At 51.3% G+C, this 56,151-nt stretch carries 60 protein-coding genes (1 of these 60 only partly in view); 39 read left to right on the forward strand and 21 right to left on the reverse strand.

What is annotated here, in order from left to right; genetic code table 11:
• The 4 genes from CRO33_RS17640 to CRO33_RS17655 all read left to right on the forward strand — a co-directional run.
• A partial coding sequence (locus CRO33_RS17640; RefSeq protein ID WP_101749446.1) for an ATP-binding protein occupies positions 1–922 on the forward strand: 922 nt, incomplete at its 5' end.
• A gap of 70 nt (positions 923–992) precedes the next feature.
• Positions 993–2,264: a Glu/Leu/Phe/Val family dehydrogenase gene (locus CRO33_RS17645; protein ID WP_097119029.1), complete on the forward strand. Its 1,272-nt coding sequence runs from the start codon at positions 993–995 to the stop codon at positions 2,262–2,264.
• A 120-nt stretch (positions 2,265–2,384) separates the two neighbouring features.
• Positions 2,385–2,726, forward strand: coding sequence for a type II toxin-antitoxin system RelE/ParE family toxin (locus tag CRO33_RS17650; protein ID WP_097119030.1), 342 nt, complete (start codon positions 2,385–2,387; stop codon positions 2,724–2,726).
• Complete coding sequence (locus CRO33_RS17655; RefSeq protein ID WP_034829921.1) at positions 2,723–3,061, forward strand: helix-turn-helix domain-containing protein; 339 nt, start codon at positions 2,723–2,725, stop codon at positions 3,059–3,061. Before CRO33_RS17650 ends, CRO33_RS17655 begins: the two co-directional genes overlap by 4 nt.
• 65 nt (positions 3,062–3,126) lie before the next feature.
• On the opposite strand, the gene CRO33_RS25035 is transcribed toward CRO33_RS17655, so the two are convergent.
• The 3 genes from CRO33_RS25035 to CRO33_RS17670 all read right to left on the reverse strand — a co-directional run bounded on the left by CRO33_RS25035 (position 3,127) and on the right by CRO33_RS17670 (position 4,527).
• The gene (locus CRO33_RS25035) at positions 3,127–3,219 is read right to left on the reverse strand and encodes a porin (RefSeq protein WP_072226574.1); all 93 of its coding nucleotides are present in this window, start codon (positions 3,217–3,219) and stop codon (positions 3,127–3,129) included.
• 118 nt (positions 3,220–3,337) lie between these two features.
• On the reverse strand, positions 3,338–3,802 hold the full coding sequence (locus tag CRO33_RS17665) for an SRPBCC family protein (protein ID WP_097119031.1): 465 nt from the start codon (positions 3,800–3,802) through the stop codon (positions 3,338–3,340).
• Between the two features lie 59 nt (positions 3,803–3,861).
• On the reverse strand, positions 3,862–4,527 hold the full coding sequence (locus tag CRO33_RS17670; protein ID WP_097119032.1) for a TetR/AcrR family transcriptional regulator: 666 nt from the start codon (positions 4,525–4,527) through the stop codon (positions 3,862–3,864).
• A gap of 79 nt (positions 4,528–4,606) precedes the next feature.
• On the opposite strand from CRO33_RS17670, the gene CRO33_RS17675 reads away from it, so the two are divergent.
• On the forward strand, positions 4,607–6,124 hold the full coding sequence (locus CRO33_RS17675; protein ID WP_097119033.1) for an MDR family MFS transporter: 1,518 nt from the start codon (positions 4,607–4,609) through the stop codon (positions 6,122–6,124).
• A gap of 263 nt (positions 6,125–6,387) precedes the next feature.
• Positions 6,388–6,939 (forward strand): C40 family peptidase, encoded by a 552-nt coding sequence (locus CRO33_RS17680; RefSeq protein ID WP_034829917.1) that lies wholly within the window; start codon positions 6,388–6,390, stop codon positions 6,937–6,939.
• A 40-nt stretch (positions 6,940–6,979) separates the two neighbouring features.
• On the opposite strand, the gene fhuE is transcribed toward CRO33_RS17680, so the two are convergent.
• A complete protein-coding gene (gene fhuE, locus CRO33_RS17685) occupies positions 6,980–9,154 on the reverse strand; it encodes a ferric-rhodotorulic acid/ferric-coprogen receptor FhuE (protein WP_097119034.1) in 2,175 nt (724 codons plus the stop codon).
• A 447-nt stretch (positions 9,155–9,601) separates the two neighbouring features.
• On the opposite strand from fhuE, the gene CRO33_RS17690 reads away from it, so the two are divergent.
• Positions 9,602–10,693 (forward strand): YncE family protein, encoded by a 1,092-nt coding sequence (locus tag CRO33_RS17690; protein WP_034829915.1) that lies wholly within the window; start codon positions 9,602–9,604, stop codon positions 10,691–10,693.
• A 60-nt stretch (positions 10,694–10,753) separates the two neighbouring features.
• Here the strand turns inward: CRO33_RS17690 and CRO33_RS17695 are convergent, their stop codons facing one another.
• Positions 10,754–11,623: an AraC family transcriptional regulator gene (locus tag CRO33_RS17695; protein ID WP_097119035.1), complete on the reverse strand. Its 870-nt coding sequence runs from the start codon at positions 11,621–11,623 to the stop codon at positions 10,754–10,756.
• A gap of 790 nt (positions 11,624–12,413) precedes the next feature.
• Here CRO33_RS17695 and CRO33_RS17705 point away from each other — a divergent pair.
• The 14 genes from CRO33_RS17705 to CRO33_RS17765 all read left to right on the forward strand — a co-directional run bounded on the left by CRO33_RS17705 (position 12,414) and on the right by CRO33_RS17765 (position 25,591).
• Complete coding sequence (locus CRO33_RS17705) at positions 12,414–13,787, forward strand: sugar porter family MFS transporter (RefSeq protein ID WP_097119037.1); 1,374 nt, start codon at positions 12,414–12,416, stop codon at positions 13,785–13,787.
• A gap of 143 nt (positions 13,788–13,930) precedes the next feature.
• Positions 13,931–14,812, forward strand: coding sequence for a Gfo/Idh/MocA family protein (locus CRO33_RS17710; RefSeq protein WP_255253286.1), 882 nt, complete (start codon positions 13,931–13,933; stop codon positions 14,810–14,812).
• Positions 14,813–14,846: 34 nt separating this feature from the next.
• Positions 14,847–15,275 (forward strand): PTS sugar transporter subunit IIA, encoded by a 429-nt coding sequence (locus CRO33_RS17715; protein WP_097119038.1) that lies wholly within the window; start codon positions 14,847–14,849, stop codon positions 15,273–15,275.
• A gap of 27 nt (positions 15,276–15,302) precedes the next feature.
• A complete protein-coding gene (locus tag CRO33_RS17720; RefSeq protein WP_097119039.1) occupies positions 15,303–16,244 on the forward strand; it encodes a sugar phosphate isomerase/epimerase family protein in 942 nt (313 codons plus the stop codon).
• 396 nt (positions 16,245–16,640) lie between these two features.
• The gene (locus tag CRO33_RS17725) at positions 16,641–17,180 is read left to right on the forward strand and encodes a sugar dehydrogenase complex small subunit (protein WP_097119040.1); all 540 of its coding nucleotides are present in this window, start codon (positions 16,641–16,643) and stop codon (positions 17,178–17,180) included.
• 20 nt (positions 17,181–17,200) lie between these two features.
• Positions 17,201–18,829, forward strand: coding sequence for a GMC family oxidoreductase (locus tag CRO33_RS17730; protein ID WP_097119041.1), 1,629 nt, complete (start codon positions 17,201–17,203; stop codon positions 18,827–18,829).
• Between the two features lie 2 nt (positions 18,830–18,831).
• On the forward strand, positions 18,832–20,211 hold the full coding sequence (locus CRO33_RS17735; protein ID WP_097119042.1) for a c-type cytochrome: 1,380 nt from the start codon (positions 18,832–18,834) through the stop codon (positions 20,209–20,211).
• Between the two features lie 56 nt (positions 20,212–20,267).
• Complete coding sequence (locus CRO33_RS17740) at positions 20,268–20,768, forward strand: sugar dehydrogenase complex small subunit (RefSeq protein ID WP_097119043.1); 501 nt, start codon at positions 20,268–20,270, stop codon at positions 20,766–20,768.
• 20 nt (positions 20,769–20,788) lie between these two features.
• Positions 20,789–22,393, forward strand: coding sequence for a GMC family oxidoreductase (locus CRO33_RS17745; RefSeq protein ID WP_097119044.1), 1,605 nt, complete (start codon positions 20,789–20,791; stop codon positions 22,391–22,393).
• On the forward strand, positions 22,386–23,714 hold the full coding sequence (locus CRO33_RS17750) for a cytochrome c (protein ID WP_097119045.1): 1,329 nt from the start codon (positions 22,386–22,388) through the stop codon (positions 23,712–23,714). Before CRO33_RS17745 ends, CRO33_RS17750 begins: the two co-directional genes overlap by 8 nt.
• 71 nt (positions 23,715–23,785) lie before the next feature.
• A complete protein-coding gene (locus tag CRO33_RS17755) occupies positions 23,786–24,679 on the forward strand; it encodes a dihydrodipicolinate synthase family protein (protein WP_097119046.1) in 894 nt (297 codons plus the stop codon).
• A 127-nt stretch (positions 24,680–24,806) separates the two neighbouring features.
• Positions 24,807–25,022: a YdgH/BhsA/McbA-like domain containing protein gene (locus CRO33_RS17760; protein ID WP_097119047.1), complete on the forward strand. Its 216-nt coding sequence runs from the start codon at positions 24,807–24,809 to the stop codon at positions 25,020–25,022.
• A gap of 92 nt (positions 25,023–25,114) precedes the next feature.
• Complete coding sequence (locus CRO33_RS24630; RefSeq protein ID WP_176505793.1) at positions 25,115–25,267, forward strand: hypothetical protein; 153 nt, start codon at positions 25,115–25,117, stop codon at positions 25,265–25,267.
• Between the two features lie 108 nt (positions 25,268–25,375).
• Positions 25,376–25,591, forward strand: a complete 216-nt coding sequence (locus tag CRO33_RS17765) for a YdgH/BhsA/McbA-like domain containing protein (RefSeq protein WP_034829897.1) — start codon at positions 25,376–25,378, stop codon at positions 25,589–25,591.
• Positions 25,592–25,649: 58 nt separating this feature from the next.
• On the opposite strand, the gene idnD is transcribed toward CRO33_RS17765, so the two are convergent.
• The 4 genes from idnD to CRO33_RS17785 all read right to left on the reverse strand — a co-directional run bounded on the left by idnD (position 25,650) and on the right by CRO33_RS17785 (position 30,201).
• On the reverse strand, positions 25,650–26,690 hold the full coding sequence (gene idnD / locus CRO33_RS17770) for an L-idonate 5-dehydrogenase (RefSeq protein WP_097119048.1): 1,041 nt from the start codon (positions 26,688–26,690) through the stop codon (positions 25,650–25,652).
• An 8-nt stretch (positions 26,691–26,698) separates the two neighbouring features.
• Positions 26,699–28,060: an MFS transporter gene (locus CRO33_RS17775; protein ID WP_097119049.1), complete on the reverse strand. Its 1,362-nt coding sequence runs from the start codon at positions 28,058–28,060 to the stop codon at positions 26,699–26,701.
• A 13-nt stretch (positions 28,061–28,073) separates the two neighbouring features.
• A complete protein-coding gene (locus CRO33_RS17780; RefSeq protein WP_097119050.1) occupies positions 28,074–29,363 on the reverse strand; it encodes an MFS transporter in 1,290 nt (429 codons plus the stop codon).
• Positions 29,364–29,433: 70 nt separating this feature from the next.
• Positions 29,434–30,201, reverse strand: a complete 768-nt coding sequence (locus CRO33_RS17785; RefSeq protein ID WP_097119051.1) for an SDR family oxidoreductase — start codon at positions 30,199–30,201, stop codon at positions 29,434–29,436.
• A 279-nt stretch (positions 30,202–30,480) separates the two neighbouring features.
• Between CRO33_RS17785 and CRO33_RS17790 the strand changes: the two genes are divergently transcribed.
• From CRO33_RS17790 to CRO33_RS17810, 5 genes are all read left to right on the forward strand, one after another.
• Positions 30,481–31,182, forward strand: coding sequence for a FadR/GntR family transcriptional regulator (locus tag CRO33_RS17790; protein ID WP_097119186.1), 702 nt, complete (start codon positions 30,481–30,483; stop codon positions 31,180–31,182).
• A 76-nt stretch (positions 31,183–31,258) separates the two neighbouring features.
• Positions 31,259–32,512 (forward strand): enolase C-terminal domain-like protein, encoded by a 1,254-nt coding sequence (locus CRO33_RS17795; protein ID WP_097119052.1) that lies wholly within the window; start codon positions 31,259–31,261, stop codon positions 32,510–32,512.
• Positions 32,513–32,703: 191 nt separating this feature from the next.
• Positions 32,704–32,913: a YdgH/BhsA/McbA-like domain containing protein gene (locus CRO33_RS17800; RefSeq protein ID WP_097119053.1), complete on the forward strand. Its 210-nt coding sequence runs from the start codon at positions 32,704–32,706 to the stop codon at positions 32,911–32,913.
• 237 nt (positions 32,914–33,150) lie between these two features.
• Positions 33,151–33,369: a type II toxin-antitoxin system CcdA family antitoxin gene (locus CRO33_RS17805; RefSeq protein WP_034829890.1), complete on the forward strand. Its 219-nt coding sequence runs from the start codon at positions 33,151–33,153 to the stop codon at positions 33,367–33,369.
• A gap of 3 nt (positions 33,370–33,372) precedes the next feature.
• The gene (locus tag CRO33_RS17810) at positions 33,373–33,678 is read left to right on the forward strand and encodes a CcdB family protein (RefSeq protein ID WP_034829889.1); all 306 of its coding nucleotides are present in this window, start codon (positions 33,373–33,375) and stop codon (positions 33,676–33,678) included.
• 41 nt (positions 33,679–33,719) lie between these two features.
• On the opposite strand, the gene CRO33_RS17815 is transcribed toward CRO33_RS17810, so the two are convergent.
• Positions 33,720–34,469, reverse strand: a complete 750-nt coding sequence (locus CRO33_RS17815) for an IclR family transcriptional regulator (protein ID WP_097119054.1) — start codon at positions 34,467–34,469, stop codon at positions 33,720–33,722.
• 135 nt (positions 34,470–34,604) lie between these two features.
• Between CRO33_RS17815 and CRO33_RS17820 the strand changes: the two genes are divergently transcribed.
• The 3 genes from CRO33_RS17820 (at position 34,605) to CRO33_RS17830 (ending at position 36,687) form a co-directional block, all read left to right on the forward strand.
• On the forward strand, positions 34,605–35,735 hold the full coding sequence (locus CRO33_RS17820) for an MFS transporter (protein WP_097119055.1): 1,131 nt from the start codon (positions 34,605–34,607) through the stop codon (positions 35,733–35,735).
• 86 nt (positions 35,736–35,821) lie between these two features.
• Positions 35,822–36,133 (forward strand): cupin, encoded by a 312-nt coding sequence (locus CRO33_RS17825; protein ID WP_097119056.1) that lies wholly within the window; start codon positions 35,822–35,824, stop codon positions 36,131–36,133.
• 338 nt (positions 36,134–36,471) lie between these two features.
• Positions 36,472–36,687, forward strand: coding sequence for a YdgH/BhsA/McbA-like domain containing protein (locus tag CRO33_RS17830; RefSeq protein ID WP_034829885.1), 216 nt, complete (start codon positions 36,472–36,474; stop codon positions 36,685–36,687).
• 69 nt (positions 36,688–36,756) lie between these two features.
• Here CRO33_RS17830 and CRO33_RS17835 read toward each other — a convergent pair whose 3' ends face one another.
• Both CRO33_RS17835 and CRO33_RS17840 read right to left on the reverse strand, forming a co-directional pair.
• Positions 36,757–37,446: an N-acetylmannosamine-6-phosphate 2-epimerase gene (locus tag CRO33_RS17835; RefSeq protein ID WP_097119057.1), complete on the reverse strand. Its 690-nt coding sequence runs from the start codon at positions 37,444–37,446 to the stop codon at positions 36,757–36,759.
• Positions 37,443–38,306, reverse strand: coding sequence for a PTS transporter subunit EIIC (locus tag CRO33_RS17840; RefSeq protein WP_255253287.1), 864 nt, complete (start codon positions 38,304–38,306; stop codon positions 37,443–37,445). The genes CRO33_RS17835 and CRO33_RS17840 overlap by 4 nt, the downstream gene beginning before the upstream one ends.
• Positions 38,307–38,493: 187 nt before the next feature.
• Here CRO33_RS17840 and CRO33_RS17845 point away from each other — a divergent pair, with 187 nt between their 5' ends.
• Positions 38,494–39,321, forward strand: coding sequence for a MurR/RpiR family transcriptional regulator (locus tag CRO33_RS17845; RefSeq protein WP_097119058.1), 828 nt, complete (start codon positions 38,494–38,496; stop codon positions 39,319–39,321).
• A gap of 76 nt (positions 39,322–39,397) precedes the next feature.
• Here CRO33_RS17845 and CRO33_RS17850 read toward each other — a convergent pair whose 3' ends face one another.
• Together CRO33_RS17850 and CRO33_RS17855 are read right to left on the reverse strand one after the other, a co-directional pair.
• A complete protein-coding gene (locus tag CRO33_RS17850) occupies positions 39,398–41,332 on the reverse strand; it encodes a MacB family efflux pump subunit (protein WP_034829880.1) in 1,935 nt (644 codons plus the stop codon).
• Positions 41,329–42,504 (reverse strand): efflux RND transporter periplasmic adaptor subunit, encoded by a 1,176-nt coding sequence (locus CRO33_RS17855; RefSeq protein ID WP_097119059.1) that lies wholly within the window; start codon positions 42,502–42,504, stop codon positions 41,329–41,331. Before CRO33_RS17855 ends, CRO33_RS17850 begins: the two co-directional genes overlap by 4 nt.
• A 172-nt stretch (positions 42,505–42,676) precedes the next feature.
• Between CRO33_RS17855 and CRO33_RS17860 the strand changes: the two genes are divergently transcribed.
• The 4 genes from CRO33_RS17860 (at position 42,677) to CRO33_RS17875 (ending at position 45,156) form a co-directional block, all read left to right on the forward strand.
• Positions 42,677–43,273 (forward strand): cytochrome b, encoded by a 597-nt coding sequence (locus tag CRO33_RS17860; RefSeq protein ID WP_097119060.1) that lies wholly within the window; start codon positions 42,677–42,679, stop codon positions 43,271–43,273.
• A gap of 3 nt (positions 43,274–43,276) precedes the next feature.
• Positions 43,277–43,813 carry a tetratricopeptide repeat protein gene (locus tag CRO33_RS17865; protein WP_082678128.1) on the forward strand — a complete coding sequence of 179 codons (537 nt, stop codon included), beginning with the start codon at positions 43,277–43,279 and terminating at the stop codon, positions 43,811–43,813.
• A 75-nt stretch (positions 43,814–43,888) separates the two neighbouring features.
• Entirely contained in the window at positions 43,889–44,356 is a 468-nt protein-coding gene (locus tag CRO33_RS17870; RefSeq protein ID WP_230599210.1) for a sigma-70 family RNA polymerase sigma factor, read from the forward strand.
• Positions 44,353–45,156, forward strand: a complete 804-nt coding sequence (locus CRO33_RS17875; protein ID WP_097119061.1) for an anti-sigma factor family protein — start codon at positions 44,353–44,355, stop codon at positions 45,154–45,156. The genes CRO33_RS17870 and CRO33_RS17875 overlap by 4 nt, the downstream gene beginning before the upstream one ends.
• A 76-nt stretch (positions 45,157–45,232) precedes the next feature.
• Here the strand turns inward: CRO33_RS17875 and CRO33_RS17880 are convergent, their stop codons facing one another.
• The 4 genes from CRO33_RS17880 to CRO33_RS17895 form a co-directional block, all read right to left on the reverse strand.
• A complete protein-coding gene (locus tag CRO33_RS17880) occupies positions 45,233–46,948 on the reverse strand; it encodes an ABC-F family ATP-binding cassette domain-containing protein (RefSeq protein ID WP_097119062.1) in 1,716 nt (571 codons plus the stop codon).
• A 427-nt stretch (positions 46,949–47,375) separates the two neighbouring features.
• Positions 47,376–47,924, reverse strand: coding sequence for a hypothetical protein (locus tag CRO33_RS17885; protein WP_255253288.1), 549 nt, complete (start codon positions 47,922–47,924; stop codon positions 47,376–47,378).
• A gap of 455 nt (positions 47,925–48,379) precedes the next feature.
• A complete protein-coding gene (gene blc / locus CRO33_RS17890) occupies positions 48,380–48,907 on the reverse strand; it encodes an outer membrane lipoprotein Blc (RefSeq protein ID WP_097119063.1) in 528 nt (175 codons plus the stop codon).
• Between the two features lie 100 nt (positions 48,908–49,007).
• A complete protein-coding gene (locus CRO33_RS17895) occupies positions 49,008–49,691 on the reverse strand; it encodes a RipA family octameric membrane protein (RefSeq protein ID WP_058960967.1) in 684 nt (227 codons plus the stop codon).
• A 178-nt stretch (positions 49,692–49,869) separates the two neighbouring features.
• On the opposite strand from CRO33_RS17895, the gene CRO33_RS17900 reads away from it, so the two are divergent.
• Entirely contained in the window at positions 49,870–50,223 is a 354-nt protein-coding gene (locus tag CRO33_RS17900) for a DUF1428 domain-containing protein (RefSeq protein ID WP_034829871.1), read from the forward strand.
• Positions 50,224–50,279: 56 nt separating this feature from the next.
• On the opposite strand, the gene CRO33_RS17905 is transcribed toward CRO33_RS17900, so the two are convergent.
• Positions 50,280–50,669: a prolyl endopeptidase gene (locus tag CRO33_RS17905; RefSeq protein WP_097119064.1), complete on the reverse strand. Its 390-nt coding sequence runs from the start codon at positions 50,667–50,669 to the stop codon at positions 50,280–50,282.
• 155 nt (positions 50,670–50,824) lie between these two features.
• Between CRO33_RS17905 and CRO33_RS17910 the strand changes: the two genes are divergently transcribed.
• From CRO33_RS17910 to CRO33_RS17920, 3 genes are all read left to right on the forward strand, one after another.
• Complete coding sequence (locus CRO33_RS17910; protein WP_369682980.1) at positions 50,825–51,271, forward strand: NUDIX hydrolase; 447 nt, start codon at positions 50,825–50,827, stop codon at positions 51,269–51,271.
• Positions 51,272–51,338: 67 nt separating this feature from the next.
• Complete coding sequence (locus CRO33_RS17915) at positions 51,339–51,980, forward strand: LysE family translocator (RefSeq protein ID WP_097119066.1); 642 nt, start codon at positions 51,339–51,341, stop codon at positions 51,978–51,980.
• Between the two features lie 119 nt (positions 51,981–52,099).
• Complete coding sequence (locus tag CRO33_RS17920; protein ID WP_097119067.1) at positions 52,100–52,963, forward strand: substrate-binding domain-containing protein; 864 nt, start codon at positions 52,100–52,102, stop codon at positions 52,961–52,963.
• A gap of 35 nt (positions 52,964–52,998) precedes the next feature.
• On the opposite strand, the gene CRO33_RS17925 is transcribed toward CRO33_RS17920, so the two are convergent.
• Both CRO33_RS17925 and CRO33_RS17930 read right to left on the reverse strand, forming a co-directional pair.
• A complete protein-coding gene (locus tag CRO33_RS17925; protein ID WP_097119068.1) occupies positions 52,999–53,541 on the reverse strand; it encodes a YbhB/YbcL family Raf kinase inhibitor-like protein in 543 nt (180 codons plus the stop codon).
• Positions 53,542–53,598: 57 nt separating this feature from the next.
• On the reverse strand, positions 53,599–55,131 hold the full coding sequence (locus CRO33_RS17930) for an MFS transporter (protein ID WP_097119069.1): 1,533 nt from the start codon (positions 55,129–55,131) through the stop codon (positions 53,599–53,601).
• Between the two features lie 178 nt (positions 55,132–55,309).
• Here CRO33_RS17930 and CRO33_RS17935 point away from each other — a divergent pair, with 178 nt between their 5' ends.
• Positions 55,310–56,151 carry the 5' portion of a LysR substrate-binding domain-containing protein gene (locus CRO33_RS17935; protein ID WP_034829867.1) on the forward strand. Its footprint extends 31 nt past the window's final position, so the window shows 842 of its 873 coding nt (coding positions 1–842); it begins with the start codon at positions 55,310–55,312; its stop codon lies off the right edge, out of view.

Here is a 56,151-nt window from a genome sequence, read left to right on the forward strand (position 1 = left end):
GGATAAAAACCGTGCCATTGCTAAACGCATCGGCTACCCGGTCATCATCAAAGCCTCTGGCGGCGGCGGCGGTCGTGGTATGCGCGTGGTGCGCAGTGAAAAAGATCTGGAACAATCCATCGGCATGACGAAAGCGGAAGCCAAAGCGGCTTTCAACAACGACATGGTCTACATGGAGAAATTCCTCGAGAACCCGCGTCACATCGAGATTCAGGTGATGGCCGACGGCCAGGGCAACGCCATCTATCTGGCGGAACGTGACTGCTCGATGCAGCGTCGTCACCAGAAAGTGGTCGAAGAAGCACCAGCGCCGGGCATCACGCCGGAACTGCGTCGCTTTATCGGCGAGCGCTGTGCCAAAGCCTGTATCGATATCGGCTACCGCGGTGCGGGTACCTTCGAGTTCCTGTACGAAAACGGTGAGTTCTACTTCATCGAGATGAACACCCGTATTCAGGTGGAGCATCCGGTGACCGAGATGATCACCGGCGTGGATCTGATCAAAGAGCAGCTGCGTATTGCTGCCGGTCAGCCGCTGTCAATCAAACAGGAAGACGTGATGGTGCGCGGTCATGCGGTAGAGTGCCGTATCAACGCCGAAGACCCGAACACCTTCCTGCCAAGCCCGGGCAAGATCACCCGTTTCCACGCGCCAGGCGGTTTTGGCGCGCGCTGGGAATCGCACATCTATGCCGGCTACAGCGTGCCGCCGTACTACGATTCCATGATCGGCAAGCTGATCACCTACGGTGACACCCGTGAAGTGGCCATCGCGCGCATGAAAAATGCGCTGGCGGAACTGATCATCGACGGCATCAAGACCAACGTCGAGCTGCAGGTGAAAATCATGTCCGACGAACATTTCCAGCAGGGTGGCACCAACATCCACTATCTGGAGAAAAAACTCGGCCTGCACGACTAAACCAATCCTCTCGCCGCCATTCTGCCGTTGGCGGCATTTTCTATCCTGACAGTAAAATCTGGAGGTCAGTTTGTCTGAACTTTCCTATGTGACAGGCGACTGTCACTCAGCCTGGTCAACGTATTTGACGCAGGTTGAACGCGTGTTGCCACTGCTGGGCGATCTTAGCCGCTGGGCCGATACGTTGACGCATCCGAAGCGGGCATTAATCGTTGATATCCCTCTGGAAATGGATGATGGCTCAGTGCGTCATTTTGAGGGTTATCGCGTGCAGCACAATTTGTCGCGTGGGCCGGGTAAGGGTGGGGTGCGTTTCCATCCTGATGTGACGTTGCAGGAGGTGATGGCGCTCTCTGCATGGATGACGGTGAAGTGCGCTGCGCTCAACCTGCCGTTTGGCGGAGCGAAAGGCGGCGTGCGTGTCGATCCGGCAACCTTATCCCAGAAAGAGCTGGAGCGTTTAACGCGGCGCTATACCAGCGAAATCGGCAATATGATTGGTCCCCAACAGGATATTCCCGCCCCTGATGTTGGAACCAACGCGCAGGTAATGGCGTGGATGATGGATACCTGGTCGATGAACGTTGGCGCCACTACCACCGGCGTAGTGACCGGCAAACCGGTGCATCTGGGCGGGTCACTGGGGCGCGTCAAAGCCACCGGGCGCGGGGTTTTCGTCACCGGTTGCAGCGCTGCGACTAAGCTGGGCATTGATGTGCCAGATAGCCGCGTGGCGGTGCAGGGTTTTGGTAACGTTGGCAGCGTCAGCGCCGAACTGTTCCATGCGATTGGGGCAAAAGTGGTGGCGGTGCAGGATCACAAAGCCACATTGTATTTGTCCAGCGGAGTGGATATCCCGGCGTTACAGACGTGGCAGCAGGCTCACGGTAGTATCGCGGGCTTCCCGGGTGCTGACACCATAGCGGATGAACATTTTTGGACGCAGCCTTACGACATTCTGGTTCCTGCTGCGCTGGAAGGGCAGATTACTGCTGAACGTGCCAACCAACTGAAGTGCAGCCTGATTATTGAGGGGGCAAATGGCCCAACGCTACCGGAAGCGGATGATATCTTGCAGCAACGCGGCATTGCTGTGGTGCCAGATGTGATTGCGAATGCGGGCGGCGTGACGGTGAGTTACTTCGAATGGGTGCAGGATTTCTCCAGCTTCTTCTGGAGCGAAGAGGAGATCAATCAACGGCTGGACAGCATTATGCAGCACGCGATTGAAACGGTGTGGCATAAAGCGGATGCGCTGAACGTGACGCTGCGTACGGCAGCTTACGCCGTTGCCTGCGAGCGAATTCTGCTGGCAAGGAAGGATCGCGGGTTGTATCCGTAAACACATTAGTTTGAGAGAAGCCTCGCAAATGCGGGGTTTTTTATTGTGTGAAGTTTGTTCCGTACACTTAGGTGTGTATAATATTTTATACACAAATGGAGTGGTGTGGAGCGCACAGAAATGGATGAAAAGGATTTAGACTGGCGTGGTACAACGCTGGAGGACATCAAAATGTTCCCCAATGAGGTGAAAAAGGACGTTGGATTTGAACTTCACAAAATTCAAAATGGGCATAATCCCACTCACTACAAGGCTGTGAATCGCTGGGGAGCAGGTGTTATTGAGGTCAAAATAAAAGGCAATGATGGCGAATATCGCGTCGTTTATGTGGCAAAATTTGTTGAAGCCATTTATGTCATACACGCCTTCCAAAAGAAAACACAACAAACCAGCCCCAAAGATGTGAATATAATCATCGAGCGTTATAAAGCAGTTATCGAAGAACGGAGAAAACTAACATGACCGATAAAATCGATACCCAGTCGCGGCATATCACCAAAGCGGGCAGCAATATTTTTGCTGATCTCGGATTCGAACCGGCTGAAGCGGACTCCCTTCTGACACAATCTCGTGAAGAAATTAACCGAGCCGACGAATTAAAGAAGCAGCTAATGACTGAAATTTCTGAATGGATGACGGCAAGTGGCCATAAGCAGATTGAAGCGGCAAAGATCCTGCACGTTTCCAGACCCCGAGTTTCAGATGTGGTTAATCTAAAAACAGAAAAATTTACCATTGATTCGTTAGTGGGTATGGTTGCGGCGATGGGCAAAAAGGTCCAGTTAGTGATCGAGTAATTCACCCGCTGCAAACTTGACTGCGAGTAGTCGAAAAAGGCCAGCATTGCTGGCCTTTCTATATATTAGAACTGATACACCAGACCCAATGCTACCTGGTCATCATTCGGCAGACCGAGTTTGTTGTTATCGTCGAGCAGGTTGATCTTGTAGGCCACAAAGGTCTACATGTTTTTATTGAAGTAGTAGGTTAATCCTGGCTCAAGGAATTTAAGTAAAGCTTCATTGCCCATGAGCCTTTAAGTAGGCTCATTATCAAGAAAACCGCAGGTGCCCTTAAAGCATCTGGGCATAAGCTTCAAGCTGGTCGGCAACCATGCCCCAGCCGCTATGAAAGCCCATTTTTTCATGTTCGGCGCGTGCTTCAGCGTTGCGATGCCTGGCAATGGCAACGTAACGAGTCGCGTGCGGATTGAGCGGTTCCAGTAGCAATATTGCGGTCATGAAAGGATGCTCAGCAGGTTTCCATCCTTCTGTATAGGTATCGGTAAAGACCAGTTTACGACCCGGTATCAGCTTCAGAAACACCCCTTCGTTGCGCATTTCATTCCCCTCCACCTCAAAAATCGTGTTGAACCGACCACCAGGATGCAGATCGATATCGCAACTGACTAACTTATGAGGCTTAGGCACAAAAAAGTGTTGGAGATGTTCTGGTCTGGTCCAGCAGCGCCAAATCACATCGGCGGGTACTTGCAGGGTACGCTCAAGCTGTAAATTGGTATCGGCATCTAAAATCATCATTTTTTCCTGCTCGCTGAATATCATTTCAACAGTGTAGATGCGAGGCAGAAAACGGGTTAGCTGAGCGGGCGGATACCCTGGCAGAACAGGCTAAGTGTGTGCTGTACAATCAGCTCCGTATCAAACTCCGGCTCATTGGCGAAGCGTGTGAACGGCACGAGAATCAGGCTCAGGATGGAGGTCATCAACAAATCGGGATTTAGCGCCGCATTTAATAGTCCCTGCTGTTGCCAGCGCACAATCAAAGCCCTGACTTTGTCGCGTCCCGCATGACCATATCGTTCTTTAATGTGCTGACCTAAGCCGTGAGAGCCGCTGGTGACTTCTTGCATCCACAGTGGGGCAAACCAGTCATTGTTCAGTACTATGTCAGCGATTTCACGAATAAATCCACTAAAAGTAGTGACAGGGTCACTTTCGTCATTGTTGAAGTGAGCTTCAAGACGCTGGCGTAGCGGTAAAAAGCGCTCCTCAACCACCACATCTAACAACGATTCGCGCGACTGAAAATAGTAGTTGAGCATCGCCGGACTCACGCCAGCTTTACGTGCAATCGCATTCAGCGAGGTTTCAGCGATGCCGCTTTCGGCATAAATCGCAAGCGTAATGTCCAACAGGTGCTCGCGCTGTTGTGCAGTGATGGCTCCGCCCCGAGGACGTCCAGGACGGCGGGGTTTGGCAGGAGTTGTCTTATCATCAGCTGGGACTTTTCGTGCGGTCATCTTTACGCGCTCACTTGTTTCATGTCAGACTTCGATCAATATTAATTGTGTATTTAATTAATTTCAATTGGTGTCTGATATGAAACCTAAAACACTTGTGCCGCACTCAGGCAGTGGAGAAGAGCGTCTTCCTTCCGTCCGCTTGCTGATGGGCGCATTGATGCTGGTCATGCTGCTTTCCGCCCTTGACCAGACCATCGTCTCGACAGCACTGCCAACCATTGTGGGTGAATTGGGCGGGCTTGATCGGCTGTCGTGGATCGTCACGGCCTACATGTTGGCCTCGACAATTGTTGTCCCGCTTTACGGCAAGTTCGGCGATCTGTTTGGCCGTAAAACGGTGCTACAAATCTCGGTCATCTTGTTTCTCATCGGCTCGGCACTGTGTGGCCTGGCGCAAAATATGGAGCAATTAATCTTTACCCGCGCACTGCAAGGTCTCGGCGGTGGCGGACTGATGGTGGTCAGTATGGCGGCCGTCGCGGATATTATTCCACCAGCAGAACGCGGTAAATACCAGGGACTCTTTGGCGGCGTTTTCGGTCTGGCGACCGTGGTGGGGCCATTACTGGGGGGCTTTATCGTCCAGCACGCCTCGTGGCGCTGGATTTTCTATATCAATTTACCGTTAGGGTTGTTTGCGCTGCTGATTATTAATGCGGTGTTTAAAGCCGATAACAAACGTAAACCTCATGAGATTGATTATCCCGGTGCTGTTTGCCTGAGTCTTGCGCTAGTGGGTATCACCCTGTTTACCAGTGAAGGCGGTACGTTGCGGGCATGGAGCGATCCGCAGTTGTGGTGCATCCTGGCGTTTGGTCTGGTCGGAGTGATTGGCTTTATCTACGAAGAACGTCGTGCATGGGAACCGATTATTCCGCTTGGGCTGTTCCGTAATCGCAGTTTTTCGCTCTCCAGTTTGATGGCTTTTATTGTCGGGATGTCGCTGTTCGGCAGCGTCACTTTCCTGCCGCTCTATTTGCAGGTGGTGAAAGGCTCAACCCCGACCGAAGCTGGGTTGCAGTTGCTGCCGCTGATGGGTGGGCTGCTGGTGACATCGATTATCAGCGGACGCATTATCAGTCGTACTGGTCGCTATCGTCTGTTCCCGATTGGCGGAACCTTGCTGGCAACCGTCGGGATGGCTCTTATGACGACGCTCACCCTGCAATCTGCGCTGTGGCAGATTTATCTCTACGCCTGCGTGCTCGGAATGGGCATGGGGATGGTGATGCAGGTGCTGGTGCTGGCGGTGCAGAACAGTGTGACACCCGACCGTATTGGCGTCGCCACATCCTCTGTCACGTTGTTCCGTTCGGTGGGCGGTTCAATCGGGGTGGCGCTGTTTGGCGCGATGTTTAGTCACGTCTTGAAATCGGGTTTGACTGAATTGGTGGAAAAGGGCGATGTATTGCCCGCCACGCTGGACCCGAATGCAGTGCACCATTTGCCGTATGATGTGCAACAAGCGTATTTGCAGGTATTTAGCACAGCGGTACATGCGGCATTCCAGATGGCGGCGGTGGTGATGGCGCTGGCCTTTATTTTGTCATTATTCCTGCCAGAGTCGCCGTTACGCAGCCAATCCAAACAATAAAATGATGCCGGCTTGCCACCATCGGCAGACAGATGCTAATGGTGGGATGAAATAGCAGCAGAGTTGGGCGAATTAATAACCTCCAAAGCGAAAATTGGCGAAGGAATAGTTAATTTTTATCCCAAATACATGATGTTACCTTTGCGTAAACTTAAGTAAAAAAGAAGAGGATTAAAAGAATTCAGCGGCGAGCTATTTATTTTTGCAACTTTTTTGCGGTATAAATCTCTAACCACTGTCTCCCTCAGCGAAAACGTCATCCCATGATCAACTCTGCGGCCAGAAAATTTATCGCCTGTCTGTTTGTTATTACCCTGGCAGGTTGCTCTTCCAAAACTTCTCATGCACCTGCGGAAGAGAGTGTCGATGCTTCAACCGATGGTGGTAAGCAACCCGATTTGATTCCCGTGATCGCGGCATTACACGACCAGATGCACTCATGGGAAGGCACCAAATATCAGTGGGGCGGCACGCAATTAAACGGTGTGGATTGCTCCGGTTTTGTTTGGCGAACCTTAAAAGATCGTTTCAATATTCCAATGGATCGTGTCACAACGCGCGAATTAATTGCCATGGGGCAGCCGGTTGATAAGGCGCACCTGCAACCCGGTGATTTAGTGTTCTTTCGTATCAAACACGAGTTACACGTTGGCTTTTATGACACCGACCACCAATTCCTCCACGCTTCGGTTAGCCAGGGCGTGATGCGCTCCTCACTGAATAATCCGTATTGGAAATCGGTATATCTGGAGGCGCGGCGTCTGCCACGAGAACAGAATTCGCAGATCAGCTTTAATTATAAAAATAAAGTGTGATGCAGAAAGTATCCCCGGCCTGGCGCCGGGGATTTTTTTATCAGAATTGATATGACACGCTAACCGAGAAGTTGCGCGGCTCACCGTAAACATAGTTGTTCATATAGGTGTAGTACTCACGGTCGAATAAGTTATCGACGTTAGCTTGCACCGCAACCTGTTTGGTGACCTGATAACGGGCAAACAGGTTTGCCAGTGGATAGCTTCCCTGATACACGCGCTGGGTGCTGCCATCTGGCGCGCTCACATCTTCAAATACGCGGTTCTGCCAGTTAATACCGCCACCGATGGTCAGGTCAGGCAACATCGGTACGTTGTATCGGGTAAACAGCTTGAACTGGGTTTGCGGTTGATCAGGGTTATAACGACCATCCGAATCACGCGCTACATAGCGCGTTGCGCCGAAGGTTAATTGCAGGTTGTCGGTAAGCGCACCGTTCAGTTCAAACTCGGCGCCTTTGCTGCGTGCGCCCTTAGTGGCGGTGTAGGCCTGTTCGCTGCTGTTGTTGACGTACACGCCATTCTCTTCGGTGCCAACATTCTCTTGCTGGATCCGGAACACTGCGAAGGTGGCGGTTAAACGGCCATCATACCAGGCTGATTTCACACCCGTTTCGTAGCTCTTCCCGGTCACTGGGGAGAGATAATGGCCTGAACTGTCGCGATAAGTCTGTGGCTGGAAAATCGACGTATAGCTGGCATAGGCTGACCAGGTATCATTGATGTCATACACCAGACCCGCATACGGGGTGGTATTGTTTTTGGTCATGTTACCGCTGCTACCGTTGGTGCTCCACTCGGTGTAGCGCGCTCCAATAATCAATGACAACGGATCGGCCAATGAGAAACGCGCTGCGGTATAGGCTGACTTCTGACGGATAACGTCATTGGCGTTCAGATACCAACCCTGCCACTGAGGTTCGGCAATATTGCCATTCCAGTTATTGTTGAAGGGCCCCATATCCGCTGAGGTAATGTCATACTCATCAAGATCAGTAACACCATCCTGACTATAAGTCTGGTTGTGTTGGCGGCTGTAACTTAAGCCTGCCATTAATTGGTGCTGGCGGCCTAACAGCTCAAACGGTCCACTGGCAAAGGCATCAACCGAAGTTTGCTCACGTTTACCGCGGTCCAGACTGCCATATCCTGTTGAACCCTCACCTGTGCTTTCATCTGGATTACCCATGACATATAAAAGCTTGTCACTGAACGTATTCTTGGCATGGGTGCCATTCACATGGAAGCTCCAACCGTTATCGAAGTTGTGCACCAGATCGGCATACACTTTCTGCACTTCAGTGTGGTAGTACGTCCAGTCTGCGCCTGAGTTCAGGCTGCGGTTGTAATGGGTAAGTGACCCGTTGCTGTAGAAGACGGGTAATCCACCCCAGGTTGGGTCGCGAGTATCCGCTTTTTCATAGTCGTAGCCGAGAGAAAAGGTCGTTTTGTCGGTTAAATCCGCATCGACCACGCCATATAGGAATTTCTTGTTTTTATGATAGCGGTCCAGCCAGCTGTCCTGATCCTGATAACCCGTCACCACGCGCCCGCGCAACGAACCCTCGCTGTTGAGTGGCCCTGAGATGTCTGCAACATAACGCTGTTTATCCCAACTGCCATAGCTAGCGTCCACCGAACCCGTAAACTCTTTGCTGTCGGCGTGCTTGCGCACCATATTCACCGAAGCAGAGGGACTGCCAGCACCAGTCATCAAACCGGTGGCACCGCGCACCACTTCAATACGATCGTAAATGGCCGTGTCCGAGGCTGCATCACCATAGTTCCAGCTATCACCGACCGAGGTGGGGATGCCGTCAAAGGTGAAGTTGGTGATCTTGAAACCGCGCGAATAGTATTCTGAACGTTCAGAATCCACCAAGTTGCTGGTGATACCAGTGGTGTTGTTCAGCACGTCGGTGACAGTTTGCAACTGCTGGTCCTGCATACGCTGCTGCGTCACTACACTGACAGATTGCGGCACGTCACGCGGCGTGAGTAGCAGCTTTGTGCCCGCTCGCGTGGTTTTCACCGCATAGTCCTGCTTGTCATTATCATCACTGCTGTCACTGGTGGTCGCATTGACCACCAGATCCTGCTGAGTGGTATCAGCAGCCTGCGCCAATGTGGGGTTGAGAAGGGCGTGTACTGCCATAGCCAACAATGAAACGCTGAACGTTTTGCGGATACCTGATTCCCTGCCGATCAAAGACATAATCGTTTCCGTGGTAAATGATGGTTATAAGAAGCCATTACGCTTCGGTTGTTATGCTGGTGGTTGCGTCGTGCTACCCAAAAGGGCAGAACAAACGAATGCACTATCTAATTACGAACGCCAATGATAATCATTTGCTTTATAGGATCTCGCAAGGATTCAATTTGAAGTGTAATAATGTGTAAACACGAAGTAATTCAGTCATCTGGAGGGATTTATAACCCGTTAGTTGCTGGTGTTTTCACTTTTATTTGGCAAGATTTGGCACTTTTTTAATATCAGGTAGCGTCAAATCAGGCGGCGAATTGAGTTAGCCGGGTGGAATGAGCACATAAATCTACGCGAATATTTGATTACTTTACGATAATGCGTATGATTCTCATTCTTCTTATATTTTCCGCCCGCTACGATGTGGTCGGAGCCGTTCATCCATTGATGGAGTTCAGCATGAAATCGTTGTTTAGCCCGCGTAAAGCCACTGTTGCTATGGCGATCGCCGCAGCATTTAGCCTGACGGCTTGCCAGGCACCTGCCAAAAAAGCCGAGGCACCAGCCGCTGAGACTGTAAAACCGGTTGATACCGCAGTGTTGAAACGCGACCTGGGCGATGGTCTGTACGAAATGGCCTACTCTCCAGCATCGAAAGCACTGTTTGTCGCCAGCGCACAGGCATTCAAAGATGTTAACGGCGGTATGATCTATCGTCTTGATCCTGCGACGCTTGAGACCAAGGGTGAGACACACACCGATCTGAAAAACTTTGGTACGGCGATCGATGAGCAGGGCAGCGTGTTCTACACCACCAACTCACTGGATGGCGCTATTTCCAAAGTGGACGCGCAAAGCGGTAAAGTGCTGCAGCGTTTAGTGTTCCCGGGCAAAATCAGCAAAGAAGGCTACCCAGCGGGTGCGCGTGAAGTGCTGTGGCATGGCAATGAGTTGTATGTCGGTCGAGTGGCCGATCCAGGTTATATCTCCGTGGTCGATACTAAGACCTTCAAACTGAAAACCGAGATTAAAAATGCGGGCAAATGGGTAACGGGCATTATTTACTCTCCGGTTACTGAACGTATTTATGCGGCCAACGGCTCTGGCGAGATCCTGGTGATTAATCCGCGCACCCACAAAATCGAGAAGCGCTGGACAGCCGGTGACGGTAAAGAGTATCTGTTCCTGAACATGGCAGAAGATCCATCCACTGGCCGCCTGTTTGTGACTGACGATTCTAAAGGCAAAGCCACATTGGTGTTTGACGAGCGCACCGGTAAAGTGATCAAGCGTATCGAGGGTGATTCTCTGGGTATTAAATTCGATGCGAAGCGCAATGAGATCTTCATCAGCCAGCGCGAATCGAAGAAAGTACTGCAGTTGGATGCCACCACTTACGCAGTAAAGAACAGTTGGTCATTCGAACAGAATCCCAACAGCCTGCTGATTGGACCGGATAACAATACCCTGTATGTAACCTTGAAGGCCGAGTTCAATAAAGACTCTTCAACTAAAGGCACCGATGGTATTGCGCGTATTACACTGAAATAAGATTGCGCTATGAAAAGATGCCCTCGAAAGAGGGCATTTTGCTTTTGGAAGAACGAAAAATTAACGATTGAGTTGCCCGGTCAGCCAGAATTTTTTATAGCGTGCAGGTGGTATGCCGACAAGATTATGAAAGATGCGATGGAAGTTATTGACGTTATCGTAACCCACGGCGTTAGCCACCTCAGTGACACCCAGATTGGTGCTCAATAGCAAATTTTGCGCCTCGCCAATTCGGCGACGCGTCTGATATTGTTTGGGTGAATACCCTGAATAATCTTTGAATACGTGCGCCAGATAAAATTGATTCATATTCAATGCAGCGGTGATCGAACTCAGTGCGATATCTTCTTTATAGTGATTATCAATGTAATCTTTGATGCGTTGTCCCAGTAGGGTGTTATTGCTCTCCTGCTCTTGTTTGTTTTCAATCCAGATATTGCGGCACAGTAATAGCAGCACGCTCAGTAAGTTATCGCCGATTTCGGCACTAAAGAGCCGTTTGCTGTTAACGTGTGCCCACATCTGATCAAACAACTGGCAAATTTCATCATAAAACTCACCGCTGGGCATCACGGCAGGTTGGGCGCGCGTGGTGAGAACATTGAGAGGCAAGCCATCAACCTTAAGTTGCTCAACGCCGCAACTGAAGATCAATAAATCGTCTGACGCATCAGGGCTTTCGTCATGAAGTACATTCGCGTTAAACAACATGATATCGCCTTGCTTGACGTCATAGCCTCGGCCATCGATGTTGTAGATGCCACTGCCTGAGCGTATGAACATCACTTCAAAGCGGTCATCATGCTTGTGCATGACGCGAGGAATGGCCTCTTCTTTACCTTCTGCTTTGCACATAAACGCCAGGCGCGGACGCAAACTGTTGTCGAAGCCACGGGCGGAGGGATGTTCATTGATGCAAAAGGTAATCATGGTAGCTCCTGTTGGTATAGCGCTATTCTTGCATTAGTTTTCAGCCTCGTAATCATCATTTTTGCTTTTTACTGATATTTAATCCATTGACAGGTAAGGCGTTGATGATTTTAGGAGAGTGCCAGGTGTTGATTTTTGTTTTTTAAACATTGGCTAAAATATAAAATTGATCGTCGTCACACTTTTATTTTGATCAAAATACACCCACGCATTAAATACCAGGAAAGCATGATGTTGTGTTGAGCGGCATGAACTTGCAATCAATAGGGATAAGTTGAGGGCTAAAATGAAAATATCATCAATATTGCTGTATTCGAACAGGTGGAAATACAAAATTGTCGAAACCACAGGCGATAAGTGCCATTGAATGCGTGCCATAGTCGCGAAGAAATATTTTAACAAACATGTGAAAAAATGGCTTTTTTTATTTGTCTTCATTCTTGCTATGTCAATGCATAATATTTGCAATGTGACTTTAATCACTGGTTTTTGTGATTTTTGTGAGGAATATATGATCTTTCGCACGCTGTTAAATCGTGTGGGCGAGAGCAACTGGTGTTTGGAATTCACTTTGATATAACGTTGTTGTAACGAAAAGGGGACTGACAGCGTGTTCAGCGTTGCCAGAAAAATAACAATAATGATGTTGTGCATTAAATAAATGTTCTGATTCAGGCTGCGTAAAATTCCTCAGCGACGACTGACCAAAAATACGGCTTGCAACGGTTTTACCTTACAACCAGATGGAACAGCTAAGTATAATAAAACGAACCTGCAAAATCCTCAGCGCATGCGGTTAATCACCATTGTTTCGACGATTGGTGGTTTATGCTTTGGTTACGATACCGGTGTTATTTCCGGTGCGCTGATATTCATGAAGTATGACCTGAATCTGACACCTGCGCAGGAAGGTTTTATTACCTCATTCCTGTTATTCGGTGCGGCACTTGGATCGTTATTTGGCGGATATTTATCGGATAAACAGGGGAGGCGTAAAAACCTGCTATGGGTTGCAGCTATCTTTATGTTTGGCGCTTTAGGCACTGCATTCGCCTGGGATGTGCCCTCAATGATTGTGGCCCGCTTTATTCTGGGCTTAGCGGTGGGCTGTGCCTCCGTGACAGTACCTATTTATATTTCCGAATTAGCGCGGGCAGATCAGCGTGAACGATTGGTGACGGTCAACGAATTAATGATCGTGACCGGGCAATTCCTGGCGTATTCCGTTAACGCTGCGATTGTAAACCTGTATCCAGAGATGCAGCACAACTGGCGCATTATGCTGGCGATTCCCGCACTGCCGGGTGCGCTTTTGTGGTTCGGGATGTTAATGATGCCTGAATCGCCACGCTTCTTTATTCGCCGTGGCGAAACGGATAAGGCCGTGAAGGTGCTGAAAACATTGCGCCTTCCGGAGGAAGTAGACCGAGAAGTGAAAGAGATTCAGCAGATCGTTAAGGCTGATCAGGTGAAGTTTAATCTGTTCGCTGAGCTAAAAAATCGCTGGGTGATTCAACTGGTTTTGATTGGTTTAATGATTGTGCTGGCCACTCGAGTGACTGGAGTCAACACCATCATGTACTACGCGCCAACCGTCCTGAAAGCAACTGGGCTCGGTGATGCGGCAGCGGTTACCGGCGCGGTGGCAAACGGCATTATCTCCGTATTGGCGACGCTGCTGGGCATGGCGTTGATTGGCAAGCATTCACGCCGAAAAATGTTTTTCACCGGTCAGGCTGGGGTAACCGTTAGCCTGGTGTTGATTGGCCTGGCGTTTAAATTCTTCTTCCACACTGAAACCGTCAACGGAGTGGATACGCTGCATGCCAATTTCGCCAACGCACCTTATGTCATTCTTGGCTTGATGTTGGTATTCCTGGTGTTTATGCAGGGTTGGATTGCGCCAGTATTCTGGCTGATGTTAGCGGAAATCTATCCATTAAGAATGCGTGGTGTCGGCATGGGCTTTGCGGTATTTGGCCTGTGGATCTTCGACTTTATGATCCAATCTATCTTCCCTTATTTGCTTAGTCATTACGGTGGCGGCATGACTTTCGGTTTCTTCGGCGCGACCAACGTCATCATGCTTATTCTGCTAGTGAAATATTTACCAGAAACGCGTGGCCTGACTCTGGAACAGATTGAAAAGAAATTTCGTTTTTAACCTGAGGATGAATAAATGACAGTCAAAATCGGCTTAATTGGTCTGGGCATGATCGGCCGGGACCATCTGAAACGTTTCCACCATGTTATTTCCGGCGCGCAAGTCACTGCTGTTTGCGAATTAACCACACAACAGCCGATGCCGTGGCGAACGAATTTGGTGCCACCGCGTTTTATGATGCAGAAGAGATGATCAATTCCGAATTGGTCGATGCAGTCTTTATCTGCTCTATTGGTCCGGTACACAAAGCGCAAATTTTGGCGGCCTTTAATGCGGGCAAGCCCGTATTCTGCGAAAAACCGCTGACACCAAGGGCTGATGAATCGAAAGAAATTATTGTTGCAGAGGTCAAAGCGGGTAAGCGCCTTTTACAATTGGGCTTTATGCGCCGTTTTGACCCGGGTTATCAGGCGCTGAAGCAGTCGATTGAGGGGGGCGCGTTGGGCGACATCATGTTGATTCACTGTGCTCACCGCAACCCGTCAGTGCCAGAGAGCTACACGCTCGAGATGGCGGTTAACGACTCCGCCACTCACGAAATCGACATCATTCGCTATTTGCTGAACGAAAATATCACGTCTGTGCGTGTAGACAAGCCGCGTAAGAAAACCCGCCGCGCATTGCCGCACTTGCAGGATCCGCTGATTGTGATCTTCGAAACCGAATCCGGTGTTCGTATTGACGATGAACTGTTTGTGAACTGCCACTACGGCTACGACATCCGCTGTGAAGTGATTGGTGAAAATGCCATTGCCGCCTTGACGGAGCAACAGTTCATCAGTACCCGCTCACTGAACGGCAATGCACAACACATTGCGCAATCTTGCATGGAACGTTTTGCAACGGCTTACGATCGCGAAGTTCAGCATTTTGTTGACAGCGTGCGTGATGGTCGCGAAATGAGCGGCCCTTCCTCCTGGGATGGCTACGTCGTCGCGCTGGTCTGTGATGCCGGTCTGGCTTCGCTGAAAGATGGCGAGAAACATGACGTGGTGATTCCAGAGCAGCCCGCGCTTTATCGCTAATAACCTAACTTCTCGCGAAAAGTGAGGAATGACGATGTTGAAACTGACGGAAGGTGCGCTGCATTTGCAATGTTGGGCAGCGAATAAAAACCAAGCCATTGAGATAGCGGCAAAGGCGTTAGAGCAGTCCGGTTATGTAAAACCTGGCTTTATCAATGGCATGTTAGCGCGTGAAAAAAGCGTTTCTACCTATATTGGGGCGGGTATTGCTTTCCCTCATTGTGTGAAAGAGAACCTCGACCAGGTGATTAAAACCGGGTATCAGGTTTTTCAATTTCCAAATGGTGTGAGTTGGGGCGCTGGAAAGGTGGTGTTTGTCGTCGTTGCTGTTGCGGCAACTGAAAATGAACATATTCCACTGTTAGCTGATATTGCCAATTTGCTCGGCGATGAAGTGAAAACCACGTTATTAGCCAATGCAAAAACCAAACAAGAATTTATCGAACAATTTGAGAAAGCGTGATTTACGCACCAGATGAAGGATTAAACAATGAAGCTTGCATTATGTACTGACGTTCTGGCGGATTTACCTTTCGCGGCGATGCTGGATAAAGTTAAAAGCTACGGTATTGAGGGCGTAGAAATGACGGCAGGTGGATGGTCACCCTGTCCGCACGTGAAAACAGAGGAACTTCTGGCCTCGCCAGAAAAACTGGAGAAGTTCAAGCAAGAGCTGGCTGAACGAGAAATGCGCATCGTGGCGTTAAACTGCTCAGGGAACCCGTTGGCACCGGGTGAATTGGGTGAGACACACACGAAAAGTAGCTATCGCGCGGTTGAGTTGGCAGGCAAGTTGGGCGTGAAAAAGATCGTGATGATGAGTGGCCTGCCAGGTGGGGGGCCAGAAGATCGCGTGCCGAACTGGATTACCTCTACCATCTCATGGCCAGATTATATGCCGGGTGTGATCGATTATCAGTGGAATGAGGTGGCCATTCCGTGGTGGAAGAAATTTGTCCAGCACGCTAAACAGCATGGCGTCGAACAAATCGCGATTGAAGAGTTCCCATGCCAATTGGTGTACAACCCCTCGACATTGCTGCGCCTGCGTCACGAGGTGGATGACATGATCGGCATGAACCTCGATCCTTCGCACCTGATTGCGATGGGCGCGGATCCGATCGCTGCTGCACGTAAGCTGGAAGGGGCAGTGTTCCACGTCCACGGCAAGGACGCGCGTATTGAGCGTGGTTTGGCCGACGTTGACGGCTTGATGGAGTATCAACCGGTGACGAACACGAAAACCCGGACCTGGAACTACGTTGCTGTCGGTTGCGGTCAGGATCTGAAGTGGTGGAAAGAGTTCTTCTCTGTATTGCGCATGACCGGTTACAACGGCGACGTCTCGCTGGAGATGGAAGATCTCACCATGAGCGTGGAGGCTGGTCTGCAGACTTCCATTGATGCGCTGAATGCAACGTTGAGCAAGTAAGTTTCTGCTGTTTTACAAGCCGCTATCTCTTTGGGATGGCGGCTTTTTTTATGGTCATGATAATCCTCGCATCTCGCATCTCGCATCTCGCATCTCGCATCTCGCATCTCGCATCTCACAGCCCTTACCTCTATTGGGACATACATCACTCAAAGTGATTATGCGTTAGCTTTTAATGCCCAAACTCGCTCAATTTTGATTTGAAAACATCATTACGTATGGCTTTTGTTTAAGAACCATTTATTATATTAAAAGTCCGTGTCGTTATAAGGCATCTGATTAACATTGCGTTATGTGATTGTTAACTCGCGGTGCTGTTACGTTATTCAAATAACTAGATTTTTTACCTTCGCTTTGCGATGGGTTTTGAGCCGTGTCACTAACCAGGGATACACCATGAGTAAGTTGCAAGACCTGCCGCCAGGCGAGGTCCAGTTGTCACGTCGGAGAGTGTTACTGTCCGGCGCTGTGATCGTGGCTGGCGGCCTGATCACCACCACGCTTCCGCGTTTGGCGTTTGCAGACTCGTCAAAAAATTTCATTCCTTTCATGCAGATATCTCGTCTTCTGGTCAATCACAAACTGGATGATACGGTCGGGCAGCGCATGTTGGCGCTGTTGGAACTCGAACAGCCGGAACTCATGACAAATCTCAATCATCTGCTGGCAATTGCCAAAGCTAATAAGGCGCAGATCGTTGAGGATTTCTTCCCGGCGATTCCGGAAGGTGCTTTGCAGCAACTGGCGCACAAAATCATCTTTGGCTGGTACACCGGCTGCCTCGAACCGAAACGTTCGGCAAAAGCGTTCGCTTATGAAAAGGCGCTGACCTGGAACACCACGATGGACACCATCACGATTCCGTCTTACGGCATCAGTGGGCCAAATAACTGGCAGCGCACCAACACACCGGTTCTTCCCGTACCGAAATTCTGACCAATAAAAGAAGATAAAATATGGCAGCTCCTTCTCAGTCACCCGTGGTGATCGTTGGCACCGGCGTGGTCGGTGTGGTGATCGCTGAGCAACTGCTTGATGCCGGCATTCCGGTATTGATGCTGGAAGCCGGCCCGCGCGTTTCGCGTGCCGAAATCGTTGAAAATTATCGCAATCTACCCCTGGCGGCCAAAGGCAACCCGATTGAGTGCTACCCGTCCCGCGATTGGGCTCCGCATCCGGAACCGGCAGGGGCGGGCAAAGGGTATCTGCAATTAAGCGGCGAAGACTCTTATGCGCAAAGCTATGTGCGCTATGCGGGCGGATCGACCTGGCACTGGGCAGGAACATGTTGGCGCTTAACGCCTGCGGATATGCAATTGCATTCTCGCTACGGCGTTGGCCGTGACTGGGCGTTTGATTATGAGACGCTGGAACCTTATTACGCCCGTGCTGAATATAAACTCGGCATTTGTGGACCGGACGATCCGGCACTGCAATGGCCGCCACTGCGTTCGAAACCTTATCCGATGCCCGCGCTGCCGTTTGGACCGGGGGAAGCACGCTTTACCGAAGTGGTGCGCGAGAGGCTGGGGTTGCATAACATCCCTACCGCGCAGGCCCGTAACAGCGGCATGTCCTATGACGATCGCCCGGCATGCTGCGCCAATAACAACTGTGTGCCGGTTTGTCCGGTGGGCGCGAAGTATGATGGTGCGACGGCACTTTCCCGCCTCGAAGCCAAAGGTGCCACCATCCTTGATAACGCGGTGGTGTGGCGTATTGAAACCAATGCCGGCAACAAAATCGAAGCGGTGCACTACTACGATCAGCACAAGCAAACCCATCGCGTCAGCGGCAAGTTGTTCATCATCGCCTGTAACGGACTGGAGACGCCGAAACTGCTGCTGATGTCAGCTGACTCGCGTAATCCAAACGGCATTGCTAACAGCTCCGATCAAGTCGGCCGCAACATGATGGACCATCCACAAATCACCATGACCTTAACGCTGGATGAACCTTATTGGGCGGGCGTAGGACCGGTGGTGAATAGCGGCATTATGGAAACCTCGCAAGGCGATTTCCGTTCTGAGCATGCGGGTGCTTACTTCCGCTTCAACAACTTTGCGCGCAACCGCTTCGTCACTTTTGGCGCACTGGAGAAAGGGCTGGTGGGTAAAGCATTGGATGAAGAGATCCGCCGCATGACCGCCTGTACCGCCGATATCGTGCTGGCGCATGAGATCCTGCCGGATGCCAATAACCGCCTGACGCTGAGCGATAAAAAGGATTGGCTTGGTCTGCCGAAACCGGCCATTCACTACAATGTGGGCGACTATGTTCGCCGTTCGTACCAGAACTACTCCAAACCGATCGCTGACAAGATTGCCGAAGCAATGGGCGCGATCGATAAGAAGTTCTCGAAACAATTCAACCAGAGCAAGCACATCATGGGTGGCACCATCATGGGTAACGACCCGGCTAATTCGGTGGTGGATAACGAATGTCGCGCTCACGATCACCGCAATCTGTTCCTGCCGGGCGGCGGGGCGATGGCAAGTACCGCCTGCGGTAACAGCACCTTGACGATGGTGGCGCTCGCCTTTAAAGCCGCTGATGCCATCGTTAAACAGGCTCTGGAGGCGTAATCATGTTGAAAATAAAACAGATCGCGCTGGTTCTGGCACTGGCGAGCGGTGCCGCTCATGCCGCTGATGATGCCTTGGTCAAAAAAGGTGAATATTTAGCGGTAGCCTCAGATTGTACTGCCTGTCATACCGCTGAACACCGTAAACCCTTCGCCGGTGGCAAAGCGATTGAATCACCGGTGGGTGAAATCATCGCCACCAACATCACGCCGTCGAAGGTCGCAGGGATTGGCAACTACAGTGAGCAGCAATTTGCTGATGCGCTGCGTAAAGGTGTGCGTGCCGATGGCGCCAATCTTTATCCGGCGATGCCTTACACCGCGTACGCCACCTTAACGGATGAAGATGTGCATGCGCTGTACGCCTACTTCATGTCAGGCGTGCAGCCGGTGGATAACACGACGGAGGAGACCCATCTGCCGTTCCCGTTGAATCTGCGTTTTTCGATGATGTTCTGGAACGCGCTGTTCCTGAAAGCTCCGGGTTACACAGCGGATGCGTCACACTCTGACAGCTGGAATCGCGGACGCTATCTGGTGGATGGCGCAGCGCACTGTAGCACTTGCCACACCCCTCGCGGTTTTCTGATGCAGGAGAAAGAGGGTGATGCCTTTACTGGTGCGCAGGTCGGCCCGTGGTTCGCGCCCAATATCACCGCCAACGCGGTGAGTGGGATTGGCCAGTGGTCACAGCAGGATCTTATCACTTACCTGAAAACCGGTCGTCTCGCGGGGAAAGCGCAGGCTGCTGGTAGCATGGCGGAGGCGATTACCCACAGCTTCCAGCACTTATCGGATGCCGATTTGGCCGCCATTGCCGAATACATGGGCAGCGTGACGGATAAAGATGCACCTGCGAGCGGCGCTTCGCGCTTCGAACAGGGTAAAGCGGCTCAAAATCTGGTGGCGTTCCGTGGTGATGCATTCAACGCGCCCACCAGCGATGAAGGTGCTCGCCTGTTCTCCGGCAATTGCGCGTCGTGTCACGGCAGCAGCGGCCAGGGAACCAAAGACGCGTTTTATCCGAGCCTATTCCATAATAGTGCTACTGCAGAGCGTAATCCGTCGAACCTGATTGCTACCATTCTTTACGGTGTTCAGCGTCATACCGCCGAAGGTGATGTGTTTATGCCGCCGTTTGGTTCGCAGCCGAACGCATTGAATCAGCTTGATGATCAGCAAGTTGCCACGCTGTCGAACTGGATCTTGCATCACTACGGCAATGTTGACGCAACCGTCTCACCAGATCAGGTGGCGGAGATCCGTCGTGGTGGACCGTCATCACCACTGGTGATGCTGGCGCAGGTCGGGGTAGGCGTCGGTGCGTTGGTGGTAGTTGCACTGCTGATGTGGTGGCTGATGCGCCGCAGACATAAAAAATAGATTCGATTTTATTCTGTCGCCTGTGATGGCAGGCGACGTTTTTACTGGAAGACATTATGAAGCACTACTCACGCCGCCGCGTGTTGAAGATGGTCGGGCTGGTGACGATTGCCAGCGCCGCAGGCCAGCTTTTGCCGTTGCCGCGCCTTAACGCCGCCCAGTCACCGGCCAACGTGGCTGGGCTGGATGATTTTATGCAGGTTTCACAACTGCTGACGCAACAAGAATCCCTGAACGCCACCGTTGGGCGTGCGCTGCTTTTGGCCCTGAGTCAGACGCAGAAAGGTTTTCTCCCTGCGCTGGCACAGTTGAAGGCGCTACTGCAAAACCAGCCAGAACTGCTGCAGCAAGATCACCTGGCGTTTGCCTCGGATGCGGACAGCGAAAAGCTGGCAAAAGCGATACTTGGCGGCTGGTACAACGGTGTGGTCGGCAAAGGCAATCACGCGCTGTATGTCACCTACGTGAACACGCTCGCCAATCTGCTGGTGGATGACAAATTAGTGCCGCCGAGTTTCTCCTACGGCAAATGTGGTAGCTGGGCGCAACAGCCCTGATTCAGAAGAGTAATGTCGTTATGAAAAACAATAATTCTGCCGATGTGGTTGTTATCGGCGCGGGCGTTAACGGCTCGCTGCTGGCGACCCGTCTGGCAAAAGCAGGTAAATCAGTACTGTTACTGGAGTCCGGCCCGAAAGTAGCACGCGATCAGCTAGTTGAGCGTTTCCGTGCATCGGCGTTCAAATCTGACTTTATGTCGCCGTATCCATTCTCGCCCAAGGCACCGCATCCGCGCTATACACCGGAACCGAATGATTACCTGCATCAGGCCGGGCCGCATCCGTTTGCTGCGCAGTACATTCGCATGTTTGGTGGCACCAGCTGGCACTGGGCGGCGCAGTTGTGGCGCTTTGTTCCCAACGACTTCCGTCAGCACAGCCAGTATGGCGTCGGCAAAGATTGGCCAATTTGCTATGACGACCTGGAAGAGTACTACTATCAGGCGGAAGTGATCGCGGGGGTCGGCGGATCGCCGGACAATGGTTCGCCGCGCAGCAAACCTTATCCGATGGAGCGCGTGCCGGCGTCCTGGTTGCAACAACGCGTGACCGCACGCCTGGCACCCGACTTCACCGTGCTCGATGACAGCACGGGTCGCAACAGCCACAGTTACGATGGCCGTCCGGCCTGCTGCGGCAATAACAACTGCATGCCGCTTTGCCCAATCGACGCCCAGTATCACGGCGGGATTGCCGCACAGCAGGCTGAAAACAGCGGCGTGAAAGTGATCACCGAAGCGGTGGTGTATCAGCTGGAGCACGATGCCAAGGGCAATATCGTGGCAGCCAATTACTATGACTGGAACAAAGTCAGCCATCGTGTCACGGCTGAAACCTTTGTACTGGCCGCCAACGCGATTGAAACCCCAAAACTGCTGCTGATGTCTGTCAGCGATAAATTCCCGAACGGTATCGCCAACGCGCACGATAATGTGGGTCGCAACCTGAGCGATCACCCGGCGATAGGCGTGACGTTTGACGTCGATGAAGAGATTTGGCCAGGACGTGGCCCGGTGAGTCCTTGTTCGATTGGTCAGTTCCGTGACGGCGATTTCCGCAGCGAACATTCACCGTTCCGTATCGATATCTCTAACGCTTCACAGGTTGCCTCAGTGACTAAAGAAGCGCTGGCGGAAGGACTGTTTGGCAAGAAGTTGCAGGAAGCGATTCGCTTCCGCGCCGCGCGTCGCCTTAGCATCAAAAATGCGCTTGAGCAGTTACCCGATCCGAACAACCGCGTGACCTTGAGCAGCAACAAGGACGAGCTGGGTTTACCCACGCCATCGCTGTATTGGGACGTGAACGATTATGTCATCAAAGGCACCGCGAAAACGCGTGAATGCTATGACGCGATTGCGGCCAAACTCGGCGCAACCAACATTAAGCACAGCAAAACCGGTAAGTTCTCTAATCGTCAGCACATCACCGGCACGCTCTCTATGGGCCTCGACCCGGCGACCAGTGTGACCGATGCGTGGGGGCGTGCACATGATCATCATAATCTGTTTATGGTTGGCACGGGTGTGATGCCAACGGTGGGCACCTGCAACGTCACGCTCACGGCAATGGCGCTGGCTCTTCGTACCGCCGACAAAATCCTGCAGGAGACGCAACATGGCTAAGCACTGGAAAGCCCTGCTTGCAGCAGGCACGTTGGCGTTGGCTGTTTCACAAGCGCATGCAGCGGATGAGCAACTGATTAAGCGCGGGGAGTATCTGGCGATTGCCGGTGACTGCGGCGCGTGTCACACCGAAGAGGGTAAAGCCCCTTTCAGTGGCGGCCACGCGATTGCCAGCCCGTTGGGCACGATCTTCAGTACCAATATCACGCCATCGAAAACTGCGGGAATCGGTAATTACACCGAACATCAGTTTGCGGATGCGTTGCGTAAGGGCGAGCGTGGTGATGGCAGTCAGCTCTATCCGGCAATGCCTTACACGGCTTATGCGAAGCTGACTGATGAAGATGTCGCTGCTTTGTACGCCTACTTTATGCAGGGCGTGCAGCCGGTGGATGTGCAGCCAGAGAAAACTGCGCTGCCATTTCCGTTCAATCTGCGTTTCAGCATGGCGGCGTGGAACCTGTTGTTCCTCGACAGCAAACCGTTCCAGCCAGATGCCAAACAGTCGGATGAGTGGAATCGCGGCGCCTATCTGGTGCAGGGGTTAACCCACTGCAGCACCTGCCACACGCCGCGTAATTTCCTGATGGCGGAGCAGCAGGATAAGAACCTGCAGGGGGCTTCACTGGGTACCTGGTTTGCGCCCGATATCACGGCGGCTACGTTGCAGGGCAAACCGCACTGGACGCGTGACATGCTGGCGCAGTATCTGGCGACAGGCCATGCCAGCAACGGCGCCACGGCGGGTGGACCGATGCTCGAAGCCATTGATAAAAGCTTCTCGCGCATGACGCCAGCAGATCGTCAGGCTATTGCAACGTATCTGCTGCCGCAGGATAGTGCTGCGGCTGAGCCAGCACCGACGAATCACTGGATGCCAGTGCGAGGCGACGACACGCCACAGGCTGCGGTCAGCGAAGGTGAGCAGATCTATCGCAACAACTGCGCCTCCTGCCATAACCTGACAGGTGAAGGGCTGAACGGTCTTCCAGCGTTGCAGAATCATCCGGTGCTCAACAAGCCTAACGCCGATAATGTGGCGATGGCGGTATTGGATGGCGTATGGCCAGAACACGATCAGGGGATGATTGGCTTTGCCGGTGAGTTGAATGACCATCAGGTGGCTGCCGTCACTAACTATGTGATGCAGGATATCGGTCACAGCAAGGTGCAAATCACTGAGGATCGAGTGAAATCATTGCGCGCGGGCGGTGACGCGTCACCTTTGATGCTGGTATCGCGGCTTGGCATGGCTGCTGCGGGTATCATTGTGGTGTTCGGGCTGATTTGGTTTGGTTTTAAAAGAAGGGCCAAACGCTAACGGCTTTGTCCTATGACAAATGGCCAGCTGTTGTTAAGATGCGCTTTTGCGTTATCTAACAGGAGCTGGCTATGTTTTCAGGTCTTAGTGCGTTCCCACTGACCCCCGTCAATGCTGCAGGCATCGACGAACAATCCTTTCTAAAGATTCTGGCGCGATTGACTGCCGCTAAGGTCGACTCGCTGGGCGTGCTGGGTTCAACCGGCAGCTATGCTTACTTCTCCCGAGAGCAACGCAAGCGCGTGGCGACACTTGCGGTCCAGCATGCAGACGGTATTCCGGTAATGGTCAGCATTGGCGCGATTAGCACTGATGAAGTGTTGCGACTGGCTGATGATGCGCAGCAGGCAGGCGTAAGGGCTCTGCTATTGCCGGTAGTTTCGTACCAAAAGCTCACCGAAGAAGAAGTGTTTAATTTTTATGCCGAGGTGGTTCAGCACGTCTCGGTGCCCATTTGCGTTTATGACAACCCCGGCACGACGCACACGCAGTTTTCCGATGCGCTCTACGCACGGATAGCCGCGCTTTCCAACATAGCTTCGATCAAAATCCCCGGTGTTCCTGACCAAATGTCAGCGGCTACCCAGCGGGTGAGCGCACTGCGTGCGCAACTGCCTGAACACATTAGTATCGGCGTCAGCGGCGATGCCTCAGCGGGTAACGGTCTGATGGCCGGATGTGAGGTTTGGTATTCCGTGTGTGGTGGCTTGTTCCCCAACACGGCATTAGCGCTTACCCGAGCCGCTCAGGCAGGGGATTTCACTGCAGTCGCCCAGCAGTCCCAACGGTTAGCCCCGCTTTGGGCGCTGTTTCGTCAACATGGTGGCAGCATCCGAGTGATGGCGGCTGCGGCGACTCTTTTGGGCCTGGCGGACGAGAACAATTTGCCACGCCCACTCCGGGCATTATCCAGCGAAGATCAGCGGGAAGTGCGACAAGTGATTGAATCTTTGAATCTGTCTTAAGAGAATTAACTATTAGTGCGATCATAATGATCGCACTAATAGTTAAGATGGATATAGTTTACTTGGTTATTATCACTTCCATCGAAGGCACACAGCCTTCTCATCAAACAAACCAAGGAATATGACCATGAAAACTATCAAAGCAATGTCAATCGCCGCTGTTGCCGCTCTTTCACTGATGTCTGCTGCCAGCTTTGCTCAAACAGTATCTGCCACTTCACTGACTCTGGACGGTGCGGAAGCGAAAATCGCTGCTCAGGCACATCAGCAGAACGCACAATACAAAATCATTGAAGCCAGCGACGGCAATATCGTGCACATGACCGCTGAGTTGTACAAATAATTTTCGGATGGTTGCACAGGGAAGTGCCGGAGCAGGCCGCCTTACGGGGCGGCCTTTTTCGTTGAGAGGCGTAATGCAGTGGAGACCGCATCATGAAACAGAATCATGACCAGATTGATCAGCAAGCCAGTGCATTTGTTGAAGCGCTGCGCACGCAGCGTCATGCACATATGCCGGTGATGCGTTTCCATCAGTGGCCGCAGTTTATCTCGACCGTGCGCACCTTGCTTGCGAATAATAATTAGTCTGATCATCATTATCGCACTAATAGTTAATATAGAAACGATAACCAAGGTTATCATTATTTCATCGAGGGCACACAGCCTTCATCAATAACCCAAAGGAATATGACCATGAAAACCATTAAAACACTGACCATCGCCGCTGCTGCCGCTCTTTCACTGATGTCTGCCGCCAGCTTTGCACAGAGCATTTCCGTAGAGTCTTCAACTCTTGACGGTGCAGAAGCAAAAGTTGCCGCAGTGGCACAAGAGCAGGGCGCTCAGTATAAAATCACTGAAGCAAACACCAACAACCGTGTGCACATGACTGCAGAGCTGTACAAATAAGTTTAGTTTCCGCTTCAGCGTTAAGGCCGCCTTCGGGCGGCTTTGCTGTATCTGAAACCTAGAAAACTAACTGCACTTTTGCGGCCCTTTCTTTGTCAGCCGCCAACTCGAGTGCGGCAACCGCCTGGTCCATCGGCATTTCAGCGGACAGTAACGGCAGAGGATTAATTTTCCCCGTCTCCAGCCAACGTACGGCAGTGGAAAACTCATCGACGAACCTAAACGAGCCGCGTAATTGAACCTCTTTAACCAAGAGAGGACCGATGGGATAGGTGATTTCAGCCTGACCCATACCAAGTTGCACGATAATCCCGCCGGGTCGGGTATAGGCAACGACTGAGGCGACGGCAGCGGCAGCGCCGGAGGCCTCAAAACACACATCGAAGCGGCCACCTTGTTCACGCCATCCGGCAACGACTTCTTCATCTCGCGGGTCCCAGACCGAGGCCGCTCCCATTTCTAATGCCAACGTGCGGCAACGTTCGCTGAGATCGGTCGCCACCACTTCTGCCGCGCCTGAAGCTAAAGCCGCTGCAATCACCAGACATCCAATCGGTCCTGCGCCAGTCACCAAAACGCGTTTGCCCGTTAAATCCCCAGCCTGTTTGATGGCGTGAATACACACAGCTAGCGGTTCGGCGAAGGCAATCACCTTTGCCTCTACATTATCTTCATAAGGGATACACTGCTCTGGCGCGACCACCACATGCTGGGCGAATCCACCGTTAACATGAGGGTAAAACTGTGCGCTTCCCATGAATCGCATGGAGCGGCAGAGATTTTGTTTACCTGAGCGGCAGATATCGCACTGCTGGCAGGGTTGCGATGGGTTGATGGCCACTCGTTGCCCTGCATGCAGGCTGCTTGCCTGTGGTGCTTGCTCAACGATGCCAACAAATTCATGCCCTAACACCATCGGCGACTTCAATACCGACATACCTGCCCGACCATGCAAGAAATAATGGATATCGGAACCACAGATTCCCCCGCGCTCCACTTTCACCAGCACTTGATCGCTGTTCAAGGCAATATCTTGATTCTCACACCGTACATCATGGGCTCCCGCCACCATGACGGCTTTAACCGTTTTATGCTGCATGATTACTCCTAAGCATTTGAAGGTGTCTTATATTTCTCTTTGTCACGCGGGGTCGGTTGTTCTTCTGGAGGAACCATGACTTCGATTTTTCCCACCAGGAACAGATAGGCGAGGAAACCTGCCAGAGCGACAGCCGCGATGTACCACATCGCGTATTGAAAGTTTTGCGTGCGTTGCAAAATAATGCCGATGATGATGGGGCTGGCGATACCGGACAAGTTACCGAAGATATTGAGAAATCCACCAATGGTGCCAATCAGGTGACGAGGAATCACATCACTGCATACCACCCAACCGAGATTGGAGAAAGCATTGGCGAAAAAGGCGATAGACAGGATACCAATCGCTATCACGGGTTGGTCCTGGAAGAAATTCACCAGCGCAATAGAACAGGTCAGCAACATTCCTGTCATCACAGGAAGTTTACGCGCAAAGGTACGGCTGCGGCCGCGCTTCAGCAGCAGATCACTTAATGTACCGCCGCACAACACACCAGCCATGGCCATGAGGTAAGGGAACATGGCGCCAATCCCTGCTTTGTCGATCGACAGGTGCAATCCTTTCTCCAGATAGACAATAAACCAGGTCAGGAAAAAGTAGAGCGTGGACGACGCTGCGAACTGGGCAATAAACAGCCCCCAGGTGGTGCGTTGACGCAAGATGAAGCGCACTTCAGGCCAGTTCACCCGGGTATTTGCCCCTTTTACTTCAGAACCATAGCCGCCACCCTGGCGAATAATATCCAGTTCACCTTTATTTACCTGCGTGCTGTGTTGCGGATCGCGATAGCGAATCAGCCAGTAAAAACCAAATACAATGCCGACCGCGCCAGAAATGTAAAACGACATCTCCCAGCCCCATTTACTTACGATCAGGGAAAGTAGAGGGGTAAGGAGTGCGAGCCCAATGTATTGCGCACTGGAATAGGTTGCCGTTGCGCGAGCACGCTCGTGATCAGGGAACCATGTCGCAATGATTTTGGTATTCGAAGGAAAGGAGGGGGCTTCAGCGATCCCCACCAAAGCACGGCAAGCCAGCAACATCATAAAAGAAGCAGTGGCGGTGGCGAAAAGATGGTGCGAAGCAAACCCCATTAATAAGGTGAACACGCTCCACAGCACAATCGCGCTACCATACAGCCAGCGGGATCCGATGCGATCCAGCAGATATCCCACGGGAATCTGGCTCATGGCGTAGAACCAGGTAAACATTGAAAACAGCAATCCGAGTTGAGTCGGTGAGAGCGCCAGGTCTCCCTGAATATGAGAACCCGCCACGGAGAGGTTGGCACGGTCCATATAGTTAATGGCCGTTACAACAAACAACATCGCCAGCACGGAGAAACGGGTACGGGTGGGTTTAGCTGTCATGGATTGACCTTTCTCAGTGCGCAGTGGTGGCGTGGGTTAACGTGTTCGATGCGTTACTAAACCGGGTCAGTGCGGTTAAAAGCACAGCAACCACTAGAGACGCGCCCATAAAGACATATGAAGCCGCAGGACTCCCGGTCAAACCATTTAAGTAACCCACAATCCAGGCGCCGACGAATGACCCTAATGCGCCAAAACAAACGACAAATGACATTGCACCGGCTACAACGTTGCGCGGGATCATTTCAGGTATGGCGGCGAAGAATGGACCATACGGCGTATACATTGCTCCTCCCGCAATGACCAGAAGTGACCAGGAAATCCAGAAATGAGATGCGCCGAGGGTGAAGGATGCAATAAAACAAACGGCCCCCAGCCCGAGGAAAGCCAAAACGATAGCTTTGCGCTGCTGAAATTTATCAGAGTACCAGGACGCGGTTAACATCAGTGGAACGGCCAGCAGATAGGGGGCTGCAGATAGCCAACCGGTTGCCACGATGCCTAATCCAGATGCCGTTTTGAGCATCGAGGGCAGCCACATAATGAAGCCGTACATGCCTATGTTCCAAAAGAAATGGATGAAAGCAAGGGCAAGCACTTTGGGTGAACGAAATGCTTCGCGATAGTTTTTAACGGGTTTTATGGCTTGTTGTTCTTCAGCCAGCGCATTCTCGATGGCACGTTTTTCCGTATCGCTTAACCATTTGGCGTCTTTTGGTCGATCGGCGTATATCACCCACCAGATGACCGCCCAAATGATGGCTGGCGCACCTTCGATAATGAACATCCCACGCCACCCAAAGGAATTGATTAAGTATCCTGAAAGGATCGACATCCACAAAACTGTGATGGGATTACCTAGAAACAAGAAGGTATTTGCTCTGGAACGCTCTTCCCGTGTGAACCAATGACTGAGAAATATCAGCATTGAGGGCATGACAACGCTTTCGGCGACACCCAGAAGAAAACGTACGGCCGCTAAAAGTGCAACGTTATGCACCATTCCTGTTGCAGCAGCCAGCGCCCCCCAAAGGATGAGACTCCAGAAAATCAATCGCTTGGCTGAGTGTTTCTCTGCATAGATACCGCCTGGCACTTGAAAACAGAAATAACCCAGGAAGAATAGAGCGCCCAGCAGCGACGATATTGCCGGTGTGATGTTGAGGTCTTCTGCGAGTCCAGCTGCAGCGCCGAAACCGTAGTTTGCTCGATCCAAATAAGCCAGGCTGTAGGTGATGAAGGCGATGGGAATGAGCCGCCCCCAACGTTTATTAGATAGTGTCCCTGAAATGGTCTGATTCATGTTCTGACCTCTTATCGTTTTAAGGGGAGGGTACAATGAGTCTGGAAATGCATTTTTAAATGACGTTGGTCTAAAGCGTGGCGAGCCAACCGCCGTCGACATAAATCATTTGTCCATTGACGTAGTTAGAGGCAGAGGAGGCCAGGTACACCGCTGTGCCAATCAACTCATCAGGTTTACCCCAGCGCCCTGAGGGTGTGCTATTGCAAACCCATTGATTAAATTCCAGGTTTTCTACCAGCGCACTGTTCATGTCGGTGAGGATATAACCTGGCCCAATGCCATTCGATTGGATGTTATGGACTGCCCATTCAGCTGCCATCGATTTCGTCAGTAATTTGATACCGCCTTTTGCTGCGGTATAAGGGGCAACGGTGGCGCGAGCGGCTTCACTCGTGAGTGAGCCGATGTTGATAATTTTGCCACCGCTGTTGCGCGCCACCATACGCCGCGCTGCGGCACGAGCCACCAGGAAGGCACTGGTGAGATTCACATCTATTACACGCTGCCAGTCACTTAACGCCAGCTCCAGCATAGGTTTACGGAACTGAATGCCCGCATTATTGATGACGATATCGACGTGGATATTTTCTTCATCAAGCTGTGCGAAAACGCGCTCTATCTCATCCTCGTTTGCGACGTTAAAGAGAAAGCCTCGCGCATTAAATTCCTGGGCTTTTAACTGTGCTAACGCGTGATACATGTGCTGTTCGCGAGTGCCGTTGAGGATGACAGAAGCGCCAGCTTGCGCTAATCCCGTGGCATAGGAAAAACCGAGCCCACGCGTTGAACCGGTAATCAAGGCCGTTTTTCCCGTTAAATCGAAAAGGGAGTGCATGATAATTCCTCATGTAACATGACTAACAAGTTGGTGTGAAAGTTGTACGTGAGGTTGTAAGTAGCAGCAATAACCTGATCAATAAATTGCAGACTGTTTCACAAAAATGGGATCAGTTAGCAGGAGCTGGAAATAGTAAATAACACATCAACTGTATGAAATTGATGTGTTTTTATAATTCTAGTCAAAAGGGTTAAGCGTGATAAAAGAAAAAACGCCTTGTGCCAGGAGAGTGAAAAAGTTAAAAAGACCAACATGTAGGACAAGTGAGTGAGCAACGTGGCGCTGGCAAGTATTCAAAAACACAATATCGTGGACGTGATCTACGAACAGATGAAGCAGAACATTCAGGATGGCATCTGGGAGCCGGGCTGTAAGTTGCCTTCTGAAGCAGAACTCACGGCCACCTTCCAGGTCAGCCGAGTCAGCGTGCGCAGTGCTGTGCAAAAGTTACGCGATTTAGGTATCGTCATCACGCATCAGGGCAAGGGGACTTATGTTACCCGGGATGTCGCGCGCTATGGGGCCTTCAGCGACAATCAGCCGATTTTGCATCTGTCTCAGGAAGAGTTTGACGATATGCGCGTGTTTCGCCAAACCGTTGAGTTTCGTTGCATGAAGTTGGCTGTAGAGAATGCGACTGATGAAGACATTCAGGCGTTAGAGAGTGCGCTCAATCGAATGCTGGTTAATCGGGATGATTACAAGAAGTATTCCCTGGCAGACTACGACTTCCATCTGGCCATCGTGAAAGCTTCGCATAACAAAATTTTTATTCATGTTATGGAGTCACTCAAAGGCATCTATGTGCATTATCTCGAAGAGTTAAACCGTGTGCTGGGCATTACGCTTGAGAGCGTTGAAGCCCACATTAAGGTATTTATGGCGCTGAAAAATCGTGATGCAGATTTGGCAACAGAGACGCTGAACAGTGCGATGACCCATAACGTGCACGCTATCGAAGATGTACGCCATAACTGAACATAGCAAAAGCCCATTGCGGCTTTTTTTATACTTCAAACATGTAGGACATCATACAGGATTAATGAGGATTAGCATGAGCCAACTTAAGATTACCAACGTAAAAACCATTCTCACTGCACCGGGCGGTATTGACCTGGTGGTGGTCAAAATTGAAACCAGTGAACCTGGGTTATACGGTTTAGGCTGTGCGACGTTTACACAACGTATTCATGCCGTCGCCTCTGCTATCGACAACTACATGAAACCGTTCTTAATAGGTAAGGATCCCGCGCGTATTGAGGATATTTGGCAATCGGCTGCGGTGAGTGGCTATTGGCGAAATGGCCCGGTCATGAACAACGCACTGTCTGGCGTCGATATGGCCTTGTGGGATTTAAAAGGTAAAGTGGCTGGGTTGCCAGTGTTTGAACTGTTGGGTGGTAAGTGCCGTGATGGCATTGCTCTTTATCGCCACTGTGACGGCGCAGATGAAGTTGAAGTTGAAGATAATATTCGGGCCCGTATGGAAGAGGGTTATCAATATGTACGCTGCCAGGTGGGCATGTACGGCGGTGCTGGCACCGATGATTTACGTCTGATCGCCGGTAAGTTGGCTAAGGCACGTAATATTCAGCCGAAGGTGTCACCGCGTAGTCAGACGCCGGGCGTTTATTTCGACCCCGAAGCTTACGCGCGTGCGGTGCCCCGTTTGTTTGATCATCTGCGTAATAAAATTGGTTTTGGTGTGGAGTTTATTCATGACGTACACGAGCGAATCACACCGATTGCCTCGATTCAAATGGCGAAATCGCTGGAAGAGTTCCAGTTGTTTTTCCTCGAAGATCCTGTCGCCCCTGAGAACATCGATTGGCTTAAAACATTACGGACACAGAGCAGTACACCGATTGCGATGGGAGAGTTATTTACCCAGATTAACGAATGGAAACCCCTGATCCAAAACCAGCTTATCGATTATATTCGTTGCCATGTCAGTACCATCGGCGGTATTACGCCTGCCAAAAAGCTGGCGACTTTTGCTGAGCTCTACGGCGTAAGAACCGCCTGGCATGGACCAGGTGATATTTCACCCGTTGGTGTCGCTGCAAATCTGCATATTGATATGAGCATTACTAACCTCGGTATTCAGGAATATACGCCGGTCAATGAGGCTTTGCAGGAAGTCTTCCCGGGCTGCCCGGAGATTGATCGTGGTTATGCATACCTCAGTGCTCGCCCAGGTTTAGGTGTAGATATTGATGAAGCCCGTGCAGCTAAGTATCCAGTTAAAGGTGATCAACCCGAGTGGACTAATGCTCGCTTGCCGGATGGCTCTGCGGCAAGGCCTTAATTCAAGTCGCCTTCGGGCGGCTTTGTTATTTCTGATGCGCTAAGGCAAATACTCAGCCCAAAACTCTCATTCAAATAATTAGAACGATAAAAGCAAAATGATTAGATTTCAACCATCACAATACAGGTCTATTCTTTTTCACATCGAGGCAGAATGCCTCATAATCTGAAAATGAATTTGAGGAAATGACCATGAAATCTATCAAAACTTTCGTTGCAGTTTCAGCCCTTACTCTGGTTTCATTTGCCAGCTTTGCACAGAGCATTTCCGTTGAGTCCTCAACTCTTGACGGTGCAGAAGCAAAAGTTGCCGCAGTGGCACAAGAGCAGGGCGCACAGTATAAAATCACTGAAGCAAACACCAACAACCGTGTGCACATGACTGCAGAGCTGTATAAATAAGTTCAGTTTCCGCTTCAGCGTTAAGGCCGCCTTCGGGCGGCTTTGCTGTTTCTGAACTAAGTAACCGCCTCTCATACGTTCTACTTAGATGATCTCTAAGGTCATCCAGGCCCCCCTCATATACCTTAAATCTGTAATATTAAGATTTCCCTGACACAGATTTGGCAATGGTGACTATTTACCCTCATTGTATACCCATATAGTATACCTCTAAACGACATCGATTTAGGGGGCTAAATGAGAGGCAAAGTCAGTATCACCGTTGAGAAAGACAACTATAAATATTTGGTTGACTCCGGCGTTAACGTTTCTGCATTAGCGGATGCGGCTTACGCCAAAGAGGCTAAGCGCATTAAAGGGGAACGTTGGAAGGAAGAAAATCGTGAGGGCATGGAAGAACTTGCCGCTTTTAACCAAAAGTTTGGCTCGTTCGCTGATGAGAACAGGAAGTGGTAACTCATGCAATTTGATGTTTATGAATATAAGCGGACCAGTCATTACCAACTTTTTGTCGATGTTCAGAGTAACATCCTTGATACACCGGGATTTAGAATGGCCATCCCGCTTGTTGATGCCTCTTTACTCTCTGAAAAAGTGAGTAAAGAGCTCCTTCCAATCGTTCAACTCAATGGCACTGCTTATCGGCTGAAAACTGACGATGTCGTTAGCGTTTCAAAAAGCGTGTTTGGCGATAAAGTCGGAAGTCTTGCAATCTACGAAACTGAAATTAAAGACGCTATTAACATTCTGTTTTGGGGTGTGTAAACCACTCTCAAATCTAACCCGCCCTGGCGGGTTTTATCTTTTTAGCGCGCCACCAGCGTTTCAATTTCTGCCTTCGCCTGCATCAGCGCGGCCAGTAGTTGGGGAAACTGCTCATCGAAGCGCATAGCCGGCACGGCTAAGGCCAGGGCATAGCGTTCACCCGGCCCGGTGTGCAGAGCAACACTGACGCCACAAACGCCGCGCGCATGCTCCTCCCGATCAATCGCATAACCTTGCTGGCGAATTGACTCAATCGCTTTCAGCAAAGGCTGACGATCTTTCAACGTTTGCAGGGTGCGCACCTCATTCAACTGCGGCATTAACGTCGTAAAAAGCTCTTCAGGCTGTTCCGCCAATAGGGCTTTGCCATGTGCGGCGCAGTGGGAAGGAAAGGCTGTGCTGATGGGCGAAACCACGCGCAGCTCCTGATCCGAAGCATATTGGCTGACCAGTACCGTGTGGCTGCCACGCCAGACACACAAGTCCACCGTTTCGCGGGTGCGACGCCCCAGCGTCTCCATCGCCGGTTGCGCCAGCGCAATAATATCGGTGTGCGCTGAGGCGGCAAGTCTGGTCAGTGCTGGCCCCAATTTAATTCCCGCGCTGTCCTGGATCAGCAACTGCTGCGCAATCAGAGAGGTCACCAATCGATGAACCGTGGTTCGCGGTAACGCAGTCGATTTCGCCAGTTCGGACATTGATAATCCAGCGGGGCGATTTTCCAGTGCGCGCAAAAGGGTGGCGGCACGTGCAATCACCTGTGATCCGTTAGCTTCAGTATCTGCGACCATTATTCATCCGTTTCATCGATTTACCCACGCGCCACTCTATCACGTTACCCGCTAGCGATTGACATCACACGCGATTACCCTAACACTCATGTCCGATATGTGGATGATAAACCCATTATGCGGATAGGTGTATTCATGACTGTATTAAAACCTGCAGCGGCAATGACGTTATTGGCGGTGAGTTGCCTGACCATCATGGTGGGCTGCGTTATCGTACCGGGATTGAGTGAGATTGCTGCGCAATTAGGAGTCTCACATCTGGCTAATTGGTTGGTAACGCTGCCAGCATTGGGCGTAGTACTGGCAGGGCCTTTTGCCGGACGAGCGATAGACCGTTATGGCGCTTACCCCATGCTTCTTGTGGGTCTTTTCTGTTACGGCGGATTGGGCGTGGCGGGTGCCTGGTTACCCGGCGCACCCCTGCAGATCATTGATCGTGTCCTATTAGGCTGTTTTACCGCCGTAGTGATGTCGGCTGGAACCAGTTTAATTGCCAGTTTTTATCAGGCTGAAGCACGACTTAAAATGATGGCGCGTCAGGGCATGGCTATCGAACTTGGTGGAGTGGTGTTTTTATTTATTGGCGGGATTCTGGCTTCCTTGAGTTGGCGCTATCCCTATGCACTCTATCTTTTGTCCTGGTTGCTGCTCGCATTGGTGGTCATTTTGTTTCCACGTCCGCAACAGCAAATCGTCACTGAAACCAGGGATGAAGGCGCAACCAACAGCGATCGGGCATTGCGTCCGGTATTGCTGGCGGCCATCTGCTCCATGATGTGTTTCTTTACCGCCATCATCATGCTGCCACAACGCTTTGCCGCGTTGGGCGTTAATGCCGCTCATATCGGGTATTTTCTGTCATTCGTTTCGCTGGTGGCCGTGTTGGCTGCAGCGTTGATGCCGCATGTGGCACTGCAATTTGGTCCTTATCCAACCCTGATCATGGCGTTCGTTTGTTATATGTTGGCGCACCTGGAGTTTGCTGCTGCACCGGACATGCTGCTGTGCCTGCCGGGCGGCATCCTGTTAGGCATAGGATTTGGCCTGTCAGTGCCTCTGGTCAACCATATGACGGTTGAAACCAGCCAACCGCATGAGCGTGGACGACAACTGGCGCGTTTATCGATGGCAATCTTTGCCGGGCAATTTCTCGCGGCCTTTATGGCTTATATTCCCGGCCAGGTGGCGATGATCTTTATTGCCGCAGCAATACTGGCCGTGATGAATATTGTTGCTTTGCGTAAGTTCGCCGTGGTGAGGAATTAATCTGTCCGAAAAGGGTCGATGCATGTCCTCATCCATCTATGCCTTACCGTTAAGATAGTGCGCAATCTCAATCATTTAGGATCCGCATGAAAACCATCATCAGTAAAAACTTTACTCCAGCCAAAGCCTGGGATGCCGTCGATATTGCCAATTTCGACGGTACCAGCGTCAGATTGCATTGGACTGATAAACCTTATCGCTGGCACATCAACGACGGCGAAGAGGTCTTTGTGGTGTTGGATGGTGCAGTAGAAATGCATTACCGCGAGCAGGGCGAAGTACAGAAAGTGATGTTGAATGTCGGTGATATTTTCTTTGCCAGTGTGGGAACCGAGCATGTTGCCCATCCGCAGGGCGCCGCGCGGGTACTGGTGGTTGAGAAAGAGGATTCGGTATGAAACCACACTAACCGTAATCGGTAACGATTTGATCCGTTAGGCGTAACAGGAGATGAGTGAGCAATCAGGTACAAGCTCGTACGAAAAGTAACCACGGCAGTGCAGCTGGCGTGGTTGGCGGTGGGAGGTGATTTATCCACAGGTTAGCGCGCAGTCTTTTCACCTGAAATGTGGATAACATCCTGATCATTATGACAGTCAATGTGACAGTAACGCTGCGCATGATTAGTTGGATCATCATGATCGCACTAATAGTTAATATGGTAATGGTAACCTGGGGTATTATTATTTCCATCGAAGGCACACAGCCTTCACAAACAACCCAAAGGAATAAAACCATGAAAACTATCAAAACACTGACCATCGCCGCTGCCGCCGCTCTTTCACTGATGTCTGCTGCCAGCTTTGCCCAGAGCATCTCCGTTGAGTCTTCAACTCTTGACGGTGCCGAAGCGAAAGTTGCCGCAGTCGCACAACAGCAGGGCGCTCAGTATAAAATCACTGAAGCGAACACCAACAACCGTGTGCACATGACGGCAGAACTGTACAAATAAGTTCAGTTTCCGCTTCAGCGTTAAGGCCGCCTTCGGGCGGCTTTGCTATTTAAGGCCTAATAAAACGTATTAGCTGATTGCGTTGACAAAACGCTGCGTTATTTGCTGAGGACGGGTTATCGCGCCACCGACCACCACAGAATGCGCGCCCAGTTTTAAACACTGCGCCGCCATCTCAGGTGTTTCCACATTGCCTTCTGCAATCACTGGCGCCTTCACTGCTGTTAATACTTCACGCAGAAAGTGAAAATCATTTGCCGCCAGATACTTTCCGCGCGTTTCCGCCGTGTAGCCATGCAGCGTAGTACCTACGCAGTCGAAGCCGAGTTCATCCGCCAGCAACGCCTCATCAACTGTCGCGATATCTGCCATCAGCAATAACTGCGGATAGCGTTGACGAATCGCCGCCACCAACTGCGGCAACTGCAGTTCGCCAGGCCTCTGATGTTGCGTGGCGTCCAGCGCGATCATCGCTGGATTCGCCGCCATCAATTCATCGACCTCTTTGAGCGTGGCAGTGATATATACATCACTGCCTGAATAATCTCGTTTGATAATGGCGATAATGGGCAAATCCACGGTTTGCATAATCTGCTCTACATCGATCAGACTGTTGGCGCGGATTGCCGACGCGCCACCTTGCTTCGCGGCTAATGCCATACGCGACATGATATAGGCGCTGTGCAGGGGTTCATTTTCCAGTGCCTGACAAGACACCACCAGTTTCCCTTTAATTTGCTCCAGCATGTTTACTTTCATAGCGCGAGTAACTCCTCAACTTCATTTTTGATAATGGTGACGTGCGGGCCATAGATCACCTGTACGCCGTTGCCACGCTGGATAACCGCGCGAGCGCCCGTGGCCTTCAATGCGGCTTCATTAAGTTTAGAACTGTCGTTTAGTGTGATACGCAAACGTGTGGCGCAGCAGTCAAGTTCGGCAATATTGTCTTTACCGCCCAGCGCTTCAATCACCTGCAAAGGGCGTTCGCCAGCGGCAACTGGCAAGGTATCGATGCTGACATCTTCACGGCCTGGCGTTTTGAAATTGAATCGAGTGATCAGCAGGCGGAAGGTAAAGTAATACAGCAGGAACCATGGCACGCCGACCAGGGGCACATACATCCAGTGGGTTTTCGCTTCACCCTGCAATACACCGAACAGAATGAAATCGATTAAACCGCCGGAGAAGGTCTGTCCAATGGTGATGTGCAGGATGTGGGCGATCATAAAGGCCAGGCCATCGAACAGCGCGTGAATCACATATAACACTGGCGCCACAAACAGGAACGAGAACTCAATCGGTTCGGTGATCCCAGTCAGAAATGAGGTGAGGGCGGCGGATAATAACAAACCGGCCACACGTTTGCGGTTCTCGGGTTTGGCAGTGTGATACATCGCCAGACAAGCCCCGATCAGGCCAAACATCATGGTGATAAAGCGGCCCGACATAAAGCGCGCCGTCCCCAGATAAAACTGCTGCGTATTGGGATCGGCCAACTGATAACGCGCCGCCAATGCCCAATAGCAAGCCGGCGGCAGGTAATACCGCGATCGGCAACATAAAGGATTTTCCAAAACGTTGCGCTTTTTCAAACCAGCCTCCTGAAGAGGCTCCACTGAACATTGACATAAATTTTTATCCCCGAAGTGTTGTTGTGGTAAAAATTATTATCATAATCTACTTCATCGGATGAAAATTACTACCATTAGTGTGATAGCTTTCACTTATAATCAATTCTGCTGGCACAAAGCAGGGCCTTTACGCACACTAAGCGCCATCAATATTGGCTAATGGAGAGGTGTCATGACGGACAATGGAAATATTTTGCTGCATCTGAAGCAGGGCTTGCCGGGCTACAGTCCTGCGCTACAAAAGCTGGGCGACTTCATCCTGACCGAACCGCAGAGAGTGCTGTATCTCACCATTACCGAATTGGCGAAAGAGACGGACACCAGCGAAGCCAGCGTGACGCGCTTGTGCCGCAACCTGAGTTGCAAAGGCTACACCGAATTTAAGATGGCGCTGGCGCTGGATGTGCAGCAGAGTCAGCCCACGCTGGCAGCAACGGGCGATCCGGTTGATGCGCTGGTGGAAGAGTCGGTGCAGGCGCTGCGCGATACCGGAAAATTTATTGATCGCGAGGTCTTACAGCAGGCTGGTGCGGCGGTGCATCAGGCGCGTTCTATCCAAATCTATGGTGTGGCTGCCAGCGCGATAACCGGCGAATATTTGCATCATCGTCTACTACGGCTGGGCAAATCCGCGCAGCTGTTTGGTGATATGCATCGTGCGGCAATGAATGCTTCGACCCTGGGTGAAGGTGATTTGGTTATCGCGATCTCTGCTTCCGGTTCCACCAAAGATCTGATGCATGTGGTCAATGTGGCGAAGAAGCGCAAAGCTCAGGTGCTGATGCTAAGTAATACGCTGCGCAGCCCGATGGGCAATCTGGCGGATATGTTGCTGGTGGCGGCGCGACCGGAAGGCCCACTTAATGCCGGAACGTTGAGTGGGAAGGTAGGGGCGATGTTGCTGGTTGAGGCGTTAATGGGGGAGCTGATGGCACATGATGCGCATTACGCCACTGCTAGTCAGCAAACGGCCAGTGCCACATTGCCGATGCTGATCTAACCGTAATGTAAGTCGCTCTCAATCCCAACATGACGGAAAAATCGGTGCGCAGCGATGCGCACCCGAGAAGATACATTTACTCACTCGCCAGCGCGGCGACCGGATCCATACGGGCAGCTTTGCGCGCAGGCAAATAACCAAAAATCATGCCGATAATAGTGGAGCAGGCGAAAGCTGCCCCCGCGGATTCCCATGAGTAGATGGCTGTCAGTACACCGCCTGCCATCAGGCTAATCAGCGGACCGATCACCAGTGAGAGTGCCACGCCGAGTGAACCGCCAACCAAACATACCAGCACCGCCTCAATCATAAACTGCTGCATGATATCGCCACGCCGCGCACCCACGGCCATACGCACGCCAATCTCATGCGTTCGTTCGGTGACGGACACCAGCATAATATTCATCACGCCGATGCTGCCGATCATCAGCGCAATCGATGCCACCATCAAAATCAGCAAGGTCAAGGTGGCTGCTGCCCCTTCAATCGCTTTGCGGTACTTATCGCGGTTAAACATCAGGAAGTCTTTGGTGCCATGGCGCGCAGTCAATAGTTGCGTGAGAGATTCCACCGCCGGACCGCTGACCACATCATCTTTAAGCTTAACGCTGATACTTGTGAGCGCTGTTTGCCCACTGATGCGGTACATCATGGTGCTCCAGGGCAGCCACACGCTGAGACGATTGGGCGAAATGCCGTTATCTTCATGCGCCACACCAATGACTCGCACCGGCACAGACCCTAACACGATCATTTTTCCGATGGGGTTTTCATTGGCTGCAAACAGCTTATTGCGCGTATTGGTATCAATGATGATCTCTTGCCGGGCATGGCGTTCATCACTGAAGTTGCTGCCTTCGGTGAGTTTGATGCCCTGAATCTCAAAGTAATCTTTGCCGACGCCCGATACGGATGCTTTTGACGAGTTGGAGAGATAACGGATCGGCTGCGTCGAGAGCAGCTCAGGGCTGACTTTGTCGACAAACTGCTGGCGAGCAATCACATCGGCATCCGCCATCACCAGCGTCAACACCGGATGCGCATCATCTTCGGCGAAATCGCCGCCGGCATACACGGACACCACATTCGTCCCGAGACCGGAAATACTCTCCAGCGTTTTTTCACGCGCACCTTGTCCAAGCGCGACGACAGTGACGACAGCGGCAATACCAAAGATAATACCGGTCATGGTGAGTGCGGTGCGTAAGCGATGCGTATTCATGGCATTTAGCGCCATGCGCATTGACTCGCGCAGGCGATCAACAAATCCGCGCAGCTTGCTCTGACTTCTGCTCACCATTGGCTGATAGCGCGATCGCGTCGCCTCTGTTTTTGGCCCGCTGTCAGCAAAAATTTCGCCGTCCTGGATTTCGATGATGCGGTCTGCGTGTTGCGCCACTTTCATATCGTGTGTGACGATAATTACCGTATGACCGTCACGATTCAGGTCATGAAGAATGCGTAACACTTCCTCGCCAGAATGAGAATCCAGCGCGCCGGTCGGTTCATCGGCGAGAATAATCTCGGCTCCATTAATCAACGCTCGCGCAATACTGACGCGCTGTTGCTGGCCACCAGAGAGTTCACCCGGTTTATGGTGTTCACGGCCTTTGAGACCGAGTCGCTCCAGTAATTGAGCAGCACGCGCCCGCCGCGCATGCCCCGGCAAATTGGCATAAATCGCCGGGATTTCGACGTTGCTTAATGCGGTCAGGTCCGGCATTAAGTGGTAGCGCTGAAAAATGAAGCCAATATGTTCACGGCGGACTTTCGCCAGCGCGTCCGGAGAGAGTGAAGCGGTATTCTGGCCTGAGATAAAATAGTGACCGCTGTCGGCGGCATCCAGGCAGCCGAGAATATTCAGCAATGTGGATTTGCCCGAGCCGGAAGGGCCAATGATCGCGACCATTTCGCCACTGGCGATCTGCAAATTGATATCTTTCAGCACATGCAAAGATTCTGAACCGTTAACATAGCTGCGCTGAATGTTTTTCAGTTCGATCAAGCTCACATCACCACCTTGTCCGCACCGGCGGCTTGGGTAGCAAGGATGACTTTCTCACCGGCTTTCAAGCCGCTGAGAACCTGAATATCAACGCTGTCTGAAATACCGGTGGTGATAATACGTTTCTCAGGCTGATTCTCCTTGTTCGCCACCTCGACAAAGGTCTTGCCTTCCGCGTCTTTTTTCGTTGCCTGTACCGGAATCAACAGCGCGTCTTTCGCAGTGTCGCGCAGCAGATTAACTTGCGCGGTCATTGAGATGCGCAGGGTGTTATCGGGATTGGGAACATCGAGTAACGCATTGTAATAAATGGCGGCATTGGTACTGCTGGCCGGCGTACTTTCACTGTTGCCCATCAAGGCATCATCTTTCATCACTGATTCGGGTGCCAGTTCAATGCTACGCAGCGTCGCGTTGTAGCGTTTATCGGGATTGGCGAAGGTGGTAAACCAGGCTTGCTGGCCGGGGTGGATGTTGGTGATGTCCGCTTCGGAAACCTGCACTTTAATGGTCATGGTGCCCAGTTGCGCCAGCTTGGCGATGGTCGGCGCGCTCTGCGCGGCGTTAACCGTCTGGCCCTGTTTGGTCACGATGGCGATCACCGTGCCATCCATCGGTGCCATGATGCGGGTATAGCTGAGATCGAGCTGCTTCTTGTCCACCTCAATTTGTGCTTGAATGACGCGCGCTTTTTGCGCCGTCAACTCAGCACGTGCGGTGCTCCACGCTTCTGCCGCTTCGTCAAAATCCTGACGTGACACCAGGTTGGCTTTAATCATTTGCTGCAGGCGTTTGAACTGCGCATCCTGCCTGACCAACGTCGCTTCGCGTGTCTCCAGATCGGCTTGCGCGACGCTCAGTGCAGCCTGCGCGTTGCGTAAATCACTGCGCTGTGGCTGGTCGTCAATTTCAGCGATCAGCTCGCCCTTACTGACGTTATCTCCGGCTTTGATATAGAGCTTTTTCACCTGACCTGAAACCTGCGCACCGACATTGACGCGCTCAATAGCGTCCATCTTGCCGGTCGCAGCGATGACGTTTTCGATGTCGCCTTGACGCACCACGGCAGTGACCAGTGGATTCGGTTTTGGTCTTGAACTGCTGTAGGCCCAGACCAGAATAATGATCGCCAAAATAGCGATCGCGACCAAAAGCCGCTTTTTAGAGGTATTCAACATAAGCATCCCTTTAATGAAGCGAGAATAGTAATCACTAAATGCAACAAACAGGAGAAAATTCGTCAGGATTTCTGCATTAAGTTGGGTGCGTTGAGAAAAAAATGAAAATTTTTCGAATAGAAATCGTCGTTGAGTTGTTTACCCCTAAACCACTCACTATTTGGGAAATGCTATGTCCGCTCCGGCGCGCCAAAACTCACGTCAACGCTATGACGCTTTCAGCATGACGCTGCACTGGATCACTGCGTTTAGCGTCATTTTTCTGTTTGCCTCGGCGCACATTTGGGAACAACTGGAAAAGGGCACACCGCTGCGCAAGGGTTTACAGGCGTGGCATATCTCTTTTGGCATTTTGCTGGCTTTGGTGATGATTGTGCGCCCACTGTGGCGTTTCTATTGCCAACGTCAGACGCATTTGGCCGTGGCACCAGCTGAAAGCAACACGCCGATGCGCATCATCGCGCATGCCGTTCATGGCTTGTTGTACCTGTTATTATTCACTCAGGTTGTATTGGGTTTTCTGTTTCGTTGGGCGCAACAGGAACCGTTTGATTTCTTTGGCCTGTTCGATATTCCAACCTTTATTCATGTCGATACCGCACTGCGTCACACGCTGGCGGGATTACACAATAACGTTGCCTGGGCGCTGATTAGCCTGGCAGGCGCGCATGCGCTGGCGGCGTTACTCCATCACTACGTTCTGCGTGACAACGTGCTGCGCCGTATGCTGCCGTTGCGCGATTCGATGCCCCTCCGCGAGGATAAATGAATGATGAAGATGATGAATCAGGTTCGCTGGTTTGCCGTGCCAGTATTGCTGATGGTGTTACATGCACCGACTGCATTCGCCATGGGCGATGACGACAGTGACAAGAAAACCCCGGACTGTCCGAAAGGGCAGGTTTATGACAGCAAAACCAAATCCTGCGTGCCGGAAAAAACCAGCATGCTGAGTGATGAGGATAAGACGAATTACGCCTACCATCTGGCGAAAAAAGGCGAGTATCAAGCTGCGCTGACGTTACTGGATACGTTGCACAATCAGAACACCAAAGAGGCATGGAACTATCGCGGCTACGCCACACGTAAACTGGGCCGCACCGACGAAGGGATGCGTTACTATCAGAAATCGATCGCACTAGACCCCAAATATGCCAAAGTGCGTGAATATTTAGGTGAAGCCTGGATGATCAAAGGCCGTCCGGATCTGGCTAAAGAGCAGCTCACTATCATCAAATCGCTGTGCGGGGTGAAGTGTGAAGAGTATCAGGATTTGCACGCGGCCATTAATGGTCATCCTGAGTCCTGATGACCGCTGTTGACGGAGGATAGAAACATTACCAGCACTGAAGTCCGTCAACATCTGGCGGCGCATCTGACGCGTATGTGGCGTTACGCGATGGTGTTATCGCGTAATAAAGATGTGGCCGAAGAGTTAGTGCAGTCCACTTGTGTCCGGGCGCTGGAACGCAGCGCCCAGTACACACCGGGCACACGCATCGATCGCTGGCTGTTCACCGTGCTGCACTCCGTGTGGATCAACGAACTGCGCGCGCAGCGGGTACGCATGGGGCAGGGATTCGTCGAGAGTGATGAATTGCTCGCTCCCGACCATCAGCAACACAATGAACAGCGCATGCAATATGCCAAAGTGATGCAACGGGTTGGGCAGTTGCCAGAGGCACAGCGCAACGCGGTATTTTTAGTTTATGTCGAGGGTTTTACCTATCAGGAAGCCGCCGACACGCTGGCCGTACCGATTGGAACCATCATGAGCCGCCTCGCTGCGGCACGCACTACTTTAGCCAGCGCAGTGACAGCGCGGCCTGCGGTACAGGAGAAACGCTTGTGAATGCACCACGATTTACCTCGCCCTATGCCGACGAAGCTATCGTTGCCTGGCTGGATGGTGAAATGCGCGCGGAGGATGCTCAGGCGTTTGAAAACGAACTAAAGCGCAGTGAAACGTTGTCAGCACGGACGGCTGAGCTAATGAAAAGCAATCAACCTTTTGCGGATGCGTTCGCGCCAATGCTGGATGAGGCGCCGCTGGAGCGTATGGAGTCACGACTGGCGTACCTGCTCGAAAACACGCCATCCGCACCGATAAAAGAGGCTGTTCAGGTTAGCCGCCGTGCGTTGATCGCAGCATCAGTCAGTTTTCTGCTGGTGGGCAGTGCCGTCGGTTTTTGGGCCAGACCCGTCGCGAAAGCTGAACAGGATGAGAGCGCGCGAATACGTGAACTGGAAGCACAATATATGTCGCTCTATAGCCCGGAAACGTTGGCGGATGTCGACAGTTCGCCACAGGTGTTAGCGCGTTCATTACAACGCACGGCGCGCGACCTCGATCTGCGTCTGACGACTGAGCAATTGACGCTTCCTGAAGCGAGCCTGAAAAGTGTGCGTATGCTGCGCTACGACGATTCACTGATCACTCAAATCGCCTGGAATCACAGCAATTACGGTCCGATGGCCCTGTGTATTTCGCGGGAAGATGCGAGTAAACAGAGTGCATTGGCGCAGGAAAAACGGCACGGTATGAATCTGGTGTGGTGGCATCGCAGCGGATATCAGTACGTGCTGATTGGGCGCAATCCTGCTGATCAGTTAAAACGAGCGGCGCAAGTGTTGAGCGCCGCTCTGGTGTAATTTATCAGTGATCGCGCATTATGCCCCTGGGATGCAGGATACAAATATCGCAGGGGCGTATTGATGGGAAGTTCGCTTAAAGGATGCCCAACTGCTGTTTCAGTTGCGCAATCTCATCGCGCCATTGTGCCTGCAACGCCGGTTTTTGATGTTTGGGCTTACGCTCTCTATCTTCATCCAGCTTGCTTTCCAGATCACACAACGCCAGCAGCAGCGCATCTTCATCGTTGTACGATTCAGACGTCACGGACAGAACATTTACGGTCTCGCTGTCTGACGGTTGTTTGGCACTCAGTTGCTCAATCACCGGTTCAAAGTCATGCCACTCGCTCAGTTGCTGATCCTGAATCAGCCAGAAACGGTTACAGCTGCTGGCGATCAGATTGCGATCGTGCGACACCAGCAACACCGCGCCCTCGAACTGATTGAGGGCGGCTGCCAACTCCTCTTTACCCAGCATATCCAAATGGTTGGTGGGCTCATCCAGCAGCAATAAGGAATAGCGCGCGAGTGTCAGCCCGACAAACAGCAGGCGTGAGCGTTCACCGCCACTCAGCGAGCCCACTAATTGCTGATGACGGAGATAAGGGAACCCCGCACCTATCAGAGCCATCTTTCGCTGGTCGTCACTCAGAGGGGCAAAATGCGCCAGTGCCTCGTTGAGGCTCTCCTCATCATGCAATTGCGTGAGGCTTTGGTCGTAATAACCTAGCTTTGCACGCGGATGAAACAGTGTGGTGGTCTCACGCTGGTATTCCAGCCAGAGTTGGCGCAGCAGCGAAGATTTCCCGCTGCCGTTGCGGCCCACTATGGCGATGCGGTCGCCGCTTTTAACCTGCAGGCTGGGTAACGAAAACAACGCAGGCGCGTTCTCCGCTGGGCGAATGTGCATTTCAGTCAGCGCCAGCACCCGATCGGCATCCAGCGCTTCTCCCAGCAGTTGAAGACGCCATAGACTGCCTTCGGTCAACGTGGTTTGTGCCTCTTTCAACCAACTGGCGCGTTTCTCCATTTGCTGCGCTTTACGCGACAGACCTTCGTTGTCGTAGGTACGTCCCCAAATTGCCAGCCGTTTGGCACTTTTTTCGACGCGCTCAATCTCATTCTGTTCTGCCTGATAACGTTGCGCATCGGTTTCATCCTGCTGGGCCAGCGCTAGTCGGGCAGCGGAGCAGGGCAGGCGGAAGAATTGCAGGGTTTGATCGCGCAGGATCCAGCTGCAATTGGTGACCTGATCCAGCAAGGTGCTGTCATGTGACACCAGCACAAAGCTGCCTTTCCAATTTATCAGGAACTGTTCCAGCCAAAGCAGCGTTGGAAGATCCAGATGGTTGCTGGGTTCATCCAGTAACAGCAGATCAGGCTGGAGAATAAGTGCACGCGCCAGCAGTAACCGCATATGTTGACCGCCACTCAACGTGGCTGCCGTTTGGGTATGCTGTTCAGCATCGAACCCCAGCGAAGAGAGTAGCGCTTCCGCTCGCCAGGCTTCACTGACCTGTTGCTGTTCTGGCAGACGCGCAATCACGCTTGTCAGCAGCGTGGCTTGCTGGAGCAGAGTGGGAAGATGTTGCTCAATTCGCGCCAGCAAACAGTGGTTGGCTAACGTAACGCTGCCCTGACTGCTTGCAAGTTCACCGCTGAGGATTTTTAGCAGGGTACTTTTTCCCGTGCCGTTATCACCGAGCAGCCCAATGCGATCACCTTTTTTGAGGCTGAAATTGATGTCGTGAAAAAGGGTACCGAAGGCGTTATCAAAGCCGACAGCGTGTGCGGATAGTAATGTGCTCATGTGCTTACTCATAAGTTGCAGGCATGCGAACGCCTGACGTCAAAAACTGCTGACGACAACCCGGTAAGCCGGAGGAAGGGTTGAGAATTTCAGTAGACTTCGCTCAGGCGGATTATCGCAGCACGAATGCAGAGATAGCTGAGCGCGGCCAATTACTATAAAAGTGTGAGTAAATAAACAATTCACACGATGGCATAGTAATCCTCCTTATTTATCAGTAGTGAGTAGGGTGGGTTGATGATAGTCACCTGGGCTGGCATTATCCACAGAATATTCGCGATGTTGTGAAGCCACAGGCCATGCCCGGTCAAAAGATATGATTTTCCAACTTGCGTAGTGCAACGGTATCTCCCCCTGAACAGGTTCCTCGAGCTAGTGACAATTATTCTCGATTAGCTGGAAAAATCAGTACGTCAAATTTCAGATTTTATCTAAAGCTCCATTGAATGGTGATAACAAATACCGAGGGGATAATAATCCCCGATTCAATGCCGAAATAGGGTGTGAAATTATATTGAAAGCCATGATAAATATAGGGTGAGAATCCTATTCCGGTGGCCTTTTTAAAGTCGTGATAGGAACCGTGATCGCCACAATCCTTAAAGGCATCGAAAAAAAACTCACCGGTGTAGCCGTAGATACCTTTAAAGGTCCAGCCATCATCCCAGGTTTTCCAGTCTTTTCTCACCCCTAACGCAAGACAGCGATCGTCAAAGCTGTTTTTCATGGTGCCGATCAGGACGCTATAGGTGGAATCTTCGGACAATTTTCTTTCTACCGAAAAGAAGTTATTCTCAAAATTTTCAGTGTATTGCCCATGATTCCCGGTCAGATGATAAACGTAGGAACCCGTGTTGATGGAATATAGGTTAATTTCGCTCGCTGGGCACTGCAGCGAAATGAGTGTTAATACAATCAGTAAGCCCCATAATAATCTGAGATTTGTTCTGGGGGAATCTTCTGTTATTTCATTCATTTTTTCCTCACCACTGGCAATGCGATAATGAAAAAAGCGAACAGCAACCTGATGGGTTGACTCAACATGTTGATTGACAAGTCAGAATGATCAGAGCTTTGAAATTTCAGATAAAGATATTTTATACTGATGAAATCATAGACGATGACGTATTTTAGCAGCTTTTTTGAAAGGGCAATATTGCGAAGAGAAGCGCATTATAAACATGCCTGGTTATATGATTAATAAATAAGGGATTCGTTCAAATAAATCATTCATGTACACTTTTCACTGAATGATGTGTTCCTCATCCAATAAGGGGTAACCCGTGATAGGTTGCAAGCCTGCAAGTTATTGGTCATAAGCCGATTGAAGATTCTCCACCCCAACGCTGCAGCATAACCAGAATCTCACGCCCGGTTATGCTGAACTACACAGGGATGGAAAGTAGAATGACTTCATTCCTGAGTGCAGTTTTAACCTTGATCCACCCAGATGAGCCTATCCACATCAAACCCCAGCCTTTGCGCGATAGCCAGGTACTGTTTTTTCACTTGATTCGGAAGCTTCGGCTCTCGCGACAAGATCCATAAATAACCCCGATTTGGACCGCTCACTAGCGCGTATTGATAATCATCATCCAATGCGATCACGTTATAGCCGCCATAGAACGGGCCAAAAAAGGAGACTTTAAGCGCTGCGGTATCCGATTTGCCGGTGAAATAGGCCTTGCCCTCACTCTCACTCCACTCTTTTTTCACCGAATCATATCCACGATTCAGCACGTTTATGCCGCCATCGTTGCGTTGAGTATAAGTGGCTGTGACATGATCTTTGCCGCGCTCAAAGCGGTGATCCAGGCGGGCGATTTCGTACCATTTGCCCAAATAGCGGTTGGCATCAAAAGGGCTGATAGGCGTGACACCTTTTGGTGGCGTCGGGGATTTACAGGCAACCAGCGTTAACGATAACGCGGCAAGTGCGGCGATGGGCCATATTTTCATTACTGCTCCTTTATCGATCCTGATCCGTATTAAAGGGTATGTCAGCATGATTATAGGCCAGAAATATCGAGGCGGCCCTTAGGCCACCTGATGCAGGGGATTATTTCTTCTCTTTATCTTCGTCAGCCGGAATCAGTGGCTCATCAATCGCAATAGAGGTGCCTGACTTTAACAACTGAATATCGAGTATCACGTAGGTCATGGTGGTGATAAACAAAGAAATCACGCTGCCAATTACGCCGCTGGTGGTAAAGGTGAAGTAGTTGTACATCACCACCCAGGTCACACAAATAAACAGGGCAAGCGCAACGTTAATGGCTGACTGTGAATAGTTGGTAGTGCGAGCGCCCATCTCATTGATTTGCTTATAGAGGTTGGTGCCAACGTATTTCTCCAGCACAAAAATGCCTTGATCCCAACTGCGCAGGCGTCGCGCGCTGCTGCGGGTGAAGAACAGGAATAACAACGAGACAAACAGACCGGAAAAGGCGATCAGCACGGGGACAGCTTCTAATGCATACACCAAACTTTTGTGGCTGGGTGCTTGTGCGGTGAGATCCAGCGTCAGCGAGGCGCCCAGGACGGCATAGAGGAAAATAAACAACGCTAAAAACACCGCATTGCGTTTCCAGTCGAGTTCCGCTTCGTGATTTTTCTGCTGCCGAGCGATGTCGAGGGCGTGTTGTAAACGCGTGTCGCTGGATTGGGTATCCACTTGCCCTATCTCTTCTCCGAGCAAACGGTGAATAAACGGCTGATCGGCCGAATCAATGGTGATGCGCATAACTATCCTGATGGCGTAACTATCGAGGTGCACAGTGTAACGCAATTTCGGCCGCAAGCAGGAATCTGCGAGACAACACGCAGTTTCAGTGCTGCAGTTGCTCATGATTTGCACATCATTTGTACACTTTACTCTGCGGTCACTGTCGGCCGTGTACAGCACGACGGAGGAATAGCCTATGTCGTACGTAGATGGTTTTGTCGTTGCGGTGCCTGAAGTTAATAAAGAGGATTACCGTGCCATGGCGGCCAAAGCAGCGCCGCTGTTTAAGGAGTTTGGTGCCACCCGCATCGTGGAGTGCTGGGCAGATGATGTACCTGAAGGCAAGCTCACGGATTTTTATCGGTCGGTGAAAGCGGAAGAGGGAGAAACAGTGGTGTTCAGCTGGATTGAATATCCCTCACGTGAAGTGCGTGATGCGGCCAATCAGAAAATGATGTCCGATCCGCGGATGAAAGAGATGGGCGAAAACATGCCGTTTGATGGCAAAAGAATGATTTACGGCGGTTTCTCGATTCTACTCGAAGAGTAATGTGCAGGGCGCGTCGGCGCCCTGCACATTTCTGTCGCGGTCAGGCATGCGAGAGGCTACGGCCACTGCTGACACTGTATGACGGTTCGATAACCATCGTGATCTTGATACGTTTTTCCGTTTTGATCCCAATATGGGTTGAACGAATCAATCTGTACAAATCCAGCCAATACCATTTGCTGGCATGTTTGCTGCCACCTATCACGCTCGGGTAAATACAGCACCAACAGATCTTCTGATGAGGGTGAAGGGATGACCGGATGCGAAGTGCATTGTGTGAATTCCAGATGCCAGGGCACATCTGCTTTTCCCAGCATCACGCCATTGAAGCCTTGGTGGTCTTCAAAGGCGCCAATCACATCCAGTCCCAATCCTGATTGATAAAGTTCACGACTGAGCTCCAGTTGTGAAACCGGTCGCGCTACGCGTAGGGTAAGTGTTGCCACAAGTTTAACTCCATGACGATGAGGTTTAGTCCTGTCACTCATACTGTAGCGGCGACAAAAGAGTGATGGCGCAATGCGTGCGCATTGTGTATTGGCGTTGCTAAATCGTCATGAATTAACGCTATTTTTTCTTAATTCTAAACGGGATGGAGAACATGATGAGCTATGTCAGCGAGATGAGAACCTTAGTTGGACATCGTATGTTGCTGCTTGTGGGAGCGAACGTCATCATCCTTGACGATAAGCAACGTATTTTACTACAACAGCGATTAGACGGAAGCTGGGGACTACCCGGTGGGTTGATGGAACCGGGTGAAAGCCTCGAACAAACCGCTATGCGTGAAGTGAAAGAAGAGACGAATATTGATATCGATGAACTTCATTTTTTGAAAGTCTTTTCTGGCAAAGAATTTACTTTTACGCTTAATAATAACGATGAAATCAATGTTGTCACCGCCCTTTACTGGTCAAAAAAATGGCATGGTAGTTTAATAAATGATAAAAGTGAGGGGTTGTCATTGGCATTCTTCACCACTGATGATATGCCCGATAATATGAGCGAAGAGTATCAGCTCTACCTTCGTTACTTTGTCTCAAAATAAATCGTCATCAGATTGGATTACGTGGCCATACTCAGTACAACAAACGCCACTTCAACAAGGAGTTAACATGCTGGATATCATCCATTTTCCCCTGTTCCTCGTTTCGGTATTTCTGCTGTGTATCACGCCGGGTCCGGACCTCGCTTATGTGGTCGGGCAAAGCGTGGCCAATGGGCGACGCAGCGGCGTGATATCTGCGAGCGGTGTGGCGCTCGGCAGCTGTACGCATGCGTTGGCCAGTGCAATAGGCTTAACGGCGTTAATTACCGCCTCGCCGATGTTATTTACAGCGATTAAATATATCGGGGCTGCTTATCTTATTTATTTAGGTGGCAAGATGGTGTGGGAAACATTTATTGTCAAACCACAGGGATGTCGCTCACAGACTCAGGTGCCACGCTCCAATACACGTAATCTTTTAGTCCGCGGTTTTATTACATCTATCACTAATCCCAAAGTGTTATTGTTTTTCATTTCGTTCTTCCCACAATTCGTCGTGGTAGAGGGTAACTATCATGCGAGTTCCTTCCTGCTGTTGGGACTAACATACGCGGTGATTGGGTTGATCACTGATGTGACGTTTGCCCTGCTGGCGGGCGGTGCTGCGAGTGCAGTATCGCGCAACATTACGCTGCAAAAGCTGCTGGATCGTATCGTCGGTATGACATTCATTGGCCTGGGAATTCGCCTGGCCCTGACCCGACGTTAAAAATGCAGAAGAGACAGCAAGTCTGATGATTGGCGATAGCGACTTAATCGGGTAACGTGAAGTGTCTTACGTTACCTACAAAATAATGACCGCACGCTAAGTTGCAGGAGAGCTCGTTCATGGCCGTTAATCCCAATATCATCGGCATCGTCAGCGATGAATTCACCAACCCAAATACCGTCACGATGCTGAATGAAATGACGCGCCAGTTAAACGCGCGTGGTTTAGTGACGCTGTTGCTGAATGTCGATTCAGCAGAAAGCTATCAACGTATGTTGCAGAATGCCGCATCTTTGCCGCTGGCGGGGTTGGTATTTCTGACATCCCTGTTTGAGGATGAATTGCATACCGCAGCAAAACTACTGCCTGACGTGGCGACGGTGCATTTAAGCCAGAGCCGTGAAGCAGGTGCTGAGGTCGTGATTGCCGATGGTTTCGATGCGGGTGCTGAGATGGGGTTATTGTTACTGTCTCAAGGACATCAACGCTTTGGCTTTATGCACAGTCAGCAGCAGGCCGATCCCGCGCGTCAAATGGCAGGCATGGTGTCCAGCCTTGAGGCAGAACATAAAACGTTGAACATTCAGCTGGTGGCCGGGGCTAACGATCGAGAACTGGCTTATCAGACCATGATGGCCTACCTGAAGAAAACCCGTGCAGCCGAGCGCATTAATGCACTGTTCTGCGAAAGCGATGTGCTGGCCTTTGGTGCATTGCAGGCAGTGCGCGATTTTGGCCAGGGCGCACACGTGGCAGTCGTAGGTTTTGATGATGTGGATGAAGCCCGCGCCTCAACCTGGCATCTGACCAGTTGGGCACAGCGTCGTGACTTGCTGGTCAACGAAGCACTGAATCGTTTACTGGAAAACCGTGCTGATACAGGCAACGCCTGGCAGCAAGGTGAGTTGCAGGTGCGTCACTCCCATCACGGAAAATATGTCCCGGGTGAAATGTCGCAGTGTGGTTGTGCGATTCGACACTAATTTTATTGGGTCGCCAGGCCGGCGACCCGCTGCAATCAATTCTCTAAACGCCCGACCAGGCTAGCAGAACCCAGCGCGTGACCTTTCAATTTTTCGACTAACTCAGTGTGACTGAGTCCTGCGGGTAAAGTGCCGTTCGCAAGGTCGGTCGCCACCAGCACAAAATTGTAGTGGTGATAGCCCGCGCCTGCGGGTGGACAAGGGCCATAATAGTTTTGCGTGCCGGGCGTATTGGTGCCATAGCTAAAATTTCCTCCTTTGCTTAACTCACCCTGTTGGAATTTGTTACGCGTAGCATCAATGTTGTACGCCAGCATATGCGTCACCCCCAAGCCTTTGGCGCCAGCCGGATCGGTCAGCAGTAGCACATAACTCTGGGTGCCCACGGGCGGATTGGCCCAGCTAAGCGCGGGCGACAGGTTTTTGCCGCTGCAGGAGAGATTGTTCTTATCATTGCCACCCAATGCTTTCTTCATCACGCCGTTATCGGCGAAGTCTGCTGACCTAAGCGAAAACGCCGCCGCATGGGCAAACAGTGGCAAGCTGCTTAAGCAGAGTAGGGTCATTAACTTCTTCATTATTGCTCCTCAACAAGGACGGGTTGTGCGTGCGACAGTCGATCCCACGCTTGAAAATTAGCGCTGGGCTAGCGCCGTTGGCTGACGCGCCGAATAGAGCACAACGATGGCGGAAAACAGGGCAAATGCTGCAGCACACAACAACATGCTGGCAAATCCATCGGCGTAGCTGGTAATGATGAGTGGTTGTAAAGAGACCTGATGAACGGCGTCATACATCGCCAGTGCATGGCGGAAATCGCCGGCGATAACCTGCGCGCTAAAACCGGGTTGAAGGGGCAACTGCGCGTGTAGCATCGCTGATTGTAATTGCCACTGTGTGCTGGCCGCCAGAATCGCGCCCAGCGTGGCAAATCCTAACAAAATGCCGGAAAAACGGGCTGTTGTGCTGATACCCGATGCCATTCCTGCCTGCTGCGGCGGTACGGTTGCCATAATCGCCTTTTGGGTTTCGCCATTGAGCAGCCCACCGCCACTGCCGAGTAGGGCCATACCCGCCAGGGTCAGCAGCAAATGGTGGTGGTACACGGCAGTCGCAATCATCATGTTGCCAAAGGAGACGGTGACCAGGCCAAGAGCCAGTAAAGTGGCGGCATGCAGGCGTTTGCCGAGCCAGCGCGCCACAACAGGAAACAGCAGCATTGCCAAAGCGAAAGGCAGCATACCCGCTCCGGCCATTAAAGGCGTCATTCCCTCAACATTCTGCAATAACAGCGGCAGTAATGAGGTCATAACTTGCGCGGTGGCAGCGTAAGCAAACATCGCTAATACTGCGCCAATAAAGGGGAACGAGCGGAAAAGTTGCAGATTCAACATCGGCCTGCTTTTGCCACTTTCCACACGGATAAATAGGCCAAACCACAACGCGCCGAGACACAATCTGCCCACCACTTCACGGCTCAACCAGCCATGTTGCGGCGCTAATATTAATGCCCAGGTCAAACAGAACATGCCTGCGATAAACAGCGCGATGCCAGGTAAATCGAGTTTACCCGCGTGTTCATGCCTGGATTCCTCAATGTGGCGGGTGACGGCCAGCATCAGCAGGGCACAAATAGGAATATTGACAAAAAATGTCCAGCGCCAGCCAAGCAACGTACTGATCATGCCGCCGGCTAACGGTGCCAGCACCATGGTCAATCCCATCACACCGCCCCAAATCGCCCATGCCCGGTTACGTGCCTGACTATCGCGAAAGCTGTGCGCGATAATTGCCAGTGCTGGCGCCAGCAGAAATGCGGAGCCAATACCCTGAACCGCACGGGCAATATTGAGTGCCAAAACGCTGGTCGCCATGCCACAGGCGAGTGAGGCCAGTGCAAACAGTAAAATGCCGCCGAGAAAGAGTCGGCGTCGGCCAAATTTGTCTGCCAGCGACCCTGCCGGCAAAAGGAGTGAGGAAAAGCTCAGCACGTAAGCGCCAATGACCCATTCCATGTCTGCAAAAGAAGCATGCAGACCTTTAGCGATGGTTGGCAACATAACGCCGACGATATTGGTGTCGATTACCGTCAATGCGCAACCGGTTGAGGCGACGAGTAAAACACGATTCAGATGGCGATGGTCGAGCGCGATGGTAGCAGTGGACATCTTTTCTCCCGCGAGCATGGTAGTGAATGCTTTACAGCTTGAATCCATCACGGAAGTCATTCAATAAACAGTACTGGAGTTATTGTTAGGCAAAACCTAACAACATTTATATTGCTGGCGTTTCCGTTTCAGGTAATGATCGACATGTTCATCACACAAGATAAGTAGGAGGTAAAACGTGGAATTACGCCATCTACGCTATTTTCTGGAACTGGCAAAAACGCTGCATTATGGCGTGGCGGCTGAGAATCTTAATATATCCACGCCGACGCTGTCGGTGCAGATTAATCAATTGGAAGAAGAATTAGGTGCGCCATTATTTTATCGCACTCAACGTAAAGTCGAGTTGACGCAGATTGGAGAAATTTTCCAACAGGAGGCGCGTGAGACTCTACAACATGCGGAGCAGGCCAAATCCCGAGTACGTAGTGCCGCTCGCGGCGAACGCGGTTATATCCGCGTGGGCTATGTGGCATCCGCACTATTATCTGGCATTTTAACCCGGTTATTGACGAGCTTTAGTGCCAGCGCACCTGATATCTCAATCAATGCACGTGAATCAGTCATGGATACACTGGCCACTCAGGTCAGTGAACGTACTATTGATGTTGCCTTTGTGCGCGGTCCTGTGCCGTTGCCTGCCGATGTCGGATACATTGAAGTCGAGCAAGATCACTTCGCATTGGCACTGCCGGATAACCACCCGCTGGTTGCGCAGGAACAACCCATCGAACCTGCGCAACTTAAAGGGGAAACCTTTATTTTGCCCGAACAAGTGTCTGGCACCGTGACCTTTGCACAGCGTGGTGGGTTTATTCTTAGTCGTAGCTGGTCGGCGGGCAGTTTAAATGAAGTGCTGGCCAATGTCGCATTAGGTAATGGTGTCGCGGTAATACCGGCTATTCTGGTGACTCAATTAAAATTAACCGGCATCACTTATCGCGAAATACCCGGAGCCGTTATTCCTTCATCCATTTGGTTCTTATATCGTAAACGTGAACGTACTCCCGCAGTGAATAA

This window comes from Pantoea sp. GL120224-02 (assembly GCF_900215395.1).
Classification (GTDB): domain Bacteria; phylum Pseudomonadota; class Gammaproteobacteria; order Enterobacterales; family Enterobacteriaceae; genus Pantoea; species Pantoea communis.

What these genes read in the sequence shown, in the direction of transcription:
- CRO33_RS17740 (WP_097119043.1), top strand. Translation starts at nt 20,268, where the DNA reads ATGAAGCACTACTCACGCCGCCGCGTGTTGAAGATGGTCGGGCTGGTG.
- CRO33_RS17675 (WP_097119033.1), top strand. Translation starts at nt 4,607, where the DNA reads ATGAAACCTAAAACACTTGTGCCGCACTCAGGCAGTGGAGAAGAGCGT.
- CRO33_RS17780 (WP_097119050.1), bottom strand. Translation starts at nt 29,363, where the DNA reads ATGAATCAGACCATTTCAGGGACACTATCTAATAAACGTTGGGGGCGG.
- CRO33_RS17665 (WP_097119031.1), bottom strand. Translation starts at nt 3,802, where the DNA reads ATGATTTTAGATGCCGATACCAATTTACAGCTTGAGCGTACCCTGCAA.
- CRO33_RS17915 (WP_097119066.1), top strand. Translation starts at nt 51,339, where the DNA reads ATGCTGGATATCATCCATTTTCCCCTGTTCCTCGTTTCGGTATTTCTG.
- CRO33_RS17775 (WP_097119049.1), bottom strand. Translation starts at nt 28,060, where the DNA reads ATGACAGCTAAACCCACCCGTACCCGTTTCTCCGTGCTGGCGATGTTG.
- CRO33_RS17920 (WP_097119067.1), top strand. Translation starts at nt 52,100, where the DNA reads ATGGCCGTTAATCCCAATATCATCGGCATCGTCAGCGATGAATTCACC.
- CRO33_RS17860 (WP_097119060.1), top strand. Translation starts at nt 42,677, where the DNA reads ATGTCCGCTCCGGCGCGCCAAAACTCACGTCAACGCTATGACGCTTTC.
- CRO33_RS17755 (WP_097119046.1), top strand. Translation starts at nt 23,786, where the DNA reads ATGTTTTCAGGTCTTAGTGCGTTCCCACTGACCCCCGTCAATGCTGCA.
- CRO33_RS17800 (WP_097119053.1), top strand. Translation starts at nt 32,704, where the DNA reads ATGAAATCTATCAAAACTTTCGTTGCAGTTTCAGCCCTTACTCTGGTT.
- CRO33_RS17810 (WP_034829889.1), top strand. Translation starts at nt 33,373, where the DNA reads ATGCAATTTGATGTTTATGAATATAAGCGGACCAGTCATTACCAACTT.
- CRO33_RS17815 (WP_097119054.1), bottom strand. Translation starts at nt 34,469, where the DNA reads ATGGTCGCAGATACTGAAGCTAACGGATCACAGGTGATTGCACGTGCC.
- CRO33_RS17690 (WP_034829915.1), top strand. Translation starts at nt 9,602, where the DNA reads ATGAAATCGTTGTTTAGCCCGCGTAAAGCCACTGTTGCTATGGCGATC.
- CRO33_RS17885 (WP_255253288.1), bottom strand. Translation starts at nt 47,924, where the DNA reads ATGAATGAAATAACAGAAGATTCCCCCAGAACAAATCTCAGATTATTA.
- CRO33_RS17880 (WP_097119062.1), bottom strand. Translation starts at nt 46,948, where the DNA reads ATGAGCACATTACTATCCGCACACGCTGTCGGCTTTGATAACGCCTTC.
- CRO33_RS17655 (WP_034829921.1), top strand. Translation starts at nt 2,723, where the DNA reads ATGACCGATAAAATCGATACCCAGTCGCGGCATATCACCAAAGCGGGC.
- CRO33_RS17910 (WP_369682980.1), top strand. Translation starts at nt 50,825, where the DNA reads ATGATGAGCTATGTCAGCGAGATGAGAACCTTAGTTGGACATCGTATG.
- CRO33_RS17745 (WP_097119044.1), top strand. Translation starts at nt 20,789, where the DNA reads ATGAAAAACAATAATTCTGCCGATGTGGTTGTTATCGGCGCGGGCGTT.
- CRO33_RS17865 (WP_082678128.1), top strand. Translation starts at nt 43,277, where the DNA reads ATGAAGATGATGAATCAGGTTCGCTGGTTTGCCGTGCCAGTATTGCTG.
- CRO33_RS17680 (WP_034829917.1), top strand. Translation starts at nt 6,388, where the DNA reads ATGATCAACTCTGCGGCCAGAAAATTTATCGCCTGTCTGTTTGTTATT.
- CRO33_RS17735 (WP_097119042.1), top strand. Translation starts at nt 18,832, where the DNA reads ATGTTGAAAATAAAACAGATCGCGCTGGTTCTGGCACTGGCGAGCGGT.
- CRO33_RS17750 (WP_097119045.1), top strand. Translation starts at nt 22,386, where the DNA reads ATGGCTAAGCACTGGAAAGCCCTGCTTGCAGCAGGCACGTTGGCGTTG.
- CRO33_RS17795 (WP_097119052.1), top strand. Translation starts at nt 31,259, where the DNA reads ATGAGCCAACTTAAGATTACCAACGTAAAAACCATTCTCACTGCACCG.
- CRO33_RS17830 (WP_034829885.1), top strand. Translation starts at nt 36,472, where the DNA reads ATGAAAACTATCAAAACACTGACCATCGCCGCTGCCGCCGCTCTTTCA.
- blc (WP_097119063.1), bottom strand. Translation starts at nt 48,907, where the DNA reads ATGAAAATATGGCCCATCGCCGCACTTGCCGCGTTATCGTTAACGCTG.
- CRO33_RS17930 (WP_097119069.1), bottom strand. Translation starts at nt 55,131, where the DNA reads ATGTCCACTGCTACCATCGCGCTCGACCATCGCCATCTGAATCGTGTT.
- CRO33_RS17730 (WP_097119041.1), top strand. Translation starts at nt 17,201, where the DNA reads ATGGCAGCTCCTTCTCAGTCACCCGTGGTGATCGTTGGCACCGGCGTG.
- CRO33_RS17785 (WP_097119051.1), bottom strand. Translation starts at nt 30,201, where the DNA reads ATGCACTCCCTTTTCGATTTAACGGGAAAAACGGCCTTGATTACCGGT.
- CRO33_RS17720 (WP_097119039.1), top strand. Translation starts at nt 15,303, where the DNA reads ATGAAGCTTGCATTATGTACTGACGTTCTGGCGGATTTACCTTTCGCG.
- CRO33_RS17900 (WP_034829871.1), top strand. Translation starts at nt 49,870, where the DNA reads ATGTCGTACGTAGATGGTTTTGTCGTTGCGGTGCCTGAAGTTAATAAA.
- CRO33_RS17670 (WP_097119032.1), bottom strand. Translation starts at nt 4,527, where the DNA reads ATGACCGCACGAAAAGTCCCAGCTGATGATAAGACAACTCCTGCCAAA.
- CRO33_RS17925 (WP_097119068.1), bottom strand. Translation starts at nt 53,541, where the DNA reads ATGAAGAAGTTAATGACCCTACTCTGCTTAAGCAGCTTGCCACTGTTT.
- CRO33_RS17855 (WP_097119059.1), bottom strand. Translation starts at nt 42,504, where the DNA reads ATGTTGAATACCTCTAAAAAGCGGCTTTTGGTCGCGATCGCTATTTTG.
- CRO33_RS17650 (WP_097119030.1), top strand. Translation starts at nt 2,385, where the DNA reads ATGGATGAAAAGGATTTAGACTGGCGTGGTACAACGCTGGAGGACATC.
- CRO33_RS17845 (WP_097119058.1), top strand. Translation starts at nt 38,494, where the DNA reads ATGACGGACAATGGAAATATTTTGCTGCATCTGAAGCAGGGCTTGCCG.
- CRO33_RS17715 (WP_097119038.1), top strand. Translation starts at nt 14,847, where the DNA reads ATGTTGAAACTGACGGAAGGTGCGCTGCATTTGCAATGTTGGGCAGCG.
- CRO33_RS24630 (WP_176505793.1), top strand. Translation starts at nt 25,115, where the DNA reads ATGAAACAGAATCATGACCAGATTGATCAGCAAGCCAGTGCATTTGTT.
- CRO33_RS17835 (WP_097119057.1), bottom strand. Translation starts at nt 37,446, where the DNA reads ATGAAAGTAAACATGCTGGAGCAAATTAAAGGGAAACTGGTGGTGTCT.
- CRO33_RS17725 (WP_097119040.1), top strand. Translation starts at nt 16,641, where the DNA reads ATGAGTAAGTTGCAAGACCTGCCGCCAGGCGAGGTCCAGTTGTCACGT.
- CRO33_RS17825 (WP_097119056.1), top strand. Translation starts at nt 35,822, where the DNA reads ATGAAAACCATCATCAGTAAAAACTTTACTCCAGCCAAAGCCTGGGAT.
- CRO33_RS17820 (WP_097119055.1), top strand. Translation starts at nt 34,605, where the DNA reads ATGACTGTATTAAAACCTGCAGCGGCAATGACGTTATTGGCGGTGAGT.
- CRO33_RS17705 (WP_097119037.1), top strand. Translation starts at nt 12,414, where the DNA reads ATGCGGTTAATCACCATTGTTTCGACGATTGGTGGTTTATGCTTTGGT.
- CRO33_RS17805 (WP_034829890.1), top strand. Translation starts at nt 33,151, where the DNA reads ATGAGAGGCAAAGTCAGTATCACCGTTGAGAAAGACAACTATAAATAT.
- idnD (WP_097119048.1), bottom strand. Translation starts at nt 26,690, where the DNA reads ATGCAGCATAAAACGGTTAAAGCCGTCATGGTGGCGGGAGCCCATGAT.
- CRO33_RS17895 (WP_058960967.1), bottom strand. Translation starts at nt 49,691, where the DNA reads ATGCGCATCACCATTGATTCGGCCGATCAGCCGTTTATTCACCGTTTG.
- CRO33_RS17695 (WP_097119035.1), bottom strand. Translation starts at nt 11,623, where the DNA reads ATGATTACCTTTTGCATCAATGAACATCCCTCCGCCCGTGGCTTCGAC.
- CRO33_RS17765 (WP_034829897.1), top strand. Translation starts at nt 25,376, where the DNA reads ATGAAAACCATTAAAACACTGACCATCGCCGCTGCTGCCGCTCTTTCA.
- fhuE (WP_097119034.1), bottom strand. Translation starts at nt 9,154, where the DNA reads ATGTCTTTGATCGGCAGGGAATCAGGTATCCGCAAAACGTTCAGCGTT.
- CRO33_RS17870 (WP_230599210.1), top strand. Translation starts at nt 43,889, where the DNA reads ATGTGGCGTTACGCGATGGTGTTATCGCGTAATAAAGATGTGGCCGAA.
- CRO33_RS17760 (WP_097119047.1), top strand. Translation starts at nt 24,807, where the DNA reads ATGAAAACTATCAAAGCAATGTCAATCGCCGCTGTTGCCGCTCTTTCA.